Source organism: Paenibacillus sp. Dod16, from assembly GCF_049893405.1.
In the GTDB taxonomy this organism is placed as follows: domain Bacteria; phylum Bacillota; class Bacilli; order Paenibacillales; family Paenibacillaceae; genus Paenibacillus_AQ.
The window spans coordinates 1-57,671 of sequence record NZ_JBNDYG010000030.1; the positions used below are offsets into that span (position 1 = coordinate 1).

At 39.6% G+C, this 57,671-nt stretch carries 56 protein-coding genes, 1 pseudogene and 2 riboswitches (1 of these 59 running past the window's edge); of the genes and pseudogenes, 4 read left to right on the forward strand and 53 right to left on the reverse strand.

Features of this window, described 5'->3' with window-relative positions:
* Nucleotides 1-149: 149 nt before the first annotated feature.
* The 35 genes from ACPV3A_RS21270 to ACPV3A_RS21440 all read right to left on the reverse strand — a co-directional run bounded on the left by ACPV3A_RS21270 (nucleotide 150) and on the right by ACPV3A_RS21440 (nucleotide 35,201).
* Complete coding sequence (locus ACPV3A_RS21270; protein WP_156515014.1) at nucleotides 150-308, reverse strand: hypothetical protein; 159 nt, start codon at nucleotides 306-308, stop codon at nucleotides 150-152.
* Nucleotides 309-981: 673 nt separating this feature from the next.
* The gene (locus tag ACPV3A_RS21275) at nucleotides 982-2,199 is read right to left on the reverse strand and encodes a serine/threonine protein kinase (RefSeq protein ID WP_051449144.1); all 1,218 of its coding nucleotides are present in this window, start codon (nucleotides 2,197-2,199) and stop codon (nucleotides 982-984) included.
* 1,301 nt (nucleotides 2,200-3,500) lie between these two features.
* Complete coding sequence (locus tag ACPV3A_RS21280; RefSeq protein WP_081742733.1) at nucleotides 3,501-4,145, reverse strand: hypothetical protein; 645 nt, start codon at nucleotides 4,143-4,145, stop codon at nucleotides 3,501-3,503.
* Nucleotides 4,145-4,375: an NAD(P)-binding domain-containing protein gene (locus ACPV3A_RS21285; RefSeq protein ID WP_081742737.1), complete on the reverse strand. Its 231-nt coding sequence runs from the start codon at nucleotides 4,373-4,375 to the stop codon at nucleotides 4,145-4,147. The genes ACPV3A_RS21280 and ACPV3A_RS21285 overlap by 1 nt, the downstream gene beginning before the upstream one ends.
* A gap of 155 nt (nucleotides 4,376-4,530) precedes the next feature.
* Nucleotides 4,531-5,478, reverse strand: a complete 948-nt coding sequence (locus ACPV3A_RS21290; RefSeq protein ID WP_426201026.1) for a cation diffusion facilitator family transporter — start codon at nucleotides 5,476-5,478, stop codon at nucleotides 4,531-4,533.
* Between the two features lie 243 nt (nucleotides 5,479-5,721).
* Complete coding sequence (locus ACPV3A_RS21295) at nucleotides 5,722-6,807, reverse strand: copper resistance D family protein (protein ID WP_051449142.1); 1,086 nt, start codon at nucleotides 6,805-6,807, stop codon at nucleotides 5,722-5,724.
* The gene (locus ACPV3A_RS21300; protein WP_051449141.1) at nucleotides 6,804-7,421 is read right to left on the reverse strand and encodes a copper resistance CopC family protein; all 618 of its coding nucleotides are present in this window, start codon (nucleotides 7,419-7,421) and stop codon (nucleotides 6,804-6,806) included. The genes ACPV3A_RS21295 and ACPV3A_RS21300 overlap by 4 nt, the downstream gene beginning before the upstream one ends.
* Nucleotides 7,422-7,588: 167 nt before the next feature.
* Nucleotides 7,589-8,449, reverse strand: coding sequence for a M56 family metallopeptidase (locus ACPV3A_RS21305; protein WP_051449140.1), 861 nt, complete (start codon nucleotides 8,447-8,449; stop codon nucleotides 7,589-7,591).
* A complete protein-coding gene (locus tag ACPV3A_RS21310) occupies nucleotides 8,442-8,867 on the reverse strand; it encodes a BlaI/MecI/CopY family transcriptional regulator (RefSeq protein WP_036638607.1) in 426 nt (141 codons plus the stop codon). The genes ACPV3A_RS21305 and ACPV3A_RS21310 overlap by 8 nt, the downstream gene beginning before the upstream one ends.
* Before the next feature lie 199 nt (nucleotides 8,868-9,066).
* Nucleotides 9,067-9,810, reverse strand: a complete 744-nt coding sequence (locus ACPV3A_RS21315; protein WP_426201030.1) for a pirin family protein — start codon at nucleotides 9,808-9,810, stop codon at nucleotides 9,067-9,069.
* Between the two features lie 186 nt (nucleotides 9,811-9,996).
* Nucleotides 9,997-10,281 (reverse strand): cytochrome aa3 quinol oxidase subunit IV, encoded by a 285-nt coding sequence (qoxD, locus tag ACPV3A_RS21320; protein ID WP_036638605.1) that lies wholly within the window; start codon nucleotides 10,279-10,281, stop codon nucleotides 9,997-9,999.
* Nucleotides 10,282-10,283: 2 nt separating this feature from the next.
* Entirely contained in the window at nucleotides 10,284-10,880 is a 597-nt protein-coding gene (qoxC, locus tag ACPV3A_RS21325) for a cytochrome aa3 quinol oxidase subunit III (protein ID WP_036638602.1), read from the reverse strand.
* A complete protein-coding gene (gene qoxB / locus ACPV3A_RS21330) occupies nucleotides 10,877-12,826 on the reverse strand; it encodes a cytochrome aa3 quinol oxidase subunit I (RefSeq protein WP_036638600.1) in 1,950 nt (649 codons plus the stop codon). The genes qoxC and qoxB overlap by 4 nt, the downstream gene beginning before the upstream one ends.
* Before the next feature lie 24 nt (nucleotides 12,827-12,850).
* Nucleotides 12,851-13,774, reverse strand: a complete 924-nt coding sequence (gene qoxA / locus ACPV3A_RS21335; protein ID WP_036638598.1) for a cytochrome aa3 quinol oxidase subunit II — start codon at nucleotides 13,772-13,774, stop codon at nucleotides 12,851-12,853.
* Between the two features lie 367 nt (nucleotides 13,775-14,141).
* Complete coding sequence (locus ACPV3A_RS21340; protein WP_370511130.1) at nucleotides 14,142-16,346, reverse strand: heavy metal translocating P-type ATPase; 2,205 nt, start codon at nucleotides 16,344-16,346, stop codon at nucleotides 14,142-14,144.
* A 146-nt stretch (nucleotides 16,347-16,492) separates the two neighbouring features.
* On the reverse strand, nucleotides 16,493-16,867 hold the full coding sequence (locus ACPV3A_RS21345) for an ArsR/SmtB family transcription factor (RefSeq protein ID WP_036638592.1): 375 nt from the start codon (nucleotides 16,865-16,867) through the stop codon (nucleotides 16,493-16,495).
* Nucleotides 16,868-16,999: 132 nt separating this feature from the next.
* A complete protein-coding gene (locus ACPV3A_RS21350) occupies nucleotides 17,000-18,037 on the reverse strand; it encodes a flavin-containing monooxygenase (RefSeq protein WP_036638590.1) in 1,038 nt (345 codons plus the stop codon).
* Nucleotides 18,038-18,300: 263 nt separating this feature from the next.
* Nucleotides 18,301-18,777 carry a C40 family peptidase gene (locus ACPV3A_RS21355; protein ID WP_036638588.1) on the reverse strand — a complete coding sequence of 159 codons (477 nt, stop codon included), beginning with the start codon at nucleotides 18,775-18,777 and terminating at the stop codon, nucleotides 18,301-18,303.
* Between the two features lie 3 nt (nucleotides 18,778-18,780).
* Nucleotides 18,781-18,914: riboswitch (cyclic di-AMP (ydaO/yuaA leader) on the reverse strand.
* Nucleotides 18,915-19,166: 252 nt separating this feature from the next.
* Nucleotides 19,167-20,072, reverse strand: coding sequence for a prolipoprotein diacylglyceryl transferase (gene lgt / locus ACPV3A_RS21360; RefSeq protein WP_036638586.1), 906 nt, complete (start codon nucleotides 20,070-20,072; stop codon nucleotides 19,167-19,169).
* Nucleotides 20,073-20,461: 389 nt separating this feature from the next.
* Entirely contained in the window at nucleotides 20,462-20,893 is a 432-nt protein-coding gene (locus tag ACPV3A_RS21365) for a disulfide oxidoreductase (RefSeq protein WP_231887922.1), read from the reverse strand.
* Between the two features lie 18 nt (nucleotides 20,894-20,911).
* The gene (locus tag ACPV3A_RS21370) at nucleotides 20,912-21,595 is read right to left on the reverse strand and encodes a DsbA family protein (RefSeq protein ID WP_028407063.1); all 684 of its coding nucleotides are present in this window, start codon (nucleotides 21,593-21,595) and stop codon (nucleotides 20,912-20,914) included.
* A 105-nt stretch (nucleotides 21,596-21,700) separates the two neighbouring features.
* The gene (locus ACPV3A_RS21375; protein WP_028407064.1) at nucleotides 21,701-22,414 is read right to left on the reverse strand and encodes a cytochrome c biogenesis CcdA family protein; all 714 of its coding nucleotides are present in this window, start codon (nucleotides 22,412-22,414) and stop codon (nucleotides 21,701-21,703) included.
* Between the two features lie 44 nt (nucleotides 22,415-22,458).
* On the reverse strand, nucleotides 22,459-23,316 hold the full coding sequence (locus ACPV3A_RS21380; RefSeq protein ID WP_036638578.1) for a cytochrome c oxidase assembly protein: 858 nt from the start codon (nucleotides 23,314-23,316) through the stop codon (nucleotides 22,459-22,461).
* 292 nt (nucleotides 23,317-23,608) lie between these two features.
* The gene (locus tag ACPV3A_RS21385; RefSeq protein ID WP_028407066.1) at nucleotides 23,609-23,974 is read right to left on the reverse strand and encodes an ArsR/SmtB family transcription factor; all 366 of its coding nucleotides are present in this window, start codon (nucleotides 23,972-23,974) and stop codon (nucleotides 23,609-23,611) included.
* 83 nt (nucleotides 23,975-24,057) lie between these two features.
* A complete protein-coding gene (gene lpdA / locus ACPV3A_RS21390) occupies nucleotides 24,058-25,467 on the reverse strand; it encodes a dihydrolipoyl dehydrogenase (protein ID WP_036638854.1) in 1,410 nt (469 codons plus the stop codon).
* A 25-nt stretch (nucleotides 25,468-25,492) separates the two neighbouring features.
* A complete protein-coding gene (locus tag ACPV3A_RS21395) occupies nucleotides 25,493-26,128 on the reverse strand; it encodes a cadmium resistance transporter (RefSeq protein WP_036638574.1) in 636 nt (211 codons plus the stop codon).
* Nucleotides 26,129-26,153: 25 nt separating this feature from the next.
* On the reverse strand, nucleotides 26,154-26,825 hold the full coding sequence (locus ACPV3A_RS21400) for a class I SAM-dependent methyltransferase (RefSeq protein WP_036638572.1): 672 nt from the start codon (nucleotides 26,823-26,825) through the stop codon (nucleotides 26,154-26,156).
* 299 nt (nucleotides 26,826-27,124) lie between these two features.
* Nucleotides 27,125-29,272 carry a heavy metal translocating P-type ATPase gene (locus ACPV3A_RS21405; RefSeq protein WP_143767902.1) on the reverse strand — a complete coding sequence of 716 codons (2,148 nt, stop codon included), beginning with the start codon at nucleotides 29,270-29,272 and terminating at the stop codon, nucleotides 27,125-27,127.
* 1 nt (nucleotide 29,273) lies between these two features.
* Nucleotides 29,274-29,642 carry an ArsR/SmtB family transcription factor gene (locus tag ACPV3A_RS21410; RefSeq protein WP_036638567.1) on the reverse strand — a complete coding sequence of 123 codons (369 nt, stop codon included), beginning with the start codon at nucleotides 29,640-29,642 and terminating at the stop codon, nucleotides 29,274-29,276.
* A gap of 426 nt (nucleotides 29,643-30,068) precedes the next feature.
* On the reverse strand, nucleotides 30,069-30,275 hold the full coding sequence (locus ACPV3A_RS21415) for a hypothetical protein (RefSeq protein WP_036638565.1): 207 nt from the start codon (nucleotides 30,273-30,275) through the stop codon (nucleotides 30,069-30,071).
* 1 nt (nucleotide 30,276) lies between these two features.
* A complete protein-coding gene (locus ACPV3A_RS21420; RefSeq protein WP_036638562.1) occupies nucleotides 30,277-31,680 on the reverse strand; it encodes a sensor histidine kinase in 1,404 nt (467 codons plus the stop codon).
* The gene (locus ACPV3A_RS21425; protein WP_036638559.1) at nucleotides 31,677-32,384 is read right to left on the reverse strand and encodes a response regulator transcription factor; all 708 of its coding nucleotides are present in this window, start codon (nucleotides 32,382-32,384) and stop codon (nucleotides 31,677-31,679) included. Before ACPV3A_RS21425 ends, ACPV3A_RS21420 begins: the two co-directional genes overlap by 4 nt.
* Before the next feature lie 379 nt (nucleotides 32,385-32,763).
* A complete protein-coding gene (locus tag ACPV3A_RS21430; protein ID WP_036638557.1) occupies nucleotides 32,764-32,988 on the reverse strand; it encodes a DUF2933 domain-containing protein in 225 nt (74 codons plus the stop codon).
* A gap of 146 nt (nucleotides 32,989-33,134) precedes the next feature.
* Nucleotides 33,135-34,838: a multicopper oxidase family protein gene (locus tag ACPV3A_RS21435; RefSeq protein WP_063477387.1), complete on the reverse strand. Its 1,704-nt coding sequence runs from the start codon at nucleotides 34,836-34,838 to the stop codon at nucleotides 33,135-33,137.
* 132 nt (nucleotides 34,839-34,970) lie between these two features.
* Nucleotides 34,971-35,201, reverse strand: a complete 231-nt coding sequence (locus ACPV3A_RS21440) for an SHOCT domain-containing protein (RefSeq protein ID WP_051449138.1) — start codon at nucleotides 35,199-35,201, stop codon at nucleotides 34,971-34,973.
* 143 nt (nucleotides 35,202-35,344) lie between these two features.
* Between ACPV3A_RS21440 and ACPV3A_RS21445 the strand changes: the two genes are divergently transcribed.
* Complete coding sequence (locus tag ACPV3A_RS21445) at nucleotides 35,345-35,635, forward strand: hypothetical protein (protein ID WP_143767901.1); 291 nt, start codon at nucleotides 35,345-35,347, stop codon at nucleotides 35,633-35,635.
* A gap of 760 nt (nucleotides 35,636-36,395) precedes the next feature.
* Here ACPV3A_RS21445 and ACPV3A_RS21450 read toward each other — a convergent pair.
* From ACPV3A_RS21450 to ACPV3A_RS21465, 4 genes are all read right to left on the reverse strand, one after another.
* Complete coding sequence (locus tag ACPV3A_RS21450; RefSeq protein WP_036638551.1) at nucleotides 36,396-36,971, reverse strand: YdhK family protein; 576 nt, start codon at nucleotides 36,969-36,971, stop codon at nucleotides 36,396-36,398.
* A gap of 144 nt (nucleotides 36,972-37,115) precedes the next feature.
* On the reverse strand, nucleotides 37,116-38,564 hold the full coding sequence (locus ACPV3A_RS21455; protein ID WP_036638549.1) for an MFS transporter: 1,449 nt from the start codon (nucleotides 38,562-38,564) through the stop codon (nucleotides 37,116-37,118).
* A 351-nt stretch (nucleotides 38,565-38,915) separates the two neighbouring features.
* A complete protein-coding gene (locus ACPV3A_RS21460) occupies nucleotides 38,916-39,698 on the reverse strand; it encodes a flagellar motor protein MotB (protein WP_036638547.1) in 783 nt (260 codons plus the stop codon).
* A gap of 158 nt (nucleotides 39,699-39,856) precedes the next feature.
* Nucleotides 39,857-41,308, reverse strand: a complete 1,452-nt coding sequence (locus tag ACPV3A_RS21465; protein WP_036638545.1) for a UDP-N-acetylmuramoyl-L-alanyl-D-glutamate--2,6-diaminopimelate ligase — start codon at nucleotides 41,306-41,308, stop codon at nucleotides 39,857-39,859.
* Nucleotides 41,309-41,561: 253 nt separating this feature from the next.
* Here ACPV3A_RS21465 and ACPV3A_RS21470 point away from each other — a divergent pair, with 253 nt between their 5' ends.
* Complete coding sequence (locus ACPV3A_RS21470) at nucleotides 41,562-42,062, forward strand: stage II sporulation protein P (protein WP_076152822.1); 501 nt, start codon at nucleotides 41,562-41,564, stop codon at nucleotides 42,060-42,062.
* Nucleotides 42,026-42,463 (forward strand): annotated as a pseudogene (spoIIP, locus tag ACPV3A_RS21475) (stage II sporulation protein P); the annotation flags it as partial. The gene ACPV3A_RS21470 and the pseudogene spoIIP, both read left to right, overlap by 37 nt.
* Nucleotides 42,464-42,498: 35 nt before the next feature.
* Here the strand turns inward: spoIIP and ACPV3A_RS21480 are convergent.
* The 6 genes from ACPV3A_RS21480 to ACPV3A_RS21505 form a co-directional block, all read right to left on the reverse strand.
* Nucleotides 42,499-43,686 carry a D-alanyl-D-alanine carboxypeptidase family protein gene (locus ACPV3A_RS21480; protein ID WP_036638543.1) on the reverse strand — a complete coding sequence of 396 codons (1,188 nt, stop codon included), beginning with the start codon at nucleotides 43,684-43,686 and terminating at the stop codon, nucleotides 42,499-42,501.
* Nucleotides 43,687-43,903: 217 nt separating this feature from the next.
* Entirely contained in the window at nucleotides 43,904-44,749 is an 846-nt protein-coding gene (locus ACPV3A_RS21485) for a hypothetical protein (RefSeq protein ID WP_036638539.1), read from the reverse strand.
* A gap of 22 nt (nucleotides 44,750-44,771) precedes the next feature.
* On the reverse strand, nucleotides 44,772-45,284 hold the full coding sequence (locus ACPV3A_RS21490) for a TlpA family protein disulfide reductase (protein ID WP_036638536.1): 513 nt from the start codon (nucleotides 45,282-45,284) through the stop codon (nucleotides 44,772-44,774).
* A gap of 15 nt (nucleotides 45,285-45,299) precedes the next feature.
* Entirely contained in the window at nucleotides 45,300-46,013 is a 714-nt protein-coding gene (locus tag ACPV3A_RS21495) for a cytochrome c biogenesis CcdA family protein (protein WP_036638535.1), read from the reverse strand.
* 115 nt (nucleotides 46,014-46,128) lie between these two features.
* Nucleotides 46,129-48,330 (reverse strand): hypothetical protein, encoded by a 2,202-nt coding sequence (locus tag ACPV3A_RS21500; RefSeq protein ID WP_051449136.1) that lies wholly within the window; start codon nucleotides 48,328-48,330, stop codon nucleotides 46,129-46,131.
* 164 nt (nucleotides 48,331-48,494) lie between these two features.
* Complete coding sequence (locus tag ACPV3A_RS21505; RefSeq protein WP_081742730.1) at nucleotides 48,495-48,746, reverse strand: sensor histidine kinase; 252 nt, start codon at nucleotides 48,744-48,746, stop codon at nucleotides 48,495-48,497.
* A gap of 942 nt (nucleotides 48,747-49,688) precedes the next feature.
* Here ACPV3A_RS21505 and ACPV3A_RS21510 point away from each other — a divergent pair.
* The gene (locus ACPV3A_RS21510; RefSeq protein ID WP_225595916.1) at nucleotides 49,689-50,246 is read left to right on the forward strand and encodes a C40 family peptidase; all 558 of its coding nucleotides are present in this window, start codon (nucleotides 49,689-49,691) and stop codon (nucleotides 50,244-50,246) included.
* A 117-nt stretch (nucleotides 50,247-50,363) separates the two neighbouring features.
* On the opposite strand, the gene lgt (ACPV3A_RS21515) is transcribed toward ACPV3A_RS21510, so the two are convergent.
* The 8 genes from lgt (ACPV3A_RS21515) to ACPV3A_RS21550 all read right to left on the reverse strand — a co-directional run.
* Complete coding sequence (lgt, locus tag ACPV3A_RS21515; RefSeq protein WP_036638523.1) at nucleotides 50,364-51,158, reverse strand: prolipoprotein diacylglyceryl transferase; 795 nt, start codon at nucleotides 51,156-51,158, stop codon at nucleotides 50,364-50,366.
* Between the two features lie 50 nt (nucleotides 51,159-51,208).
* The gene (locus tag ACPV3A_RS21520) at nucleotides 51,209-51,946 is read right to left on the reverse strand and encodes a sulfite exporter TauE/SafE family protein (RefSeq protein WP_036638521.1); all 738 of its coding nucleotides are present in this window, start codon (nucleotides 51,944-51,946) and stop codon (nucleotides 51,209-51,211) included.
* A 72-nt stretch (nucleotides 51,947-52,018) separates the two neighbouring features.
* The gene (locus ACPV3A_RS21525) at nucleotides 52,019-52,876 is read right to left on the reverse strand and encodes a M56 family metallopeptidase (RefSeq protein ID WP_036638520.1); all 858 of its coding nucleotides are present in this window, start codon (nucleotides 52,874-52,876) and stop codon (nucleotides 52,019-52,021) included.
* Nucleotides 52,873-53,304 carry a BlaI/MecI/CopY family transcriptional regulator gene (locus tag ACPV3A_RS21530; RefSeq protein ID WP_036638517.1) on the reverse strand — a complete coding sequence of 144 codons (432 nt, stop codon included), beginning with the start codon at nucleotides 53,302-53,304 and terminating at the stop codon, nucleotides 52,873-52,875. The genes ACPV3A_RS21525 and ACPV3A_RS21530 overlap by 4 nt, the downstream gene beginning before the upstream one ends.
* 70 nt (nucleotides 53,305-53,374) lie before the next feature.
* Entirely contained in the window at nucleotides 53,375-54,295 is a 921-nt protein-coding gene (locus ACPV3A_RS21535; protein ID WP_036638515.1) for a WD40/YVTN/BNR-like repeat-containing protein, read from the reverse strand.
* Between the two features lie 157 nt (nucleotides 54,296-54,452).
* Nucleotides 54,453-56,324, reverse strand: coding sequence for an asparagine synthase (glutamine-hydrolyzing) (gene asnB, locus ACPV3A_RS21540; RefSeq protein WP_426201049.1), 1,872 nt, complete (start codon nucleotides 56,322-56,324; stop codon nucleotides 54,453-54,455).
* Nucleotides 56,325-56,600: 276 nt separating this feature from the next.
* The gene (locus ACPV3A_RS21545) at nucleotides 56,601-57,080 is read right to left on the reverse strand and encodes a C40 family peptidase (protein WP_036638510.1); all 480 of its coding nucleotides are present in this window, start codon (nucleotides 57,078-57,080) and stop codon (nucleotides 56,601-56,603) included.
* Between the two features lie 4 nt (nucleotides 57,081-57,084).
* Nucleotides 57,085-57,218, reverse strand: a riboswitch (cyclic di-AMP (ydaO/yuaA leader).
* Nucleotides 57,219-57,578: 360 nt separating this feature from the next.
* Nucleotides 57,579-57,671: the 3' portion of a four-helix bundle copper-binding protein gene (locus ACPV3A_RS21550; protein WP_076152819.1), read on the reverse strand. It continues 237 nt past the right edge of the window; 93 of the gene's 330 nt are visible here — the last part of the coding sequence; its start codon lies off the right edge, out of view; its stop codon occupies nucleotides 57,579-57,581.

Genomic DNA, 57,671 nt, shown 5'->3' on the forward strand with positions numbered 1-57,671 from the left:
ACTACTTTCTTGGAGAATATACAAGGTGACTTCCTCCATTCTTGAGGTTTTTGGTTTGGTCACCGAAAAACTTCGCCAAGTTGGGGTGAAGTCCCTTTTTTATGTGTGGAAATCCTTGTGTATCAAGGACTCAGATTAATGCAAAATGCTCAATTAATTACATTCAAATGTTCATCTAAATTTTTTTCAAATGCATTTCGATTCATCCTATCTAGTCCAGGATTTGCTTTATGTGAAATTTTCAAATTATAAACATCTCTCAAATGCTTAAGTTGAAGTTTTTCAGATAAAAGATCCGAATTACTCATAAAACGTCACCTGCTTAATGTATTAGTAACAGGGTCTCTAGAGGATAAAGGATGGCACCTGTAAACAGGTCAGGATGAGGCAAAGACAAAAGCTTTTTGACGCCTTTTAACTAGGTTTACCCCGAAGAGTCCACTCAAATTAATGAGCACAAAGCTAGAGACCCTGTTACCATGACTATTTTCCCACAATAACTATAATCTGTCACTATAGAGCTAACCTGCATACAATATAAAAAGTGAAAACGCCCTTCACAATTTTGACGTTTAGCATCGAATTCACTTTTACGACCTTTCCTCGTAATCCTTCAATTCTCCCCCATATTGAGGGAAAAGTAAGATTGTGTACGATAATATAAATAGTACCCCACATAATGAGACCTCCTCATAGCGGCCAAGGCTACGGTCTACCGGACCGACCTGTAAGGCTCGATCACACGATCAGCGACGGTAAAAAGATTACGTTGAGACACTGAAGAAAATAGTCGTTACATCAGTATTTAACGATTTTCTTCTTAAACCGTTTTTTGAGGGGCCGCAATGAGGAACTACCCTTTCACGAAGAAAAAACGACGAACGCCATTCGACGGGCGCCGGTGAAACTATAAGTTTTTTTGACAGATTCGAGGGCGACTTGGCCGTAATTGAGGTCCCTGGCGGTTTCACCTTCAACCTTTTAGAGTTTTCGTGAACTTAATTCCCGTATATGAGGTATTAACCGTTGAAAGGCTTGAGCCATCTCGTTTACGGAATTAAAGCGACGATTAAGATCAGGGCTTGTTGCGATTTCAAAAAATTCGAATACGGTATCGCCCTTTATAGCCGAGAGCTCTTTTTTTCCAGTAAGTATATAGCAGATGATGAAAGCAAGTGCAAAGACTTCGTGACGAACTTCATAGTTTTCAAACCCGATAATTCTCAAATTTGAATCGTTCAGTGAACCTTTAAACTCGGTTCCAGGACGTGTCAGTCGGATATGCGGGTGTTTCGCCAAGCCAAAATCAGCAACCTTCAGGAATACACTGCCATCAATATGCTGCTTGACAAGAATGTTGGTATATGAAATGTCCCGATGCCAAAGACCTTCATGATGGATATATGAAAATGCCCGGAAAAGTTGTGTAATGAGTCGAATTCTTTCATTTATGGAAAGTCGATCATTCCATTTGAAGATGTATGTATCGAGTGTTAGAGGGACAAATTCCATTGTGTATGAATTGTTTTGATTATCGTACTCGTAAGCTTTGATAATGAAAGGAGAGTCGAATTTCTTCAGGTCGTCAAATTCGTTTCGGAACCGTACGAGTTCTGCAGTAGTCAAGTTATTTAATGCTCGTTTCTGAGCGATCCACAGGTCATAGCTTTCATCTCTATATTTAAAGACTTGTGAGTAGGAACCTTCCCCAACGAAAATTAACGGATACGCTCTCGATGGATTGTTCGGTACCGAGACTGACTGTTTAAGATGGAAAATGTTCCGATGATCGATTAGTTCGATCTCTCCTAGATCATCCGGGATGGGGCTGCCATTGGTCGGTTTTAAAAAAGTTCTGCATTTCTTTAACAACTCATCATAGGATGGGTCTAACTCAAATTCAAATTCGGTAGTTTTCAAATTCATTTTTAGAGATCCGATCATTTGAATTATGGCTAAAAGCTTCCGGCTTTCATCTGCATTATAGTGGCGGTTCCCTAGAAGTTTCGTAAACAGATAGCGAAGCAGCCCATTCAATTCATAATGCAATGCGGAGAACAACCATTGCTGATTCCGGTGAGAAAATGCGGAATAGTATTCTTCATAAATCCGGATATTATCAGCTCCAAATAAATCTTGAAAATCACGAAGTTTACGCTTCATTAGAGCAACACTATCATTGTGAGCAATAAGATCCATAAGATTTCATCTCCAAAAGGGATTGTCCACTGCGCTAACCTCTATAATAATGTGTAAGGATTTCGAATTGCAGGCACATAAATATTTTAATTTAAGAGAGGTCACTTGTTGGCACCCTTGTATCATGTTGTTCTCCATCCTCTGACATTGACATATAGTATATTTTATTTTCGATCATACCATCTGCGGTATCTTTGCTCCCATGTAGCCTGCAATCGGATCCTTAAATAGGGAGGCTCGCCTGGTTGATCAACAACAAAGTGTTCATAGTATGTAGGTATGGCATAATCAATTTCTCCATTACTGTTCTCTTCTTCAATAAAAGAAAAATTCGCCTCAATATAATTGAAGCGCAGCGCTCTTTCCGCTGCTATGCTCCGATAAAGTAGTAATATCCTCAAAAGTTATTACTGTCTCTGTTCGCCCATAACAACGGAAATTGCTTATTATTAATTAACCCTCTTAAGTCTCATTTTCATATTCCCTGGCCCATAATTTTTGTTTGTTAATACTCTGATACCTGATTCCACATGATATTCCTAATTATAACAAAAACCTCTGACATTAGTTTGCCAGAGATCTTCTAATACGTATTATTTTTGATAACCGAGTATCTCCTCTACAAAGAATATTGAAGTGCTCTATCCCCTACCTTCTGTCAGGCTCAATTTCCTCTTACAAACATCGCATCGCACACCTCAATAACTAATCCGAAACCGGTGGGGATAAATGTATATGCTAATCTAGCACCCGATACATCGGTCGCCTCACTTGAGTCCCATTCCCTAATTTTTCGTTCCATTTTCTCGTGGAGACTCCTACTTCTTTTGCTACGTTTTTCAAACCTTATATCCATTTCTGTTGCAATTTATTTCTTACATACTTCCTTTATCTGAGTTAATTTCTTTTCTCTTGGTATTCGTTTGCTGACTTTCTTCTGAAAAAGTAGCTTCTCTAAAATAATGTCATGATTACCAATACTCCAGAAAGTGATCCTCATTTTCCCAGCAGCTCCATGATCGTATCTCAGACATTCGACTCGAGGGATAAAAATGAAATCATTTCATTTATTGAAGTAAAACTAAATAATAAATAGTTTTTTATACAAGTTAATTAGGAATTATAACAATACAATAAACAGTGAGTAGCCATTGATTACTCACTGTTTTTTATTCCTACCAGTTAAAATTAGAATGTCTGCAATTACAAATATATATAACATTAGCGTGGCGTCGAAGGAACCTAAACGAGTCACATTGACGAAAGCAAAAATAACTTTTCCGCATAAGAAACCATCCGTCTCACTTAGCACTTTTCTGAATATGTTTCACGATATACTTTGCATCAGGACCAACACCACGCAGGGTCGCCGAAGCAAAGGTTCGCTGCCCGGACAGCCCCACAAAATATAGACCAGGTACAACCGCACTTATGCCTCGGTCTTGTAATGGATCTCCCTTAGCATCAAGTCCTCCTAGATCCTTAATAAAGGAAAGATTGGAACGAAACCCAGTTGCAAAGATTACGCTATCCACCTTCTCTTTTGAACCATCTGGCCAGATCACCCCATCTTCATAAAACGAAGTAAACATGATCTTTTGCTTGGGGTTGCCATCCTTCAATCTTTGTTTGTACCCATCCAAGTCCATAACGGAAGAAGCGTTGGCTAATGACTTCCCTATCGGCCAGTGTGAATCGATACCGGTGATGATAAACCAAAAGTGAATATCTTTTCCTAAAAAACGCTGCGGAACAAGCGAGACCGGCTCACGAACAGCTAACATGGTATTGGCTATATCTGCTAACTCCATTGCGATTTGTACGGCAGAATTTCCCCTGCCAACAACGATAACCGATTGATCCCTAAAGGGATCCGGTTTCTTATAAACCGCGGAATGTACGATAGTACCTTTGTATCTTCCTGACCCTGTATTGACGGGATATATTACTTGTTAAAAGAACCGGTAGCGCAAATCACGTTGCTTGCAGTATAGGTTTCTCCCGTAGTCGTACGCACTTGAAAAACACCTGATTCTTTAGAAACTTGCTCAACACGTTGATGAAAGGCAATTGGTAATTGAAAGTGAGACGCGAAGTTTTTTAGGTACTGAACAACCTCATCTCGATTAGGGTATCGGTCACATAGAGACGATATGAAGTTCGGGTAGGGATGAATATTTAGCCGGCGACAACAGCTTTAAACTATTGTAGTACTTCGGCCACGACCCTGTCGCCTTCTTATGATCATATGGGAGACAACAAAAAACAGTGAAAGTAAAGCAATGCTTACTTCTTCACTGTTTTTTTGTTTGATTTATTCTCGCGTTGTCCTCAATGCTCCTCAATATCACACTGTGTTTCCGGACCATCAACTTGAATCGTAGTATGTTTAATTTTAAATTGTTCCTCTAGAATGCGTTCAGCCTTTTTAAGGACCACGGCACTATTTTGTATATCATTCACGACGATATGACAGCTAAGTGAAGGGAAGTCCGATGAAATAGTCCAGACATGCAGATCATGTACTTCGATCACATGTTGAATGGAACTAAGCATATCTTGAACTTCGTTGACTTTAATATTGGATGGTGCCCCTTCCATGAGAATGTGGATTGAATCTCGAGTCACCCTGAAAGCACTCACGATGATAAGAATGGACACCAATACGCTGGCAATCGGATCTGCTAAGTTCCAGCCGAAAAACATAATCAGTAAAGCAGCAATAATGGCTCCAATGGAACCAAGTAGATCACCAATTACGTGAAGAAAAGCACTCCTTATGTTAAGATTTTCGGACCTGTCACCTTTCATCAGAATATAGGCCGCAGCTAAGTTAACAATCAAGCCAATGGAAGCGATAATGATCATACCCGAACTCATAACTTCGGGTGGCTCAGAAAATCGTTTATAAGCTTCCCAGAATATGTATAACGAAATTACGATCAAAGTAATACCATTAATAAATGCAGCTAAAACCTCGAACCTTTTGTATCCGAAGGTTTTATATTTGCTGGCTCTTCGCTCCCCAAATATCATAGCAAAATAACTTAATCCAAGGGCAGCAGCATCGCTTAGCATGTGACCTGCATCAGAAATTAAAGCAAGGCTGTTAGTCAWAAAACCGCCAATGGCTTCAACAATCATATATGCTGTAATGAGAATAAAAGAAAGTTTTAAGGCTTGTTTATTCACGTTTTTACCATGACTATGTGAATGCCCCCCCTCTTGGGAGTGGCCATCATGATTCGATTGTTGAAGTGAAACGCTTTTTTGTCCCATTGATTTCAACTCCCTCATGCTCATAGTGTATCTACACGATTTATCGCTCGAAATAAAGGGTTCCCTAAACTAAACCAAATTACGCCATTTAGTTTTCAACCTTCACCTCTTACACATTTTCGTTAATATTCTTGTTTAAATACTTACCTTTTTTAACAGACAACAGAAAAAGAGCCTAATCGTAAAATGATCAGGCTCTTTTGGGATAAGTAATTTCATTTAACTAACAATATAAGTCTTAACTCAGGATACTAAGGTCATAAACCCTACAAATGAAACAAATGTAAATATAACTGCACAAATCAGAGCTGCGTAAGCATTCTTATTTTTCTTAAACAACAGGTACATTGAAACAATACTACAAAGTGCCACTATAAAGAGGAACACAGATATCGGACTCCATGTAATTTCAACTGGAACCCGCACTCCTTCTCCTTGGATCAACCACATATATAACTTAGATGCTGATGATTCCATCAATTGAGGATTTAAATCATGAGGGGCTGGCTGCTGATTCATATAGCCTGTAACGGTATAGATCAGTAGAATAATGATTCCCTCGACCAGCATCCACTTTTTAGGATTGAAATCCGTATGGTTTAGGTTCCTTTTTACTAAGAAACCGTTCAAGAAAGCAATGACCAAAAGCGGAATCACGAAAAGATGTTTTAACAATAAGGATTGACCATATGAAGTGATCCAAGAGTTCACATAATCAGGATCTGTTCTCATATTTAAAAGTAATCCGGATACAAGGATGATAATCATAGCGATAATTGCAAGCGGATGATACCATCTTAAAAACGCCTTCCACTCATCTGCTTTATTGGGTATATACAAGCCGGCAACAACCAGAATGCCTGCCCAAACGCTTACAGAAAACAAATGTAGAAATTGCGTCCAAAAACCTATGATTCCAAAATTGGAGGATGCATGGCTTGACCACGATAGAGTCCCGATAATACCGATCGCTACCAAGAATAACCCCGTAAGAGCTATTTTATTGGTTCCTTTACTATCAACTCCTTTGTTCACCAACACGGTACTGATAAATAATCCGGTGAAAATCACTGTCCAAATATATGCTTTCCCTTCTGAGAAAAACAGCATGACATTCTTAAATATAAGTGCAAAGCCTGCATCATCTGAGAAAAAGAGAACAATTCTGAGAACCGGTAGAAACGAAAAGATTGCGACTCCTACTGCGGCTATAATTAATAATTTGGCAGGGAATTTGACTTGTGTATGAATGCGTGGGACGATAATGCCCCCGAATAAGATAGCTAAGCAACTATAAAGTATGGGTTCCCCTATCCAATACCAATTCATTTTTTCCTCCGAGTCATTCCTCTTCCTACTCCAGCTATAATCAGGATGATCACAATACCAACCACAAAATAAATCCAAATATTATTTTTTCCCGTTTGATTTATGTCCGACTCCGTATTCGCTTGATTACCGCTTGCAGTCTCGGAAGTCACCTCAGGAGTTTCCTTCGGCTCAGAAACTGCCTCTTGATCTGTTATTTCCGGTGCCTTCGCATTGGTTTCTGTAACCGGCTCCTTTGCTGATATATCGACAGTAAAGTCATATTTTCCTTCTATAGGGTGACCGTCTTTCCCAACAATTCTCCATTCAACGGTATATGTACCATTTTCAAGAGCCGTCCCATCCATAATATGCCTTGTCATCGTATTCCCCTCAATCGTAGTTTGATCAAGAGGCACTTCCTGTTTCGATTGATGAATGATTTTAAAAGAGCTAAGTTTTTCAATATTCGTGTTAAATTGCAGGGATACATCCTTAAGTTCCGTCGTCACGGTTTCCCCTTCTTTGGGTGATGACATTTCCAATTGAGTATGTGCAAATATCGTAGTTGGGAAGGCAAAAACAAGCGCAAAAAGCATACCTATTATTATTTGCTGACCTATTTTCTTTATCATAATAAAGCAACCCTTTCAATTTTTAATTAACATTGCTATCAGACTAACACATGAATATATGTTCATTCAATAATGTTAAAACTCTAATTCTGACAAATTTAAGACAGAGTGAATTTCTTATGCAGAAATTCACTCTGTTAGATTGTTGCGCACTTCATAGGAACGAATTAAATACATTCCATGATGATAATAATTCCCATTAATACCGGCACAATCAGGGAAGCATACAAAGCTTTCTTTCTAAATACCATCACTTGTAATTGACGCTCTGGGTCCATCAGCTGCTGAATTCGATAATTGATCGCGGTATGCGAGAAGTGCAAACCATAACCTGGAGTTTTTACGGTTTGATTCTTGATTAAATCAAGGAGTACATGGCCTAAAGGCGACTCACTCCCCATCTTTGCAATTGCAAATCGGTCTGCATTCAGTTCCATCCATATTTGATAGTATTGGACCAGCTCTTTTACGATCGGGACATAAATCAGGCTCTTCGAACTGATACATAACATTACATTATGAAGAGGATGCCGCTTTAAACAGTGAAACGATTCATGTAAAATAATTGCATTTAGTTTCTCTTCATTGAAATGGTTGATAAGACCGGTAGATAGCACGATGAAGGGCTTAAAGAATCCTGACGTCACTGCAATCTTTCTTGAATCTGAGACTACTTTGATCCTACAATTCAAATCTACGTTTTTTTCAGTATAGTAAATAGACAAATCAGGCAATTCGTTAGAACTAACGAATTTCCCCCAACTTCGATATAGAAAAAATTGTTTTATGGTTTGATAACTAAGAATGATGAGTGAATACGCAATAAAAGCATTTATAAAAATCTCATGATTAAACAATGCATCTCGAATGGTAGACATCATCAATGGGGTGATATCGGAATCAGAAGGCACGTCTTTAATTTGGTGAAGGACATTGTAACCCATCTGAAGCAAGACAGTTGCACAGATTAGTAAAGCAATGGTTAAGGATATTTTCGGATTATGACTAAAATCATTTGGTTTATTCATCTCGTCTCATTTCCTTCAACTTAAGCTCTAATTGTTTGATTAAATCAGGGTCAGCACTGTCTAGATTATCTATTAGATTTTTGACCAAAAATGTACCAAAGTCCGCAAAGAGACTGTCTGTAACAGCTCGTGTCTGCTCAGTGATAAACTCCTCTTTCGTTTGTGGGGAATAAAAATGCGACACCTTGGATCGCCCTTTCCCCGTTGATTCTCTAATGAGATATTCCTTTTCCACCAGTCTTGTCATGACCGTCATTACAGCGTTTTTCGATATAGGGGTCTCATCATCAATCATCTCGTGAACTTCTTTTATTGTGACTCTACCTTTTGCCCATATGATATCCATAATTTTGGCTTCTAACGAGCCAAAAAAACGATTAAGACCTTCCTCATCCATGTTAATCTTTTTTATTCGCATGATAATCCACCTTTTCCAAGTTGATTAATATCATAGTATGATGATTTAAACCGACTACTATACTTTAAATCATCTTTGGGGATATGCCAATAACACGCATTCAACTGGATGAGGATCCTTTTTATAGGAATAAAAAAATATCTTAATCGGTCTCGGAACTGAAATCGACGAATAGCTTTACCCAGACCTGAATATGCGCTTAAACAAAATCATACTGCCTTACGTCAACAATAACGGCTCGAAGGTAACCATTGTGAGAAGTTTGAAGATGTACATCTTCTGCGTCACTTTCCGTGTAATAAACCGCCACAAAGTCCCCTTTTTGAAAGTAGCCTAAACCATCATTTAGATTCCCTTGGCCTTCAACGATAAACATGGTCATGACTCGAAACGGTGCAAGGGTTAATGACATTGATACCCTGTGCTCAAGTTCCAAATCTATCATGGAAACATCTGTTTTTAGAACAATTGGGGAATTGTCACCAATGATCTGACGAACTCTCACACCTCCCTTTTGTTTCACAGAAAAAGCACTAGACTGATACCCACGATGGCGTGGAAGATCCCTAACACTTTGAGAGCGTTTCGGATCAAACCATATTTGAAATCCATGTGCTCGCGGACCTAAGAAACGCTCTTGATGACATAACCCCGTTGCAGTCTGCAGTACGTGGACTCCCCCTCGACTAACTCTATAGACCTTCCCTTTCACGTCATCATGTTCCATTGTTCCCTGAAGCATGTAAGTCAGAATTTCGAACCGGTGATGATATTGTATAGGGGAACTAAAATAATCACTTACTCGAAACCAATTCCAGTAAAACAGAGGCCCCACTTCCTTTTCGTCCGGTGTTTTGCCACAACTGACGGGTATATGACCGTTTAATTTTACCCCCCATTCCATAAACCCTTGATTACGAGGTGGATAAATGTGAATGTTCATATATAGCCCCCTGTTAAAACAATTAAACTCGTATGAATGAAGAATACGCCACCAATAAGCATTCAGGGAGAGCTGCTGACTTACTTATAGATATATTCGAATTGGAATCAGCGACTACTGATTGAACACAATCAAGTAATAGCCGCCTGCAGTCCGACATCTATAGAAAATTGTACATTGATTTAATTAGTAATAACCCCAGATTAATGTCAGAAGTGTACCGAATACCGTGACTAAGGCAATGAAAATCCCATAATACAGACTTGTATATATTGATTTCTTATCTTCCGTTTCACCAGCATGCATAAACACAACCAATTGTATAGCTGCCTGAATGAACGCTGTAACAAGAAGAATAGTAGCTCCGACGGCGAAGGACATATCCAAGAAGTATACCGTAAGAGCAGCAGCGATCAAGACAAGTGAAAATACAAAACCTATCACTTGTTTTCTCGGAAATAACTCTTTCATGTTCACATCATTCCTTTCAGGAAGACGAAGCTAAAGATGAAAATCCAAACAACGTCAAGGAAATGCCAATACAGCGAGAAAATGAAAGCTTTATTCGTGGTTGCCGGTGTTAATCCATGCTTTTTGATTTGAAGGATAATGAACAATCCCCAGGCTAAACCTATCGCAACATGCGCCCCATGAATACCTAAGGTAGTGAATAGAATCGCAGTAAAACCGCTAGTCTGGAGAGAAGCCCCCTCATGAACGTACACAAAGAAATCATATATTTCGACACCTAGAAAGCCTAATCCGAGAAGCAACGTAATCAGAAAAAATGTGATCATGGCTTTTGGTCTTCCTAAGCGCATAGCATGTATGCCTAATCCGATTGTAAAACTGCTTGCCAACAGCAAAATCGTTTCAATTAATACGGGGGCGATTTCAAATAATTCAGCACCTGTCGGGCCGCTGCCTGTTCGATTAACTAGTGTAAAATAAGAAGCAAACAGCGTTCCGAAGAGTGAGATTTCAGCCCCAAGGAAAATCCAAAACCCAAAAATATTAAGCCGGTTTTGTTCCGTTCCGTATTCTAGTGGGAGCGATGGATCTGTTTTCATTCTCTAACCTCCCCCAATCTTTTTTCAGTATCAATAATTTTTTTAACGGGGATGTAATGTCCATCATCTTGTTCAAATGAGCGATAAGCCAAACAAGCAAAAATTCCGATTGTAGCTGCAATGGCGACGCCCCACATCGCGAAGACTAGTGCAAATCCCCATACGAAGAAAATAATCGCCATGATGAATGGTAATCCGCTATTATTCGGCATATGAATTTGATCTATTTTATTTTTGAAAAGTTTGAATCCTTTCTTCTTATAATCCCAGAACGCTTCAGTTGAATTTACCGTTGGAATTACAGCAAAGTTGTATTCAGGTACTGGACTGTGTGTCGCCCACTCTAATGATCGAGCGTCCCAAGGATCAGCCGGAATATCTCTTGATGCAAAGCGAGTGCTGTAATAGATGTTATACACGATAAGTACAAATCCGATTAAAAGCCCAATTGCTCCAATAAATGAAATCATATTCCACAGACCAAATCCGGTAGACTCTGAATATGTGTACATTCGTCTTGCCTGTCCGTCCAAGCCAGAGATAAACATAGGGAAGAAGGTTACACAAACACCTACCGCAATAAACCAGAATGCCCATTTCCCAATTCTCTCATTTAGCATAAAGCCGAACATTTTTGGCCACCAGTAAGTAAGACCCGCAAGCATCGCAAAAACGACTCCTGGAATAATAACCAGATGGAAGTGGGCCACTAAGAACATGGTGTTATGGTACTGATAATCCGCACTGGCCATTCCCAGCATGACGCCGGTTACTCCACCAATGGTGAAAATGGGGATAAACCCTAAGGAATACAGCATGGGAACCGTAAAAACAATTTTTCCTTTTCGAAGGGTGAATAGCCAGTTAAATATCTTGATCCCCGTCGGTACGGCTATAGCCATGGTCGTAATCGAGAAGATACTGTTCACGAGCGCTCCCTGACCCATTGTAAAGAAATGATGTACCCAGACTAAGAATGACAGTGCAGAGATGGCAACCATGGATATTACCATGGATTTGTAGCCATAGAGATTACGTCGAGCAAAGGTAGAAATAATCTCACTATAAATACCGAATGCCGGCAGGATTAAAATGTATACTTCTGGATGTCCCCAAACCCAGAACAAATTAGCCCAAAGCATGTCCATACCGCCATCTGCCGTTGTAAAGAAGTTTGTGGCAAAAAGTCGATCCATTGTCCCCATGATGAGCGCAATGGTTAGGACAGGAAACGCAAACACAATAATAAGGTTGGTAATCAGCGCAGACCATGTGAACATAGGCATCTTCATCAAGGTCATGCCTGGTGCTCTCATTTTTAATATCGTCGTGATAAAATTGATACCCGTTATTAAAGTACCAATGCCCGAAATTTGAAGAGCGAACATATAGTAATTCGTTCCTACGGACTGGCTAAACTCGTTCCCGGCAAGAGGGAAGTAAGATGACCAACCAGCATCAGGAGATCCACCGATTACAAAAGAAATGTTAAATAGCATAGCACCGGAAAAATATAACCAATAACTTAAGGCATTTAGCCTCGGAAATGCAACATCACGAGCGCCAATCTGAAGCGGCACCACAAAATTCATTAAAGCCATAATGAATGCCATCGCCATAAAAATAATCATGACAACCCCATGGGTTGTAAATATTTCATTATACTCTTGGGCTCCAAGAAGATTATTATCAGGTACGGCCGTTTGTGCACGCATCATAATCGCGTCTGCGCCGCCTCTGAATAACATCAGCAGAGCAGATATGAGATACATGATACCAATACGTTTATGGTCAACCGTTGTTAGCCACTCACGCCATATGTAACCCCATTTTTTATAGTAGGTTAAGCCAAAGATTATTGCGAAAACGGTAAGAGCTATAGCAACCATTGAGGCATAAATCGTCGGTCCCGGGTTGGGGACGGCAAATCGATCGAAAAAATCCATGCTCCTGTCTCCTTTCTGCTGAACTCAATGGTTCATGTTGCTCATATTGTTTTCATCAGGATTTTCTTCGCCTTTTTCTTCAGTTGGAGAATCACCTTCAGCATCCGTTTCTTTGGTTGAAGGATGGTGACCTGCTGGAGGTGGTGAAAAGCCTAAGTGTGTTCCTGTAAATGTTGACTGTCCAAGATGCCCTGGTTCGAGCAGTTCTTTAAACTTCTCTTCAGTGAGGGGGTTAGCTGTCGCTTTAACTTCATTGACCCATTCATCATATTCTTCTGGAGATAGTGCTTTTACGCTAAATGTTTGTTGAGCAAAACCTTCACCAGAGAAGTTAGCGTTACGGCCGGTGTATTCGCCTGGCACATCAGCTGCAAGGTTTAAAGTGTTTACCATATCAGCCATGGCATATTTCTGTCCACCGAGCTGGGGAATCCAAAAACTCGATATGGGTCCGTAAGAATACAGTTTGAATTGAATCGGTCTGTCAGTCGGGATAAATAAGTAATTTAAGGTTTCGATATCTTCTTCAGGATAACTAAAATGCCATTTCCAGTTGGAAGAAGATGCGTATATGACTAAAGGCTCCTCCGTATAACCTTTAGGGATAGCCTCCACTTCATAAGTGGATTTCACCGTTACAAACGAAAGGAAGGCTACGATTAATATGGGGATCGATGTCCAGAGTATTTCGAGTTTGAGACTTCCTTCAATATGAGGAGGTTCATACTCATCACTTTGCTTGGAGGCTCGATACTTTCTAATAATCAAAACATAAAGTGCAATCACAACCACAACAACAATCGCCATGGTCCAAATGGATATCATAATGACATCAGCTGTTGTACGAGCTTGCGGTCCCTTTGGATCTAAAACCTTAAGTGGCTCACAACCGGTCAGAACAGTAGCAAAAATAAAAACCAATGATAACATTGCCCATTTTATTTTCATGAAGTACCCCTTTCTCAAAAATTCATGCCATACGTTTTAGGTTATCGGATCGCACTCAATAGTTATCTTTCCTTCACTCCTCGCTGTCGACTTATACGTGCTTAAACCATTGTATATAAATAAGACTACGCATTGTAGTCTTTTAGGCGGATTGTCATAACTCTTTCACGCTTTATTCACCTTTTCAACACAAAACAGCCTCAGAATTTTCATAACCTTGTTCTGTAATGTTAAATAGTTTATAGCCTAATGCCGGGAGATAGCGTCGAATCCATGTGGTTCTTTAGAGGTTTTGGTGTTATGGGACTGCTAAAGAAGGTACTATGGTTATGAAATAAAAAAAAGAGCCAATTACGGCTCTTTAATTTTAACTCTTCATGACACGAACTGCGTTTAATACAGCGAGGAGTGTTACCCCAACGTCGGAGAAAACGGCTTCCCACATCGTTGCAATGCCGAAGGCTCCAAGTAACAAGAAAATGGCTTTAACTCCAAGTGCGAAGATAATATTTTGCCAAACAATTCTTCGGGTTCTCTTCGCAATACGAATTGCTGATGAAATCTTGGATGGTTCGTCTGTCATAATCACGATGTCAGCAGCCTCAATGGCTGCATCTGAACCAAGTCCACCCATTGCAATTCCCACATCAGCTCTAGCTAATACCGGTGTATCGTTAATACCATCTCCAACGAATATGATTTTCTCTTTTGATGTTTTCTGTTGATCCAGCTTTTCAATTTCTTCTACTTTATGCTGCGGAAGGAGCTCAGCATGTACCTGATCTAATCCGAGTTTGCGTCCCACAGCCTCCCCTACAGCTTTAGAGTCACCTGTTAACATAACTATCTTTTTAATTCCGAGTTCCTTCAAAGAGCGAATAGCTTCTGCAGAATCCTCTTTCACCTCATCGGAAATGACAATATACCCAGCATATTCTCGATCAATACTAATGTGTACGATAGTGCCTAAATCTTCAGGTTGATTAAATGGAATTTGTTCTCTCTTCATTAATTTCGCATTACCGGCCAAGACCTCTTTTCCATTAACCTTTACTTGAATGCCATGACCAGATATCTCGTTGTATCCTTCCAATTCTTCTTCACTTGTTTCCTGCCCGTATGCTGCTCTTATCGAATCTGCAATCGGGTGGGTAGAGTGCATTTCGGCATACGCTGCATATTTAAGCAACTCGTCTTTAGAAATCTCGCCCATTGGATGGATATTGGTTACCGTAAATGCTCCCTTTGTAAGGGTTCCCGTCTTATCAAACACAACATATTTGACATCATTAAGCGCTTCAAGATAATTACTTCCTTTAATCAATACCCCATTTTTTGAAGCAGCTCCAATACCACCAAAAAATCCGAGCGGAATCGAAACAACTAAAGCGCATGGACATGAAATAACTAAGAATACTAAGGCACGATAAATCCAATCAGAGAATGTGGCTCCACTTATAATAAGGGGAGGTAACACAGCGAGCAATACCGCAATAATGACCACCACTGGCGTATAATAGCGGGCAAACTTTGTTATGAAATTTTCTGTTGGTGCTTTTTTACTGCTGGCATTTTGCACTAGATCCAGAATTTTTGAAACTGTAGATTCACCAAATTCCTTGGCTACCTCTACCGTTAATACGCCATTCTTATTAATAAATCCACTTAGGACATCTTGACCTGGTTCCACTTCTCTTGGAATAGATTCCCCAGTTAATGCAGAGGTATCTACTGCTGAATTCCCTTCAATGACCTTACCATCCAAAGGTACCCTTTCGCCTGGCTTTACGACAATAAAGTCACCGATCTTAACTTCTTCCGGAGATACACGTTTTGTATCGTTACCCATTTTAAGGTTTGCATAGTCAGGGCGAATATCTAAAAGAGCACTGATGGACTTTCTAGAACGATTTACAGCGATCCCTTGGAACATCTCCCCAACCTGATAGAACAACATCACGGCGACACCTTCAGGGTATTCCTGAATGGCGAAAGCACCAAGTGTTGCTATCGTCATAAGGAAGTTTTCATCAAAAACCTGGCCGCGAACAATATTTCTAGCTGCCCGAAAGACAATATCTCCACCTATAACAATGTAAGCTACTGCAAACAGTGCAAATTCTAAATAACCGGAAAAAGAAGAAAATAAGCCAACCGCTGCAATAGCGGTACCAAACAATAAACGAATTAACATCCGTTTCGTATTTTCATTTCCATGTTCATGAGAATGTCCGTGATCATCTCCATGACCGTGACTGTCCTCTGAATGTAATGCCCCTGCTGCAGATTTGTTCTTTTCAATCACTCGGATATGAGGCTCTAGTGTTTTCACTTTCTCCTTGGCTTTCGATACAATGTTTTCAACCTGTCCGTTTGCAGTTTCCATCGTTAGTGTCTTCGTTACAAAATTAACGGAACAGGAACTTACACCTTCAATTTTCTTAACACCATTTTCGATTTTCATTGCACAGTTAGCACAATCCAGTCCTTCTAATATCAACTCTTTTTTAACCCTTTGTTGTTGTGCTTCCATCGTATGTTCTCCTTTCCACCAACCTTGCCGTACACACATGAACAATTATTCATATGTTATTTAAACTCATTATATTCAAATGAAAAGTTAGTTGTCAATTATTTCGTACATTCTCCGCTACATTAGGTGAAGACTTCTAAACACAACAAAAACAGCACCAGCAGCTGACTGCGGGTGCTTTTATGTTATTCTCCATGCATTGTATGTTGTAGGGTTTGTGTAAAAATTTGCTCGATGTGTGTATCATCCAATGAATAAAACACCGTCTTGCCCACTTTACGACGTTTTACGATCCTCATATTACGAAGGTATCGCAGTTGATGCGAGATCGCTGACTGTCCCATCTCGAGTAATACAGAAAGATCATGGACACATAATTCTTTCTGCAATAAAGCATTGATCAATTTAACCCGAGTAGGATCACTGAAGGCTTTAAACCAGTCTGCCACTTGAACAGCTGCATGCTCATCAATCATTCCGGCCCTAACTTGTTTTAAATCAGCCTCAGACCCAAAGCATGATGTGTCACAATCTTCAATCAAGGGATCCTTCTGCTCCATTTTCGTAATCACCATCCTATTTACCATTACCACTTATTTTATAGCAAAGGCACAAAAAACGAAAGGATTACGATTAACAAACCGAATTTTGTCAGAAGAAAAGTGTCCCGAACTACTACTCCTACCCTATTTTTATTCTCTCAGCAGATGATCAACAATACGCTTAGCATCATATTTCACCCATCCAAGCAGTGCTGACCCTCTTGATGTTTGCCACGGTAATCCAACAAAGTAGAGTCCTTTTACAACGGATACACCTTCCATATGATCGATATGCCCATCTTTAAATGCCGCTTTTATGTCTATCCAGTGATCATCACGTTTAAAACCTGTAGCCCAGATAATGTTGTCGATATGTATAGGAGTTCCTTCGTTCTGAAAATATAACTTTTGATCCACTATCTTTTCCGTCCTTGCATGGAGTTTTATCCTTCCTTGTTGAATGAGCAGCTTCAACTCCTTTCCATAGATCTGTTCTGGCATTGCGTGTAACCATTTACCTAACATACTTTTGCGGTTTGCTGTTAGAAAGCCCACCTTGTCAAAATACCAAAAAATACTCTTGCCGAAAATATGTAACGGTTTATATTGGATCTCACTGCTTGCGGACAAATGCACTTCAAAATCATCTGCCAATTCACTGGAAATTTGGGCCCCGGAGTTTCCTGCACCTACAACACAAACAACCCCTTCTTTAAGTTGGTTCTTATTTCGATATTCAGAAGAATGTAATTGTATAACTGCATCACCAAGCTTGTCATGAAAAGAAGGTACTAGTGGCTTCTGAAAAGGACCGGTGGCTACTATAACTTTTTTTGATCTAAATGTACCCTCCGATGTGGAGACTTCAAAGATTCCATTGTTCATGGTTAATGATGTAACTTGTGTATTACTTTGAATAGGAAGCTCTAAACGATTCGCATAATCTTTCAAATAATCTGCAACCTCATTTTTATGTGGTAAACCCTGAGGATCACCTTGAAAGGGAACACCTGGTAGACTATTATACATTCTTGGCGTAAACAGATGAAGAGAATCATAGCGATCTCTCCAAGAGTCACCAACCTCCTTGTGACCATCAAGGATGAGAAAATCCACAGATTTTTGTTTGAGATAGTAAGCAGCCGCAAGCCCGGCCTGACCTCCACCGATGACTATAACATCTAACATATAAATATCATCCCTCCTTTTAATATTTTTATTTAAAGTATCATATGAGCATTTATTCATCAATAATGAATATCCCAACATTGAGTATCGGCAGAAATGCACATCTTCTAAATAGGCATCAAGTCATTGGTGTTTTGTACATTGAAGTAATAAGCACCAACGTATGTCTAAGAAGGAAACACGATTGCAAGCCCCATAAGGGTAACATTGAATTGAAATCATAAAACAAGCCCTTCATAAATTGAAGGGCTTGTTTTATGATTTCAATTGTAACTTCCGACCATCATCGTGTAACTTTTTTGACTAATGGTTCTTCTTGCAGTTACATATCGTTGTTTATAATAGGATTCTGACAGTTTACTTATCCTTACACCCTTACTACTGGACGAATGTGCAAATTGACCATTGCCAATATAGATTCCAGCATGAGAAATTCCCCTGCCACTCGTATTAAAAAAAACTAAGTCACCCGGTCTCAGATTATCTTTTGAGACTGGAGTCCCCACTTTGGCCTGAGCACTCGATGTACGTGGCAAATCTAAGTTGAATTTATCAAAAATGTACAGAATAAAGCCGGAACAATCGAAACCACTTGAAGTTGTACCTCCCCATTTATAGGGTGTTCCAACGACTTTACTTACTTCAGTAGTCAACTTAGGTTGATTATCTGCAAACGCACTGGCTGTTCCCGAAGATAATATAATGGCAGACCCTAACAACGACAGTAACATTTTCTTCAAGATTTTTTCTCCCTTCGATGCCTACGGAGTTAGCTGAGGGTTCGGTAGAAGGATCCCTATACTCCCATTACTACAAGAATAATTCACCCAAAAATGGTTCCCCCGTTTTCAAAAACGAAATTCGGCATAATTTATGAAATTTTTGTAACCCTACATAATGTAGTCTATTTTTTCGCGATTGTCAATCTTATCTTTAGAATTCTTTTCCTCCTTAAATTAATGTTAATATTTGTTTAAATCCCCGTACCTATTGGACTTATATCAGAACATTAATCGAAAAGAATTCGTATTGAACGCAGAAACAAATAAAACAATATTGTAATACTTTTGCTGAGGTTCGAAATAAATAGCAGTCGAACCAAGTTCGACTGCCTCTTATATTAAATTAATTAAGATCTATTACTGGCGATTGGGTCTTCATATCGCTCATGATGGTTTCTAAACCTTCGGTATGCAATGAGGCAAATGGCAATTAGGATAATAAAGACACTCAATAACTGCGAGACACGAACTGTACCATAACTCATTTCGCCTTCCTGGAACATAAGCCCCATCGGTGACCAAAGTAATTTCATCAAATTTGCAAGCCAGTTAGAGGCAAACCAGGCTAAACTGTCGGTACGCAGTCCTTCGATAAAAAACCGTCCGATGGAATACCAAGTGAAATAAGTCAAAAATAATTCTCCTGAACGTAGAAAAGGCTGGCGTCTCAACCATAAGAGCAACAACAAACCAACCAAATTCCAAATGGACTCATACAGAAAGGTCGGATGATAATAGACACCCTCGATATTCATTTGATCGACAATAAAGTTAGGCAAGTGTAGTGTTGTCCTGAGAAAATCCTCAGATACTGGCCCTCCATGAGCTTCTTGATTTATATAATTTCCCCAACGCCCGATCAATTGTCCTATAATCAAACCCGGAGCACATAGATCTGCAATACGCCAAAAATTATAGCCACGTATATGAAAGAAAAAAATCATAGCAACGATCGCTCCGATTAAAGCTCCGTAAATGGCGATTCCACCGTTCCATATTTTGAAAACGTCCCAAAAGTTATCGCGGTAATCTTCCCACTTGAATATGACATAGTAAGCTCTAGCCCCGACGATAGCCGACGGCACGCCAACTAGCACCATGTCCAAAAAGAACCCTGGATGGATCTGATACCGCTTGCCTTCTTGAATAACAACGATTAGACCAATGAGAGCTGCTACGCTTAAGATAATTCCGTACCAGTATAATTGGATTGGCCCTAATCGAAATGCAATTGGACTAATCGCATCGAACAAACCCTTTCACCTCAATCCCATATCGTTAGTAACCGATAATATTGATTCATAATTAATGATGAAATTTCGATTAAACATCCTATATTTAAATAAGGAAGGCGATACATGTTGAACAATGATACTTTTCTTTCAATTCTCAAGCCTAGGATTATGATTTTAAGCTCACTGTTACTGTTTACTATGATTAGTATCGTTTTCCTGACGGATATCTATTTTATTGATTTCAACAGTACCGTTCATTTAATAGCACATTATATCAGTCCGTTTATCATTCACTTACTGTTATCCCTTTTTGTGAAGAACAAGGTGTCCTGGTTACTTGGTGCAACGCTGACAACGATTATTTCACTAGTACTGATTCTAGTAGTCGTTTTGGTGTTTTTTAGCAATTAGTTGCCTGGTCTTGGGCTCACGCCAGCCTCAGATCTTGTGAGTACCATTAAGATTGTAATTAAAATAAATGCTACTAATGCGAGAAAAGGAATCGTTATAAAACCAAACCAATTAATGTATTGTACATTACACGGCACCCCGTTCGTGCATGGCTTGATTGCTGCAAATCCAGGGACCTTCTGCTCCAAATAATGAAATAATGAAACGCATGCTCCAAAAATCGAAAATGGAAGCACATATTTTTTTATGCTTGTCTCACTGTAAAAGGCCGCAATTCCAAGAATGATACTGAGTGGATACATTAGTATTCTCTGATACCAGCACAATTCGCAAGGAATAAACCCCCTTATCTCGCTAAAATAGAGGCTTCCAAGCGTTGCTGTAAGTGCTACAACCCAAGCTAAATATATTGTTTTGTCACGTACCACTACTCGATCCCCTCCCATCTACTCCTTCAGTTGCGCATTGATTAAGGATGATATCTCCTCATAATCAAACGGGTTCGTTACCATAACATTATTGATCATAATCGTGGGTGTTTGTTGTACATTATATTCACGGACTAATTCCTCATCTAAAGCAACTTGGTCTTCGATCTGCTTACTTCCCATATCTTCTTTAAGCTTCGCTAGATCGATATTAGGTGTATATTCTTTAGCAAGCTCCAGCGCCTTTTCTGGGGTTAGCCATGCGTTATCATGCTGCTCTGTTTCAGGTTGTGCATTAAATACTTCATGATGAAATGTCCAATATGCGTCAGGATCCTGCAGTAGTATTGCTTCTGCAGCAAGTGCGCCTGTTTTTGACTCATCACCATGAAAAAGAACATTAATATAGGAGAATGATGCTTTTCCTGTTTCGATAAAGTCCTTCGAGAGTTGTGGCATTATATTCTCTCCCCAGGCTTTGCAGGAGGGACATTTATAATCTCCAAACTCCACGATAGATACCTTTGCGTTTTTGTCACCTAGAGTAGGCTGGTTTTCCGTGGCCGGTGGGTTGTCAAATACCCCTTCCGAACGATTTGATGGTTGGCTGTTCTGGTTTAACAATACCAAAGCTACCACCAGGCCCACAAAAATGATGGTGAAAATAACTAGATTTTTTGATGATTTCTTCTTATTATTCATGTTTCACCTCAGCTATTTATTCGTTTAGTTGCTTTTTTTTTAGATGTTTGCTTACTTGCCGTTTTATATGTTTATCACCGCCTTAATTCCAGATCTCGAACTACATCAAAAACCTGTAAACCCGCCGTATAGCCCGATTAACCATATGGTGATTTTGGTCATTTGATCTGTGTAAAGCAATATTCCGGTAAGAACCATCATCGCCCCGCCAATTTTCATCATTAGTGAAGAATATTTTGAGATCCATTTTAATCTGCCAATAAAAAAGGCCATAATGAGAAACGGAATCCCAAACCCTAATGTATATGCACTTATGTAACCCACTGCCTTCTCAGGGTTTGTTACTCCCATAGCTAAAACGGCTGAAAGAATGGGTCCGATACACGGTGTCCATCCTGCAGAGAATGATAATCCAACTAATATCGATCCAAGATATCCTGACGGTTTATGCTTAAATTGAAACTTCCTATCTTTCATTAAAATCTGTAACTGAATAACTCCTAGCATGATTAATCCCATTACAATCACTAATAATCCACCTAATTTTTGAATCAATTCGCGATTATTCGAGAACAAATCTCCTACTAAACTGGCTGATAACCCTAATGCGAAAAAAATGACAGAGAATCCTAGCATAAAGCATATGGTATGAGCAAAAGCCTTCTTTTGCATGATCCCCTTACCATCCTTTAACTCCTTAACAGAAATTCCGGTAATGTAAGATATATAGGATGGATAGAGCGGAAGACAGCAAGGAGATATAAAAGACAAAAATCCTGCTGCAAATGCTATCCATAGAGTCAAGTTCTCTGGGCCCATGAGTTAACTTCCTTTCTACAACGAGAAGCCATCAATAATCGTAATTAATAGTTATTAAGTTGATTCGGTGAGTCATATACAGCTTCAGCAACTTCAATGGAGTCATCATGTTTCTCCTTTCGGTACCATCTTGCAGAAATGATTGCCAGTGTGACTACAAATGCTGCCTCTTGCGTCATTTTCATAATAATTCCGCCTAATTGCTGATCATCAATTGGACTCAAAAATGAAAATAGTTGGGGAGCATTCACATATGGATCATAGAGAATGTTGCCGGCAAAAATTATGGCTACACATGCTGGATATAACAGGATTGCATTCGCTGCAATATACCCTAACTTTTTTACATTCGATAGTTTATCAAGTTCTGGTACAGGGCACATAAGTGGCCACCACATCTGAAATGATGCAATTACTAACAAAACATGATATAAGCCTCCTAGGAATGGGATCTCCATCAGCTTATTAAAAACAACTGGGAAATGATATAAGGATAAAGCAGAGTTAAATAGAAACATGGCTAAGATAGGTTGATTAAAAAATGAGAGAAACTTCGAGGAAAACTTGGAATTTAATAAAGGGCGTATTAACCATGATGGCGTACCTAAATAAAAAAACAGCGGCATAATAAAGTATAATAAAGCTTGCTTCAGCATGTGAGCGCTAAATAACACATGATGACTAAACGCATTGATGGGACTTCCAACCGCTATATAAAACGTAAACAAACCTGAAATAAACAATATTTTTTGTCTGGTTTTAACTGGTTCACTTTCATAAAAGCGGTTACGTAATGGACCAACATATAACAAGTAGATTACAGATAATAAAACGGTTATAAAAAATACGAGCGGACCCCATAATTCTGAAAAACTAAAATGTGTTAATACACTCTGGTTCATCAATGGCAAAACTCCTTTTCCATATCAAACAGTTAAAAGACTACACAACATAGTATATTACAAATTAAAGATTACTGGTTATTACAATTGTTTGTCAACTTACTGAACTGAATATAATATGTGTATTTACCATTTGATTTTAGGACTCGACAAGGAAATGAACAAAGAAACGGGAAGATCTGCACTCTAAGTGAGTTCAATCTACCCGTTTCTATTCGTCAATTAATATGAGAAATCACAAAATTTACAGATTCATTTGAACAGAACTGGTCCTCTTTGGATGATTATAGGCTCAAAACTGAATACTTTCTGACTGATGGTCTACAGCTAGCTTTATCAGCTGCTTTAACTGCATATCTTCTAGTGAGTAAAACACAAGTTTTCCTTCTTTGCGGTATTTCGCAATCCCCATATTTCTAAGCAGTCGTAAATGATGGGATGCTGTCGCCATTGTAGAACCAATAATATTGGCCACATCGCAAACGCACAACTCATCCTCATCGCATAAGGCATAGGCGACTTTTAACCGTGTAGGATCGGCAATGACCTTAAAAATTTGGGACATATTTTGAAAATCATGATTACTCAACTTTGCTTTAACACGTCTCACTTTATCTTCATCGTAACAAAATATATCGCAGGTATCCTCTGTTGACATGTGTAACACCTCAATCTCATACTCATTTGAGTATTATCATATTTCAGTTACGGATGGTTGTCAAAAAGCCAATACGCAGCAAACTAAATATGAATAGGATGTCCAAGAGCAACTTCAGCTGCTTCTGCAGTCAATTCACCAAGTGTTGGGTGAGCATGTATGGTAAGCGCAATGTCTTCTAAGGTTGAACCCAGTTCAATGGCTAATGCGAGCTCCGGAATCAGATCTGATGCATTGGTCCCTATAATTTGTCCACCTAACACAAGACCTGTCTTCTTATCCCCTACTAACTTTACAAACCCTTCAGCTGAGGTCAAAGATAATGCTCGAGCGTTAGCAGCTAAAGGGAATTTACCTGTCAATACATCAAAACCCTGCTCTTTAGCTTCGAACTCAGAAAGGCCAACTGATGCAATTTCCGGATCAGAAAATACAACGGAAGGAATCACTTTATAGTCAAAAATACTTGGAAGTCCTGCAATAGCTTCTGCTACGATTTTCCCTTCATATGAAGCTTTATGAGCTAACGCCGGTCCTGGAATAATATCTCCAATCGCGTATATATGTGGTAGACTGGTTTGACCTGACTCATTGACTTCAACAAGTCCTCGTTCTCCTATTTGGATACCAATTTTATCGAGACCAAGTTCACCATCCGTATTGGGTCTACGACCGACTGTAACCAGTACATAATCAGCCGTCGCTTGTCTTTCTTCATTATTTACTGTAAACGATACGGTAACTTCTTTCTCTGTTTGCTCAGCTGACTGTGCCATCGCATCCGTATACACAGTCGCACCCAACGAACTTAAGTTCTTACTTATAATGCGTGTGATATCCTTTTCGAATCCTGGCAATATGGTACTGGATCCTTCTAGTACCGTGATTTCTGTTCCGAATTTTGCATACATTTGTCCAAGTTCAATACCGATATAGCCTCCACCAATGATAATGATACGCTTTGGAATTTCAGTAAGGCTTAAAGCTTCCGTCGAAGATAAGATACGTCCTCCGAATGGAAATGATTTTAATTCAATCGGACGAGAACCTACTGCGACGATGCAGTTTTCAAAATGATAATGGGAGCTTTCCTGCTTATTGGATACTTTTACTTCACGCTCACTAATAAATGTTGCTTCTCCTTTGATAACCGTAATTTTATTTTTCTTCATCAACGACTGGATACCTGACTTCAGCCGATCAACCACGTCCTTCTGCTTCCATTGCTGAATTTGGGAGAAGTCAATTTCAATATCCCTTGCTGTTAATCCGGGTATTCCCGAATTATGCATATGCTCGTGTCGATGTGCTGCCGAGATCAACGCTTTGGACGGTACACACCCGCAATTCAAACAAACGCCGCCTAGTTCCGACTTTTCAACCAATAATACTTTCTTCCCGAGCTGAGCTGCTCTAATTGCAGCCACATATCCGCCTGATCCTCCGCCAATTACCAACAATTCAATGTGCTGATTTGCTTGATCCATCCTAATCTCCTCCATCTTGTTGTTTGTATAATTACTTTAATAAGCTTCTGACAACATCTAAAACATCACCATGAAGCATGATGGATATACCCAGAACGATAAAAACGATTGGAATGATAACATTACCGTACTTTTGCAATATCTTTACAATAGCTGGGAAACTCGCTAGACGATAACCCAAGAAACACCAGACCGCAACCATAACCAAAAAAACGAGCGCGATATAAATAAGTGAGTCTCTGCTTTGGGTTGTAAAATAAGGAATATATATTCCTAGGTTATCTCCACCGTTCGCAAAGGTAATCGCTGCAACCTTAGCAGTCAATGGACTAAAAAAACGATTACCGGTTAATTGAGACTTTACATCACCTAATTTCTCGAGTGCTTCTTCTGCCTCATCTTCCTCTTTGGTGAAAAACATTCGAATACCAAGATAAATCGGTATCAAGCCAAGGAACCCAGCCCACTCTGGTGGCAGAAAAGTAAAACCCAAGGCACCAAGTAAGCTCAGTATTACTAAAAGTCCGAATCCAAGGTACTGACCAATCACAATTTGCATATGGCGCACTTTATCGATTTGGGCAAAAAAGATCATGAGGATAAAAATGTCATCAATGTTGGTTACGATAAAGGTACCTATGGCTGATAAGAGTTGTGTAATGGACATATTTGATCCTTCTTTCTATATGGGCTTAACTACACTTCTTTGCTTTATAAAGTGAAAGGCTACCATATAAGGTTGCATACTGTTTTGTTTCATTCATCGTATTAAATCCGGCCTTTAGCGCAAATCCAGGTAAAAGTCCCTTAACATTATCCGTGGTGGTTGAAAATCCATCGAGGATCTGAATGGAATAATATGCAATACGCATAATGCCATTTTTCGCTTTCCCCCAATCGGCGATATGAAGCTCTCCTTCTGGTTTAAGTACTCTGAATATCTCCTTTAAGGTTTGGAGCTTGTTTGTTGTGGTTAAATGATGAAACATTAGACTGGTGACCACACGATCAAAGGAGTGATCAGGGTATGGTAATTCGTACGAGTTACCTTGATCAAACTTAATGCTTAAATGCCTCTGCGCGGCCTTTGCCTCTGCCATTCGAAGAACATCGGGATCAATATCAAGACCGGTGACCTCTGATTCAGGATAGCTTTGTTTTAATTGCACCGTTAACGTACCTGTGCCACACCCGAGATCCAGTATTCGTTGTCCTGGATAACTTTGAACTTGTTTGATTAATTGGTTTTTAAATGTAGACTCTCTCATTGTCCAACGTAATACAGAATCGTAAAAAGACGTAAGCCAGTGAAACCGTAGAGCCGGAATGTAATCCGATTTGGTTTTGTCATTTGTCTTCTTCATTGATCTTCCCCAATTCACTGAGAATTAATAATCAAACAATTGTTTGAATGTGAGATTATAATACACCATTATTTTCTATTAGTCAAATGTTCGTTTGATTGTTTTCTGCACAAAAATGGATTATTTCCTGATCGGATTGTCTTGTCCCAAACGAAAAGACACACATATCCAATGTGTGTCTTTTAAAATGAATAAAACCTGCAATATGACTTCGTATGGAGAAGAATCTCGCACCCAAAAAATGTAGAGCGAAGAATCAAGAGATCTTCCTAAATTACACGTTGAATTGTTACTGTGAGTTATTCTTTCACACGCATGAGTCGTAATCCATTCAATGCAACGAGGAGAGTAGCCCCCATGTCTGAAAGTATGGCAATCCATAGCGTTAACCAACCGGGTATAACCAGCAGCAAAGCGATGAGCTTGATCACTAATGCAAACGTGATGTTTTGTTTGATTATCGATAGTGCATTTCGGCTTAGTTTAATTGCGAAAGGCAGTTTTCTCAGGTCATCCCCCATCAAAGCCACGTCTGCAGTTTCGAGCGCTGTATCCGTCCCAGCTCCGCCCATGGCAATCCCAACTGTTGAAGCAGCAAGTGCAGGAGCGTCATTAATACCGTCCCCAACCATGGCTACATTTCCGTATTCGGATCTCAATTGTTTAATGTAATCTAATTTATCCTGAGGCAATAGCTCGGCCTGTACATCCGACACGCCGACAGATCCAGCGATAGCTGTAGCCGTACCTTTATTATCACCCGTAAGCATAATGGTTTTTTTAATGCCAAGTTGATGTAATTTTTGAATAACGCCCATACTGGAATCGCGAACTTCATCTGCTACTGCAATCACAGCAAGGATATCCTTTTCTGTACCAACAATCATGGCCGTTTTCCCTTGGTTTTGGAGGGACGAAACCAACTGCTCTTGGTCAGGAGTGAACTGAACCGTTGGCAATTCCTTAAAGAGTTTTGGATTTCCAATATAATATGTCGTTCCGTTAACACTACCCTTAATCCCCTTGCCTGTTATTGATGAGAAATCCTCAACCGTAATGTCCGAATAAGAAATACTGGATTCTTCTGCCTTTCGCATAATCGCAGAGGCAAGAGGATGTTGAGAACGATACTCCAAGGCAGTAATAATGGAGAGTAATTCTTTTTCATTGGCAGCTTTATTCAATACATTAAAATCCGTAACAACAGGAACACCTTTGGTGAGCGTGCCGGTTTTATCAAAGGCAATGGCTTTTAAAGCACCCATTTCCTCCAGATATACGCCGCCTTTGATGAGAACGCCCTTTTTCGCAGCATTCCCAATGGCCGACACAATAGAAATCGGTGTGGAAATAACCAGGGCACAAGGGCAACCAACAACAAGTACGGATAAGCCTTGGTAGATCCATGTTGTCCAATCTCCACCAAAGAGCAATGGTGGGATCACAGCGACCAATGCTGCCACAATCATAATGATTGGGGTATAGTATTTCGCAAATTTATCAACAAAGGCTTGCGATGGCGCACGTTCACCCTGTGCTTCCTCAACTAAGTGGATGATCTTTGCAATCGTTGTGTCATCAACAAGTTTGGTTACTTTAACTTCAAGCAAACCTTCTTCATTTAATGTACCGGCAAATACGTCATCATCTACTTTTTTCTCTACGGGGACTGACTCACCTGTAATTGCTGCCTGGTTTACTGCTGAATAGCCACTAACAACAACACCATCCATGGCTATCTTTTGTCCAGGCTTGACGATCATGATATCGCCTAGTGCGATGTCATCCACATGTATCATCATCTCCTGCCCATTGCGTCTCACCAGGGCTTCTTTTGGTGCAATATCCATTAGAGAACGAATGGATTGTCTTGCGCGATCCATCGAGAATCGTTCAAGAGCTTCACTTATTGCAAAGAGAATGACTACAATTGCACCTTCCGCCCATTCCCCGATTACTGCGGCACCAATAATAGCAACCGTCATAAGGGTTTTCATATCAAACTCAAAACGCATCAAGTTTTTAAAACCAACTTTAAAGAGCGAAAATCCGCCAATCACGATAGAGGCTGCAAAGAGCAAGGAGGTAATCAGGTTTTCCTCTCCGTTTACAATTAAGGAAAGGTATCCGAAAACGATCAGTAAAGCCGCATTTAATAACGTGCTATGCTTTTTATAAAATGGTTCCTTTTCTTCTTTGTTAGAGTCTCCTATCGCTTCCCTTTGAGCCTTTTCTGGGGCAACCTTAAGATTCTCAAAGGCACCGGCCTTCTCAAGTTCTTCGATCGTTGTGTCACCATACACGGAAATTTTAGATGCACCAAAATTCACCTTGGCATCTTGTACTCCCGGGAGCTGTTTCACATTATTCTCAAACTTCCCTGCACAATTCGCACATGTAAAGCCTTCTACACGGTATACATTTTTTTTATCTGTTGATTCAGCCATGTTACTCAACTCCAATAGCCTCCTTCTGATGCTCAATCGCGATACGGATGATTTGTTTCAATTGGGCATCCTCCATTGAATAAAAAACAAGTTTTCCTTCTTTACGATATTTCGTAATCCCCATGTTCCGCAGCAGCCGTAAGTGATGGGAAGCCGTTGCCATAGTAGAACCAATAATATTTGCAACATCACAAACGCATAACTCATCCTCATCACAAAGTGCATAAGCCACCTTCAGCCTCGTTGGATCTGCTAAGACCTTGAATACTTGAGCCATATCTTGAAAATCATGTGTGCTTAGCTTTGCCTTCACTCGATTGACCTTATGCTCGTCATAACAAAAAATATCGCATGTATCTCTAACTTCCATTGAATCACCTCAATCAAATGATTATTTGATTATTATAATAATGCCGAGTTCTTAAATTGTCAAAGAAAACCTTAAAAGGCTACCATACCTTGCCGATCCCCTTACACCAGAGGATTCTTCGCTGCCGTTCAAAAGTTCCAAGCAGCTTCCGTTGCCTTCATCCATACGCAACAAGTTTCGGCTTCTCTATTCCCTCTTGCGAGGTCTTTTTGACGACGCGCAGGATTCACTTTATGTTACGGCCTGGTATGTTGCTCGCCCTGTCTCCGACAGGTACTTTCGTCAATACGCTTCTACGCACAGATTTCGCCATACGCAGGTATCTTAGCTCACGGGGGCTTGGCCCCTCCCGTGATCGGACTTTCACCGGCTAGAAGATGCTGGGCACGCTGTGTAAAAAAAGTGACTCCCTATGGAAGTCACCCTTTACTTGCCTTTTCCTTGTTTGAAACGAATCAAGCGATAGATAAGATAGATGGCCGCACCTACAACCGCCATTCCAATGCATGCCAATCTGAATATGCCAACCTCACTTATAAACGAACCCATTCGGTAATATGAGGCCGAAAACATTAAACACATCAACCCGAGTGCCATGAAAAATAAAGCAATAAACCAATCTGTTTTCTTCATCTTATTGATCCTCCTGCATCATCGGAAGGACGAATTGAACGCTAACACAGGTGCCTTTCCCAACCCTGCTGGTAACATGGATTGAACCTCCTTGCAGCTTCACTAATTTTTTGACAATCGACAAACCGAGCCCTGTCCCGCCCGTTTGCCGTGATCTGGACTTCTCGACACGATAGAAACGGTCGAAGATATAGGGGAGCTCGTCGTCAGGAATTCCGATCCCCGTGTCTTGAATGGATAGTGTCAGCATGGTAGATGAATGGTGAAGATATACATCAATACGCCCTTCATCGGTATATCGTATAGCGTTCTCCAAAAGATTGAGGGCAATTTGCTCTAAACGCATGCCATCTCCTCGAATGAATGGAACAGACTTGGTGGGATGGACAACCAACTCCAACCCTTTTTCCTTTGCTTTTAACGATACCTTTTGGACTGACTGATGGATAACATACCTCAAATCAATCCATTCCATGGATAGACTGATCTTTCCTTCTTCCATTTTGGCAAGCTCAAATAGATCATCCACCAAATGCTGGATTCGAACTCCTTCTTGATAAATAATATCTAAATAACGGTCTTTCTCTTCCTCCGTCTCATACATATGGTTCTTTACAACCTTGGCATATCCCTCCAAATAGGTGATCGGTGTTCGAAGCTCATGTGAAATATTCGCAAAGAACTCCTGTCGTGTATCCCGGTATCGCTGAAGATCTGCGGCCAAATTATTAATTGCTGCCGCCAAATCGCCGATTTCATCTTTGCTATGGATGTCCAACCGGGTTTCTAACTCGCCGACGGCGATTTTTTTCGTCGCTTTTTGCATCATAATGAGTGGTCGTGAGAAAAGCAATGCCATAATCCATGTAATGCCCATTGCAAGCAAAAATGCACCTACTCCGGATAGAATCAACAAATTACGTATGGCTGTAAGCGACTTATCCATGCTTTGCATAGAAGCCATCACATAAATAGCTGAGGTAATCTGATGATCTTTATAGATCGGTTGACCAATCACCATATAGCGATGGCCTAATGGATCTTCATGCTCTAAGTTGATCGCGTTTCCTGAGAAGATTTGCTTCAAATCCTCTTTACGAATAAATGTACGATCGGCGGGATTATGTTCCCCTGTATGAAAAGTAATGTCTCCTGCTGCATTAATATAAAACATGCTGACATTCGAAAAATCGGCGAAAGTCAGCATCATTTCTTCCGAAGATGCTTCTGTGGTCTCGGCCATGGTCGAGACATGAGAAGTCATTTCCGTGATCTCTGTTTTCATTTCTGAATGGTAAAAGCTTGAAAACATTTGATATAGACTGACACCAAGGAAGAGGAGAACAATAAAAAAAATCGCAGCTATGATCAGCCCCAGTTTCATCCCAATTCGATTACTTCTCATCTTTCTTCTCCCTGCGCAATAAACTTATAGCCTACTCCCCAAACCGTGTGAATTGCCTCGTATCCAAGTCCTGCACGATTCATCTTCTCTCGAATATTTTTGACGTGGGTATCGACGACTCGAGCGTCTCCCGTATACTCATACCCCCATAATCGTTCAACCAAGTCATCACGCGAAAATGTACGTTGACTATGCTCAGCAAGAAAGTGAAGTAAATCAAATTCTTTGGGCGTAAAATCAATGCTTTCTTCATGAATGTAAACTTCTCGAGCATCTGCGTTGATTTTGAGGTTATTAAAAACCAACGTCGTATCTTGAGGTTTTTGGGCTTGATTGATCATAGATCGTCTTAGCAGCGAAAATACCCGGGCTACCAATTCCTCGGGTTCGAATGGCTTGGTTAAATAATCATCCGCTCCAATACCGAGCCCATGAACTTTATCCTTTGTCTCCGTACGCGCGGTGAGCATGAGGATGGGAATTATCTCCGTTTCTCGAACGGTTTTGCACACCTGCCAACCATCCATTCCAGGCATCATCACATCCAAGATTAGAAGGTCAAAAGAGTGCTGCTTAAGCATCGACAGCGCCTCATAGCCAGTGGAAGCTTCCTTCACCACAAATCCCTCTTTCACAAGATATAGGCGAAGTAGATTCCGCATGTTCCACTCATCATCGACCACAAGTACATGAATCTTTGACATTGTATCCACCTTCTTCAATGTGTAAATCCTACCCAAAATGTAAACGATTCATAGCGTCAAATGCAAGATAAAGAAACTTTGTCAGCATTCTGCTGAAGCAAAGGCAATTGATTCATTCTTTGGATGTTCTCCTGTGATGAATCTTGTTCATCAATGGCATGAAAATCATATGGAATAATGGGCATATCAGTAAGATGCCTATTAGAATATTATTGGTTGGTTCTCCTTGAAAGGCACGAATCAAGACCATGAGAACGACGACTACAATCGGCAACGCGCAGCATAATGTCATGATCCAATGATGCCACTTTGAAGCATGATAAGAAGATTGAGACTGATGGCTGTTTTCTTGATGATGCCCTCCACAACAACTCAACATTCATTCCTCCTTTAAATGGTATGACTTGGTTACATTCTGAAGATCATTTCGCATTTTTTCGTTTTGGGCCTTTAACTCGTCCAGTTCTTTCTGCATTCTTTGAGTTTCTTCACTCGTCCCATGTCCTTGTTTTTCATGCCCGTTACCGTGACCACCACGCATACCCAACATCATCAAGATCATCATGATCGGGCAAACCAATACCAATAACCATGTCCAGTCCATCTCTAACTCCTCCTATCTGGTGATGTAACTCTATTGTAGAAGAAGAATGTGTGGAAATCGTGTTGAAATGATGGAGGATTGATGTGACCATGAATCAAATCAAAAAAAACTCCTACAACGGCTGATCGATGCAGGAGTTTTATTGATTATTCAGGCTTATTTCCTACGGTAGGGTCAGGTGTGTAATTGCTATTGTATCCATTGTACATGACGTCCGTAACCATACCTGCGGACGCATGATGCAGATCATGGCAGTGGAACATCCAATCCCCAGGATTATCGGCTTCAAATGCGACCACATATTCTTCGCCAGGCTTTACATTCAGCGTGTCTTTGATAACTGGTGTTCCTTCGAGCGGTTTTCCGTTCTTGCTTAACACTTGGAAGAAGTGCCCGTGCAAGTGCATCGGATGATCATCGGTCTTCGAGTTATTCACGAAGGTTACTTTCACCTTATCCCCTTTATCTACTTTAATTGGATCGGTATCAGGAAATAGCTTTCCATTAATGGTGTAAACCATTTCTCCGGCTTTCATTTCCGTGTTCAGATCTAGCTTCACGTCTTGATCAAATTTCTGATCCAAAGAAAAATTGGTTCTTGCTTGCTGACCGTATTTGGTTAGATCAAAGGTCGGCAGCTCTTCGTTTGCGTTCGAAGCGTCGGGTCTGTCGGGTACTCCTTCATACTCAATGACTGCACGCATGTTCTTCACGCGGTCCTCTTTTCCATGTTCTTCTAATAGCCATGATCCTGGGTTATTAGCAGTAAATTCGAGATCATAGCGTTCGCCAGGCGCGATTGCAATGCCTTGATCGGTGATCACGGCTGGACTATTAACAGGCTGTCCATCAGATGCAATGACTTTGAACTCATGCCCATGTAAATGTATCGTGTGCGTAATGTAACCCGCATTGACCAATCGAATACGGACTTTATCCCCTTTCTTTACGGTGAGCTTGTCGATTGCATCACCTGTTTTCCCATTCATGGTATACACATCATACATGCTCATATCATGCCCAGCCATCTCTGTCATGTTGCTGGTATCGCCCATGTCCATTTGGCTGTGATCCATCCCCTCCATGTCTTCATTGTTGCTCGTATTGCCCATATCCATCTGACTGTGATCCATTCCCTGCATGTCTTCATTGTTGCTCGTATCGCCCATATCCATTTGGCTATGATCCATACCTTCCATGTCTTCGTTGTTGCTCATATCCATCTCACCTGAGCTCATCCATTCATCGAGTACAATCGTATAATCACGGTCATAACTCTCGCTGGGATCTTCCACGATTAACGTACCATACAAGCCCTTATCCAGCTGATTTACGCTATCTTGGTGCGAATGATACCAGTAGGTTCCTGGGACCGTTGCTTTAAATTCATATGTGAATTCCTTACCTGCAGCCACTGCATCTTGCGTTACGCCTGGAATACCGTCCATATTATTTGGAACCGGGTAGCCATGCCAGTGTATTGAAACAGGCTCCTCCAATTCATTCTTCAATTTAACTTTTACGGTGTCCCCAACCTTCACACGAATCTGTGGGCCAGGTACCGAATTGTTAAACGTCCAAACAGGCAAGGTCACATCATCCGATACTTTCAAGTTGCTCGCTTGTGCGGTAATCGTAAATTCCTTCCCATCTGCAACAGGAGTCGCTTGCGTCAATTTCATGTCCCCTGACTGCTCTTTGTTTTGACTCGTATTTTGTTGAGAATCCCCCATGTTCATCTTGGGTTGATCTGTACCTTTCATCCCATTTTGACTATTTGCATTTGCACAACCCGCCACGATGACACTAATTGCACCAACAGCGAGGAATAATTTTAGTTTACCCTTCATCATGAACCTCCTTTTGATTTTTCTCTTCATCAATATATCTAAAATTTGTGTTGAATTTATGAAGAAAAACTTTTTGAAATTAGAAATAATGAAAAGACCAGCTGGATGGTTTATCAGCTGGTCTGTTGATGTCTACTCTTCGATGATCGTTTTTCGTTGTTTAAATTCTTCTTCCGTGATTTCACCTTTTGCATACCGCTCCGCTAGGATCATTATGGGGTAGTTCTTCGTCCTGTTATTTCTTGTCAGTGAAGCAACTACCCAATAAACCGCCACGCCTACTGCAACAATCAGTATAAGCACACCTAAAAACATGAGCAACATACACATCATCATGAACGAGTTATTCATATTTATCATCATGTTATTTTTCACCTCGAAAAAAATTTCCTTGCATGGTTTACAAAGTTCAGTATTTCCACAAAAGCCCCATCAATGTCCTTACTCCAGGGAGGCACTGAATTTTTTTACATGAATGGTTTTTCCTAGATTGGGCTTTTTCATCAATGGCATTTGCCTTGTCGTGGTCATACAATGGTGAAGAAATCAAAAAAGGAGAGATCAGAAAAGTGTATTATGTGTATCCCAATACCTGGTATTATCCGCCGTCTCGATCCGTACCACCCATGCGTCAGGAGATGATGGCAGCAGAAAATATGATGATGTCTGAACCTATGAAGGAAATGATGAACATGATGAAGCAGCATATGATGACGACAAATGAAATTAAACGTACCGTAGACAGTATTGAAGAAAGATGTAGACGAATGGAAGAAATGATGAAAGGTAAATCTTAACGAAAGGATTCAGAAGGATATACCTAGAACGCGTCTCTTTGACTGTATCTTACGCCTTAATGATAAATGGTATGACACTACTCACCGACCCGCAGCCCTCAACCCTTTCCGGGACTAATTTTAATTAGCCCCGGATTTTTGCTGCTTTGACTGTAAGTGACGAGCCCCACAAAAAAGCCACTTCCGCGACTTCATATCCATATATGTTCTTGTCCTCCGACATATTCTTCAAACATAGGCGAGGATCGTTCTCTTCATCCATTATGTATACCTCTTTAGCAATGACACCGTGAACAGCCACGGCAGAAAAAGCAGCAGTTCACCCATAGTGGGCATGGCGTATGTTCCACCCCAACTTGATTTTGCTGATTTTCCGCACATTCAAGAAAGAGCAGAATATGCTACATTGACATACCGTAGTGTTAACTGAAATGAAAAGTAATCATATGAATTATTATCCTTGATTCGTTCAAATGCTTCATCTTTAAAAGGAGAAGTCTTTGAAATATGGATTATTGTAGGAGGTAGATGCATTTTGTCCGCATTTATTGGAATTATTGCGCTCTTACTTATCATCTTAAGTGTCCTTCGGCGGAGAACTAGTAGTTAAAATTAGGCATAAAAGATATGTTTGAATGACCTGTACTAAGGAACCCTCTATATCACTTTCGAATATCGAGAAAGAAATAAATCATCGAAATAAAATCAGCAATAAAAGAGAGCTCAATCAATTATGATTAAGCTCTCCTTATGTTTAACATTATTTAACAGGGGATAGCTCACTTTCTGTTACCCATTGATGATTTTTAACTTCTTCTCCACCGGTAGTAGGAGTGAAATCCACCATATATACTGTCGTTTTCTCAGCCGAATCAATTTCAGCCGTTGCTCCTTTCATACCCTCCATATGATCTGCATTTACAACCACTTCAGTTCCTGGTTTTAATGGAGCCTCGCCTGCATTTTGTAATTCTTCATGGATGACCCATTTGTGATTCTTCACTACTTCACCACCATTCGTTGGTGTATAAGAAATAGTGTACACCGTGGTATCATATGCTCCCACAATCTTTGCCGTTGCCCCTTTCATACCAGCCATGTGATCTGATTCAATAATCGCTTGTGTTCCGATTCCATAGGTTGGATTCTTTGCTTCTTTCAAACCTTTAGGCACTTCTCCAGAGCCAGTGTGTTCCATGTTACCATGATCCATTTCCCCCGCATTATCTGGACTTTCGGGGTCATTATTATTAGCGTTGCCGCAGGCCCCCAATACTAATAAAAGGGACATGAATATTAATAATACAGCCATTGGTCTAATTCTCTTCTTCAACATAATTAACTCCCTTCATGTAAAGAATTTTGCCCTGTTTAGTACAAAGTCATTGAAAATATATCCTTAACCTTAACAGTGACATTATTATTGGTTTACCCTCTCTGTAAAAAATATATTCATTATCGAGATCAGTTAGAGCAACAATTACATAGCTTTCGGTACGTTCGACGAATCCGCCTGTTTAGGCGAGCGGATAAACATCAAAGCTAATATCGCACCCGCAAAAGCAACCATACCTGACCAAAAGAATGCTTGTTGAAAACCATCATTTAGTGCTTCTACAGGGTTGGCACCCGTCGTGGAAGAAGTAGCTGATGCGGCAATGGCAACCATGATTGCTAGGCTAATAGCAGAACCTATCTGATAGCTTGTATTCGCTAGGCCGGATGCAAGACCGGCTTCTTCTGGCTTCGCTCCCGACATCGCGGCCATCATAGAAGGAATGTAGGCTAGAGACATCCCGAGAGCACCCAAAAGCGAAGCTGGAAGTACATTGATAAGGAAACTGCCGTCTACAGGCGTATTACTTGAGAACATGAGCATCGAACCGCCAAGGGCCGTCAACCCAATCACAATGTTTGCTTTTATACCAAATTTCCCAATCAACTTGCCTGTAATAACGATCATGAAGATGGCAATCAAAATGGTCATCGGAAGCAGTCCAACCCCACCCGCGAAAGCGGAAAACTTTAATATTTGCTGCATGTACAAGTTCAGGAAGTACCATAATGGAATCCAACCACCTGACAGCATGATAAGCGCAATATTGCCAGCAGCCAGGTTTGGTGCTTTAAAGATTCCAAGCGGAACCAGTGGTTCCTTTTTGTTTAACTGAATGATTAGAAAAAGAACGAACAATATCAGCCCAGCGATAAGGGTCCATATGGTGATTGGTGCACCCCATCCATTATGTTCTGCAGTTACAATTCCATACACGATCAGAACCAAAGATGCTGTTACAGAGATGGAGCCTGCAATGTCAATACTTCCTTTTCTTCGTGTACCTTTCGCTAGAAGACCGGGAGATAAAATTAATGCAAGGATACCAACTGGTACGTTAATTAGAAATGTCCATTGCCAACTCAGCCACTCTGTAATAACACCACCCAAAAATACACCAGCGGATCCTCCAGCAGCTGCGGAAGCTCCCCAGAAGCCCAGTGCCTTGCCCAATTCCTTAGGATTACCGCTAAAAAGCATCATCACAATGGTGAGAGCCGAAGGTGCTATTAACGCGGAACCGAATCCTTGCAGTGCACGACCGATGTTTAGTGAATCATCGTTCCAAGCAAAGCCCGCAAGTAAAGATGCTAATGTAAGAATCAAAAATCCCCACATGAACATGCGTCTTTGTCCAAAGAGGTCGGATAAACGACCACCTAGTAGTAATAACCCTCCGAAGAATATTACATAGGCATTAAATACCCACTGTAAACTTTCCTGTGTATATCCTAGCGCTTCTTGAATTGCCGGTAACGCAACTCCGATAATCGAAGTATCCATAATCACCATAAAATTCGCAAGACATAATAATGCTAGTGCCATCCATCGTCTTGGATCTGCTTGCGAAAGACTCTGTCCTTGTTTAGACATTTGTTTTATCCTCCTTTAGCTACATATCTCCGGATTTCATCAATCCAAAATTAACGCTTTCGACGGCCGTCAAAAAGTGAAGTTAATTATATGCCATAATTTACCGGAGATTGACTGCTTTTATAGTATAGCCCCCTACCCTATATTGTCAACATATTTTTATTTTTTATTTGACTTTGATTCCCTGCTCATAATCAAACGGTTTCACAGCAAATAACAAAAACGCTCAGATTTTTAATATCTTGAGCGTTTAAATTAGTGTTATAGATTTAGCTTTGGTCTAAATGAATTTTTTTACGGTACCATTATTTAAAACATAAGGCCATTCTAGCCTTCTTTGATCAATAGAAATTAAAGTTGTTTATCTATAACGAATCTTCGTACAAGGGATACCTCCACACGCCGATTCATTGCCCTCCCCTCAGAGGTAGTGTTTGTGGTTTTTGGACGAAATTCTCCAAAGCCAACAATCTGAAATCTTTCCGGATCCATTTTATTATTTTGAAGCAAAATATCCATGAATCGAAGCGCTCGCTTCTGACTTAATTCCCAATTTGAATCAAATTCGCTATTACTAATCGGCACATTATCGGTATGTCCTGCGACGATTATATTATAATCTTCAGTTTCTTCTAAAATCATGGATATAGCCATAACAATGGCCCGTGATTCAGGTTTTATAACAGATTCACCAGAATTATACAATGTAGTATCACTAATCATTATAGTTAATTCCGTTTTAGTCAAACTCGTTCGAATCTTAGTTTCAAAACCACTTGTTTGTATGAATGAATCGATCTTCTTCTGTATCTTTTCAAGATCTATCTGCTCTAAATTGACTAATGTGTTTATTTGCTTGGTAATACTTCTATCGATAGTTTGCTTAACGTTTACTGTACTATCCATTCTCATATCAGATTCTATAATTCCAGACTGTGACAATACCCCCGAACCAGAACTAAAATATGTACTGAATGCTTTACTCATCTCTTCATATTTCTTCGCATCTATTGAACTCATTGCATACAACACAATAAATAGTGCTAGCAACAAGGTTAACAAATCGGCATAAGGAATCAACCAACCTTCATTAACATGTTCCTCGTGTTCATTATAGCGTTTTTTTTTAATCAAGTTTGTTCCTCCCATCTACAAATTGGTATTAGCTATGAAATTACATAGTAAGATTAGCGGGTTATGACAACACAAAACTCAATAACACTATGAATTATAGTGCTATTGAGTTCAAATTCCCCGTATTTTCATAGTTCTATGGCATTTATATAGAATCATCAGGGGGCAGTGGATTTTAACAAATATTCAATCGTTTCAATATCAGATTTACTTGGTATTGCGAATCTTTGTTCATAACACTCTCGCCCCTTACCGGTAATTATAACAACATCATCTTTCTTGGCTTTTTTCCAAACATATTCGATCGCCTCCGTACGATCGTCAATGATTAAGCATTTACTTTTCCCGTAATTACTAACTAAACTTCTCATTTCCATCAACATTTCTTTTTTATTTGCACCCTTTAAATCATCTAGAGTTAAAACAATCATATCGTTGTTTTCAACAGAAATCCGGATCATCTCCTTTCTTTTTGTTGGATCTCCATTCCCTCGAAAACCGAAAATGTGAATGACTCTGTTATTTGTACGCGAATGTATCGTTCTGAGGAATTGGAGAAATCCGTCAGGAGTGTGGGCATAGTCAACTATAAGTTCTGCCCCTGAAGGATGTTTAAAAATTTCAAAGCGCCCAGGAACACCAGCGAATGTACAGAGTGCCTTTTGTATGACTTCAGGCTCGACCCCCATTCGACTTGCTGTTAACCAAGCAGCTACGGCGTTCCAAGCATTGTATATTCCTGGGATGGGTAAAACCAGTCTATAGTGCGTACCTCTTTGTTTCAATTCAAACGTCAAAGGGAATTCTGATTCAATATTAGTGAGCTGCACATCGTCGTTACCACTTTTTCCAAAGGTATGTACTCTCATTTTTTGAGTAGCCAGAAGATCAATAAGCCTTTTACCCCAATCATTGTGACTCGATATAATGGATTCTCCGCTCTGCTTTATTTGAGTAAATAAACGAGCTTTAGTTCCAAAGTAATCTTCAAGAGTCTTATGATAGTCTAAGTGATCATGACTAAGGTTCGTAAATACCGCATAATCATATTCGATGAAGGCTATACGCTCCTGATCAATTCCATGTGAAGATACTTCCATGATGACCACTTGGTCATCGCTTTGATTCAACCATTTATTCAGTTGTAGTGAATCTGGTGTTGTTTGTGTCGATATCACCTTTTGTCCATTAATTTCTTGAAATACAGTGCCTAAGAGCGTACATGTAACGCCAGCAAATTCCAATATATGCTTAAGCATATGGGCAGTGGTGGTTTTGCCGTTTGTACCTGTAATACCGATCATTACATGATGCTGAGAAGGGAAATCGTATAAGTGACCAACAAGAGCAGCTAAGGCCCTCCGTGTATTTGAAACACGATAATATGGAACAGGTAAGTCCGTTATTTCATATTCACCAACAACGGCTGAAGCACCCGCCTTTATCGCACTTTGGATATAATGATGACCATCTTCTTTGGTCCCGTTGATGGCCACAAATACATCCCCCTGTTGTATCTTACCCGAATGAAATTGAACACCTGTAATGTTCATGTTTGCCATTGTCGTATAATCCTGCACAAATGGTTTCAAAGCTGTGTGTAGATTCATGTGAGCTCCTTTGGCATGTTAGTTATCAAATTTGATTGATCCACACAAACTACAAATTGTAGTGTTTTAAGTGTGCCTTTTTCAATCTTATAGGAATTCTTACCCTAATTATCGATGTTATTCTTATCACTAATTCTATCTATTGGTTCTACTTCTCCTACTCCACTCATAATCTACTAGTAAATGAACGCTAGATTCAGAGAGATCCAGGAGGGATAATTCATGAGTAATAAACGCAAATATATCAAAGTATTTGGATTGGTTTTTTTCGTTAACTTTCTATACAACGATAGGAGTTCACATATATCACACGAAATTCGCTTCACCTCAAATAATAACGAAATCGGATCCCCAACCGGTACAATTTGTTAAAGTAACCTCTCTAGGTTCCCCCTTAACAACAGAATCTTCAAAGCACAAATCAAAACAACCGGCACCATTAAAAAATAAAGAAAAAACATCAACCGAGGCACAAACGAATCCTTTAAAGAAAAAAGTAAAAGCCAAACGTTCTATGCCTCAAATCCTCATCTATCATTCGCACAATCGTGAATCATGGTTACCCGAATTAAGCAATGTCCAAACAGCAAATGAAGCCTTTGACTCTAAAACAAATGTTACCTTATTAGGTGATTATCTAATAAAAAAAATGAAATCGTATGACATCCCTGTTTTTCATTCAAAAAAGATTATCCTTCATTTGTCGACAGTTTTAATTATGCCTATTCCTACACCTATTCAAAGAATACAATAAAACAGGAACGTACCATGCATGATAATATTGAGTATCTGATTGATATCCATCGTGACTCACAGGGACGAGATAAAACCACCGTTCAACATAATAACTTGAATTATGCTCAAGTGTATTTTGTTGTTGGAACAAATAATCCGAATTGGGAAAAGAATATGAAATTCGATGAACGCATTCAAAAGGGACTAAATGATAAAGTACCTGATCTTTCAAAAGGAATATATACAAAAGACTCCGCCAGTGGAGATGGTGATTACAACCAAGCCCTATCGACCAATAGTGCACTTATAGAGATCGGAGGAGTCGAAAATAATCTTGAAGAAAGTTATCGTACCATAACTGTACTAGCTGAAGTTATTCAGGAGATCTGGTTAGAAGATAACGATTTAATTAATACATGATTTGATCAACGAATTAAGCGAAAATATTCGATTTTTCAATCATTACTCAAATATCGTCGCTTTTTCTTTATCCATTGTTTTCTAATAAGCAGTAGCGTGAACAACGTGGTTACTGCCAAGATAATGATTTTAGGTATTGATGTACGATAGGACTCACTTTCTGTTTTTATAACTTGATCGGTTGTTGTTGTAGTTTTTTGAAGGCTTTGAACGATAGGTACCAATTTTTCCTTATATATAATTTGCCCAGCTGAATCAATAACAACGATCTGACCGTCAGATTGATCGATCTCAACTTTAAAATCTATGTCTTTTGTGCCTGTAAACACCAATGTCTTGGGGATTACAAACCGATCTTTATAACTTTGGAAGGATGTTGCATCTACCGAGATCGAGTAGGTTTCATAATGTTCGAATCCATAATCAAATAAATTTACCATATCACTATAAGCTAGTTCTGATGAATCCGATTTTAACGTTACAGCGATCCATTCTGAGCTTCCTCTCTTTGCAGAAGCAACCAATGTATAGCCGGATTGATCTACGAATCCATTTTTCACACCCGTCGTTCCCTCGTAACGCCAAAGAAGCTTGTTATGATTATAGAGAGTCGTTTCCCAACCTTCTCCAACCCATTCCATTTCCTTTGTACTTACTATGGATCGAAACAAAGGATTTTTCATTGCATATTGTGTAATCCTTGCCATATCATAAGCGGTTGTTTGGTGCTTTTGATCAAATAGCCCGTGCGGGTTCTGAAAGGTCGTGTTTTTAACACCAATCGTTTCACTCACAAATTCATTCATTCGTTCAGCAAACTGGGCTTCACTTTCATCAAAGTACTCCGCAACCGCTGTAGCCGCATCATTACCTGAATTAATAAGAAGCCCTTGTACCAGCTTCAACAGAGGAACCCGTTCACCCTCAAGTAAATAAACCCTAGTACCATCGATAGATCTAGCCGCTTTGCTGACGGTTACAATGTCGTCTAAATTCCCTTCTTCAATCGCAATGATTCCTGTTACAATTTTTGTGATACTTGCTGGATACATCAAACGATCACTTTCTTTATGAAACAAAATGGAACCTGTTGTTCCGTCAATCAATATAGCTGCCTCGCTATTGAGTGAAAAGTGATCCTTATCTTCCATTGCAAATGTCAGATTCTGAAGACTGAACTGCAAAGTGAATAGGATTAGAAAAGCCTTGTAGAATTTTTTCATAGATGCCGTATCCTTTTCTGAAGGCAATAATGCATTCTAAAAATGTGTATAAATTATGGATGGTTATTTTCTCTACAAATTGTTAGTTGCCCTATATTTTCTCGAGTGTTGAATGGTATCATCAAGAAATGATACACGCACCGCATCAGGCTCCAAATTCACTGAATAACACAATGAATCAAACCAATCTGTATGAATGAATGCAATTGCATCTTGTCTAATCTGATAAAAATGACCCTTTTTCTTTCCTCGAATCTTTAGGTCTGATCGGGTCAATATCAAGATTTCTTGAATGAGATTGTAATATCCCTGATACTTCATTTTGTCCCTCCTCTATAATCGTTTCACTCGATAGATTTGTCTGATCTCTTCTAGCATTACGTAATGATAATCCAATTCCTAACAACATTAATATGAGATACACCATTTGTTCGAAGGATAACGGGATAAGCCATTTGGGTTTTGAATCAAATAATGACACAATCATTAGACCCATCACGGGAAATTTTAACGCAGTTGTTAGCCACTTACCGCTTCCAATAAGCCCAGCGTTTTTCCAGATCCAGACTAGCATCGGTAAAAGAATGATTAACCGGTATACGTTGATTGGGTGATAATGGAATTCAGGATTATGAATTGAAATTCCCCATGGAAGGGTTGTCAGACTTCCGTATTGCCAAGCAAGCATGCTGTATGTTACATACATAACCCCCCCTCCAAAGGTGAACAAATCGCCAATTAACCACCAAGAAACTTCAAGACGATACCAGGCACGGTATAAATAAATCGAACCAACTATCAAACCGACCCACCATCCCATCATGGTTCCGGGCATCGTCAACCAAAGAAGCGGATGGTTACTCAACAATGATGGTGTACTAACCAGCGGGCTAAATTTCCATATGATCAATATCCATAACAAAGCATTGGCAACGGGGTCTAGTATTGGCTGATCTCGATTACCGTATCGTTTACACAACCATTGCATGGCTATAAATCCAGCGAATCCAGACACCGCTATTGTCAACCAATCTATCCTGATTACAAACGGGCCAAACTGCAAAATATCATCCCCCTATTATGCCCTAAGGTAACAACCGCCGAAACTTGGATTCCATGGTTTGTGGATCAACCAAACCAATGACCTGTTCGATAATAATGCCTTCACTATTGACAAATAACGTAGTTGGTATGGGGCGAATCGCATATTTTTGAGCTACTTCACCTTTTTCATCAATCAGAACGGGAAACTGAAAACCAAAATCTTGTGCAAAAGCTTTAGCCCCTTCAATTGAATCACTAGCTGTTACATTCACCGCATAGATTTCTATACGAGCTTTATATTTATCGTAGAGCCGTACCAATTCAGGTGCCTCAATTTTGCATGGGCCGCACCACGAAGCCCAAAAATTAATTACGACAGGTTTGCCGTTCAAACTTTGGAGTGAATAAGTCTGTCCATCAAGTGCTTGTAGTGAAAAGTTCGGGGCTTGATAACCCGTTTTGGGCAGTTCTTCTGTTCTTACAGACGTCGATTGTATAATAGCGATGATAGCGAGAACAATAATTGTCGAAAGTATCCACCATTGTTTTTTCACTACAAACTCGCCCCCTTAAAAACCAGTAAATCCACCGTATAATTCAATGAAAAAAATAGTGATTTTTGTCATTTGATCCGTATAGAGCAAGACACCTGTCAACACCATTAATGCTCCTCCGATTTTCATGAGTCGATTAGAATGTTTTAGGATCCATTTCGTTCGCCCAAGGAAGAAGGCCATGATAAAAAACGGAATAGCGAAGCCTAAAGTGTAAGAAAAGGTATATATCAACGCCTCAGAGGGATTGGTAAAACCTAAAGCTAACACCGCTGTGAGTATAGGGCCAACACAGGGTGTCCACCCTGCCGCATATGTAACTCCGACTAATACGGAACCCAGATAACCGACAGGCCTTTTATTCCATTCAAATCGCAAATCTTTCATTAGGATTGAAGGTTTAAATAACCCCACCATCATCAAACCCATCACAACAATCATCACACCGCCTATTTTGCGAATTAACTCTTGATTACCAGTAAACAGATTTCCTATGAAACTAGCAGACAGACCTAGAGCGAAAAATATAATAGAAAACCCAAAAATAAAAAAAACAGTATGAAACAATGTTCTTGTTCGAAAAGCCCCTCTGCCTTCCTGTAAATCTTTCACGGATACCCCTGTTATATAAGATAAATACGAGGGGTACAGCGGAAGGCAGCATGGTGAGATAAATGACAGAAATCCTGCTGCAAAAACAATCCAGACCGTTAAATCAGCGTTGAACATGCTACTTTTCTCCTTAAACTACAGTAAGTAGTGATTAGACTTACACTACGTATTGTAGTATCAAAGAATAGACGATGTCAATTCCAATGAAAAATTAATAGCGGAATTTTTTATATTACTTACTTAAATTTAATTTCGGTTGCAAAATATATAACAACCCGTATAACAGAGCTCCTATCGTCATAGCAGCAGTAAAGCCTAGGGTTAAAGAGATCATGGTGGCAAGAAGCGAACCAGTGACGGTCATCAGACCATTAATTGCCCAACTTAATGCTATCTTCCGCTCAGGAGTCTTCGTCAAACCAAACGGAAACGGCATACCCATAAATAAACCTAATGGGATGAGTATTAGCCCCGCTGCTATAACCCGATAGGTTAAAGATAAAGAAAATGATTGTTCGTTATACCATGATATAACTCCATTCACACACAATGTTAAAACACAAATCCACAACAAAGGCGTGTATCTATTCTTGTCGAAAGAAAACCATTTACCAAAAAACAGGCTGCCAACACCACCAGAAACTAACAATACACCAAGCACCAATACAAAAGATAACGTTGGATGTCCTAACGGTAGGATTAACCTCTGTATAAGTGTTGTTTCAATCACAATAAATCCGATCCCCAACCCAGAAAAGTACGCGGTACGACCTAATGAGTACTTTGTTCTTACAGCTAATATTAAAGTAATCAATATCGTACCTATCGTAAGAATGACAAGTTGGACAGGAACCCCATTTGCCTTATTGTAAAAGTAGGGCATATCGTCACGATTAGAAAGTAATTGGTTTTGTGAAATCGAAAAAGTACGATATAAATCAGCATAGCGATCATATATCTTTGGGATGTGAACAGGTATCTGTTGTTTCTTTTCAGCTTCCACTTTAAGATGTTGTGCGGACTCTAAAGTAAAGGGGGCTTTCGTCACAATCACCAACGGCCTGGTAATACGACTCCCATTGAATCCCCACACGACATGACCAAGATGCTGATATGTGCCAATCACTGCCAGATGATTCTGTAATTGATTATGATGAATCCCTTCAAATCGTAGTGATTCCTCTGCTGCGTTCAACACCTTCATGAGCTCCGACTCATCATGGAGTAAAAATGCAAGCCTCCCCCCCGGCTTCAGCTTGTTTAGATATTCTCGGATGGCTTCTTCTGTGAAGATATAATTTTCAGTCAAAGCAAGGCCTAAGCCATTCTCCGATTCTTTTTTTACAAGGGACAAATAGATCAAGTCATACTGATTTTGTGTTTGACGTATATAATTCCTTCCATCAGAAACGATTGCTTTCACCCCCGGTTGATTAAATACATCGCCCGAGAATGAAGAAACTGTCTGTACAGCTCGAAAGCTCCCAGGATTGATATCGACCGCTTCAATTTCCTTAAAGCCTGCAAGTTGGGCGGCTAAAACCTCTTGGCCACCGCCTGCTCCAATAATGAGTGCCCGTTTTTTATCTAAGATATCTTCAAAAGCAAGAAAACTGGTTGTTGATCGTAAATAGTCTACCTCCTCTAAGTCCCCCGTATATTTTGATATGGGAGAAACAGCACCCCCATCGATAGTAATATATAACAGCTCCCCGTTTGCATCGTCGTATACATCAGTACGAGAGAATGAATTCCATTCCGTATACATAACTTTTGATTTCGTGTTTCCTTGGAACACATTTGATGGACTCGTTTCGAATGCCAGAAAGGGGATGTATTGTGAGAATGGTAAGACCGTGTTGACAAGCAGAAGCGTAAAAATCAAGAGATATACGAATTTCCGCTGGGTTCGCGAACGATTAAAGTCCATACTAACGCTTATTCCAAACAATATGGCAGCTAACAGTGATATTGTTGTGATGGGATCGAATATACTCATCAATACGATGGATGAAACGGCTCCAATCCCTGCGCCAGCCAAATCAGCACAATAAATGAGGCGAATTTGTTGTTTATGTTGTTGCATAATGGCAGCGAGTAAAGCACCTCCAGTAAAGAAAGGGAGCAGAGCGACTGGTGAATAAAACCATATCCCTTGATACGGAAAGACATACATGACAAAGACGGATACGATTAGAAAAAGTGCAAACAAGCCGAGACATACATTGCGAAATTGGTAAACACGTCCGGCAGTTTTATAGGCCATAAATCCACCAAGTCCAATACCTAGCGTAGCTAATGAAATGGTTAAAAACACGTAATTATTATCCGAGATAACTGCAAAGAATCGAGAAAGAAAAACTTCGTAAACGATGAAAGAGAAAGCAGCTGCGAATGTTAGAATCGCATCCCTCTGAATATCCCTTATCACCATGAAAATCCCCTTCCCAATTTATCTCTTATATGTAATTCAGTCTGCTCTCATCATTCTTATTTCAAACCTGCCTTAGTCCATTTATCATTTAACATATTAAAAATAAAAAGTGCCATTGTCGCAGTCAGCGATAGGCACTTAATGAATAATTACATTTTTTATTTTTAAGATTCGAATTTTTGTAAATGAACTTCAAATGTTGTGCCCTGTCCATATTCACTGAATACTTGAATTTTGCCGTTATGGAGCTCCACTATTTTTTTGGCAATTGCGAGCCCGAGTCCAGACCCGCCATGTTCCCTTGATCTGGACTTTTCAACACGATAGAATCGCTCAAACCAACAAGGAATTTCATCTTCAGGTATACCTGGCCCTGTATCCTCTATCGATATGCAAACCATTCCAACATCACGCATCGTCCGGCATGGTAACGGAGGTGAAATATAAGTATTCAGATTATCAAACTAATTACACTTCCGATCCGAATGTAGATAATAAAGCTGAGTAGAAGATAGAACAATCACAAACTCCTACAGATGGAATACATCGTTTGGGAGTTTTGTGGGTTTTTTAATTTGTAACATATGTTTTTTAAATATATATTAGATCTTAAAGCAGCCCCTTCCGTATTCGTTTAGCAATTCTTCTTACTGTTCTTGCTTTCCGTCGCTCTGCTTTTGCTCTCCGCCTCTCTACTCTCGCTATCCTTCTCTGAGCCTTTGCCAGTCGCCTCTCTGCCTTTGCCAACTTCCTGCTGAACTTCAGTAACCTTCCAATGCTAAATAAGTCCATCTTAGCTCCTATTGATCTTTTTTATGCAGCGAAGGTACGGCATTCTTGAGCGCATTTCAAGCACATTCGACTGCACATTTGGGATTCCTGATCAGCAAACTTCGCACATTCATTGCCGCAGGCCTCGCAAATATATGCACACAGATTAGCAGCTGCTTTTGCAAAAACACTACGGCGAGCAATGTAACAAGAGAGCGTTTCACAAATAGTGGCACAATCACGGAGTAATTGGATTTGGTGGATTCTAGAGCGTGCGTCAGGCATACAAAGAAAATGAGAAACCATATGTTCACACATTGCCCCACATTCTTGTACGATTTTGAGTACACGAGGAAACATCATGGCAGTGTGATGCTTCATAGTCTGATTCAACATTAGAGCCTCCTAATATTTTGTTCATACAGCTTATGCATATGACTTTTGTCCGGTGTAGTAGGTATTTGCCTAATTCATTTGAATAATGTGTACCCCAAGAGGGATGGTAAATATTCCATCCAATGCTCCTTCATGGGTTGTGATAGATTTGAGATGCAAGACATTAATCATCACGATCAGGAGGGATTATTTTGAAAAAAATCATCGCATTGGGGTTGTTGACTGCTCTATCATTTTCAGTTGTCCCAGAGCAAGGACAAGTATTGGCTGCTCCTCAAAAGACCTTATATCAGCAGGACAACTCTTCTTCAATCAGACAAAACGTCATAAATAGTGGTATGAAATATTTAGGTACCCCCTATGAATTTGGTTCTAGCCGCTCGAATACAAATACCTTTGATTGTTCTGATTTTGTTCGGCAAGCTTATTGGGAGGGATCCGGTGTATTAATCCCAGCAAATTCAAGAACGCAAGGGGCCTATATCAAGCAAAATGGAACTGTAACAAAGGATTGGAGACGATTAAAACCTGGGGATATCATGTTTTTCATGTCTTATAAGGGGAATAAAGACTCGAGCTATAGAGGTATTGACAAAAGTAAGGCACGTATTACGCATAATGGAATATATCTCGGGAATGGAAAGATTTTGCATACTTATTCTAAAACATCCGGCGGTGTCCGAATCGATTCAATTGATAACACACATTGGGAAAAGAGATTTCTCTTTGGTGGAAGTTTTTTGAAATAAACACTACAAATTGTAGTTAAATTAAAAATGGACCCAGTGAATAACTGGGTCCATTAGCTATACCAATTCCAAGAGCCTTCTCCGAGATAACACCAAAAGTAATGGTGTAAGGCACGCCTATTTATCTTGCAGTAATATCTCCTGCTGTTTCTGTTTATTCTGAAATGAGAAATACAGAATCAAACCAATACTTACGAGGATAACGACAACGCTAGTCCATTGACCCGCGGTCCAGTCCAGCAAGTAGCGAAGGGAATCCCCACGCAGAAATTCCAACATAAATCTTCCAACTGCGTAAAGAATGTTATACCAAAGGAACAATACCCCTCTAGGCAAAGTTCTCGTTCTCAATATGAGTAAAATGGCAAATACAATCAGATCCCACTGCCCTTCCCATACCTCGGCTGGCCAAAGCGGCTGCGAACCATAAACATCAAATGCCATTGTTCCTGGAGGGTATACAATCCCAAAGTTTGAACCTGTCGGAGAACCAAAAGCATCACCATTAAGAAAGCAAGCAACTCTGCCAATAGCTTGTCCTAAAATAATTGCAGGTGCCAGGACATCCGCCAATTCCCAAAATGAAAGGCGATGTATCCTAGTATAGATAGCTGCCACTATAAAACCACCCACTAATGCTCCTTGAATTGATATTCCCCCATTCCAAATGGCAAATATTTCACTTAGATTGGATGAGTAATAGTTCCACTGAAAAAAGAAAACGTGCCAAACTCTGGCCATTATAATTGCGCCAAAAATCACATAGGTCATTAAGTTCGGAATATGCTTCTGGTACTCGCTCCCTCTCGAAAGGTAATAAGCAACTCCTATGGCAAGTAAAATTGCAAAAGCTACAATTACGCCATAAGAACGAATATCAATACCGCCAATGGAAAAGAGTATAACCTTCATCTCATCATTTCCCTCTCATCTCAAATATATAACAGCATGTAGTCACCTTATTACCAATAAGTTATCGTATCGGCGACCCCTAATAATAGAAATAACACACCTACGACTCTCTGCATCCATTTCCCCCATTGACGCGACTTTTTTATCATAGCTGTATCGAACCCCAGTACGATGCTTAATCCCACAAACAATAGAAACGGCATCGCTGTTCCTATTGCAAATATTGGAGGTAGAATGAATCCATAAGAAGATTGAAATACCAACGGCATAACTAAGCCGAAAAACAGCCAAACCATCGTTGGACAAAAACCGAAGGAAAAGGAAGCTCCTAGTACAAACGCCCCCCATTTCCCACCGATACGTCCAGATAGATTTTTTAGATATGAAGATAATTGAAAGCCGAAACTACCCGGTAATTTCAACAAACCTAAAAAGAACAGCCCCATGATAATCAGCAGTGGACCTAACATTTTACGTGCGAATACGAAAAATGGAATCATATCTTGGGATACACTTTGTCCAAATAGCCAAAACACAGCACCCAATATACTAAATACTGAAATTTTCCCGAGCAAGTACATACTGATTTCGATCCATGATAATCTTCGCTGAACTTGGCGGTTACTAAAATACATCATGGCACCTATGTTTGCTGAAATTTGACACGGTGCCACTGAACCGACAAACCCCAAAAACATAACAGAAAGAAGTGCTATATTCGAAGAGTACGCTACCTCAGTTAATGGACTAGCAACAACGTTGGTTATCCAGTTGAATATTTCATACACGTCCTTAAATCACCTCAGCAATAATCTTACCGTAAAAACTACACGTAGTAGTGTTTAGAATAAAAAAAGGGCTCATGAACATCCGCCCGATATCAAACCAATCATGATGCCAAAAATAATAATGGTTGACAGAAGAGACTTGCCGTAGGAAAAGGGAATATGAAGCGGTTGATCCGGCTGAAGCACTTGTAATATTCGGTAATTTATTGCTGTATTTGCAAAGGGCACAGCTACGGTTATATGCCGATTATTTACCAAAGTGGACAACTTCAATAATACATTACCTAAGTGATATTCCGATTTCATATGTCTTAAAGCAAAACGATCCGCAAGAAGTTCCTTCCTAGTTGCAAACTGATTGCTCAATGTTTTTAATAATGGAATATACCCCATGCTCTCTGTCAGTAAAACGACCAGGAACATTTGAAGCGGATCGCGTCCCCTGCAGTGATACCATTCATGGAGTAATATTGCCCTGACTTCCTCTTCGTTGAACAGGTTCATAACTGCAGTAGAAATAACGATACGTGGATGCCAAATCCCCATTGCCAAAGCAATAAATGCGTCATCTCTAACAACTATAATTTCTGTATTCCAATCCTGGTATACCTTGTTTAGGTATAACGTTTGCTGATGATCCGTATTATTTCTAAACGTCCGCATCCATTTCCAAGTCAAGAATAATTGCCTACCTGATCTGCCAACTAATCGCACCACTGTATACAAAATGACAAGATTAAATAAAACTTTAATGATGTCATGCCCCAAAGTGTCTTCCTGTATAGCGGTTAAGCAGTATTGTATTATATTCCAATTGAGTGGCACACCTAGTACTTGATGCGCGACATACCAACCCATTTGGATCAACACAAATGAGCCCGTGAGTAACATGATTAACAAAATCAGATTTGTTTTCACAGCCGATTTCATGATGAACTCCCGTGATTCATTTGGTTCAGTTTATCTTGAAGTTTAGAGATTAATTTAGGATCTGCATCATCCAATGCATCGATCATATGACCAACAACTAACTCTCCAAATTCGCGGATTAGTCCTTGTGTAACCTCTTTAGTTTGTTCTGATAAGAATTGTTCTTTGGTTTGTATAGGTTCAAAAAACGTTAATCTTGCTCTACCGCTACCCTTGGAAGTTTTTTTCAGCAGTCCTTTCTCAATCAATCGATTCATAACAGTCATTACGGTATTAAATGAGAGTGGTTCTTCTTCACTTACAATGGTTTGTACATCACGAATCGTTGTTTTTTTTGATGCCCATAGAATTTCCATAATTTTCGCTTCCAGCGGACCAAAGAATTGATTTAGACCTTGTTCATGCATGTTAAACTTTTTAATTTTCAATTTCCTCACCTCTGTAACTACAAATTGTAGTAACAATTAGTAGCACTGTCAATTGTAGAAGGCGAATTACTTATTTCGTTCTTGTCCATTTCTCTCCGCCGTTACTACTTTCATAAACAGAATAACGATCTGTTATAATAACGAGACGGTTGCTGTCTTGTTTAGATGCTTTAATACCAAGTGGAATTTCCCCATTCAATTCTATGTCCATCGCCGTCCATGTTTTCAAATCCATTGATTTTTGGAATCCGCTTTCCGTCATAGTAACTACTTCTTTGTTAGGCAAAGTTATGACTTGATAAACCGGATCATTGGTCAGTTTGTTTTCTTGAACAGTTCCATTTTGTATATCATACCGTACAAGTCCCGTTTCCGTTCCAGCCAAAATGGATGATGGCGATCCAGTCATCATTGTAATAGAATATGCACCGGCAGGTAAACTTGTTACATTCGTCCACGTGTTCCCGCCATCCCTCGTTTCATACAGGTTATCACCCTCACCTGCTAACAATGTAAATAGATGATTCGGATCATCCGGGTCCATCGTTAAATAATGGGCATCGGGCTCATCGGGTTTTGCTGCATTAGGGAGTCCGTTTTCAATTGTCTGCCAAGTTTCCCCACCATCAACGGAACGTTTGACAAATCCATGTCCTGATACAAATATCCTTGTTGGATCAAACGGATCAATTTCAAGCCCCATGATATCATTCGTACGGAGTTCTGGGAGTGTTCTTTGAAATATATCGTCTTTCAGCTCATAAACACCTGTATGTGTCCCTACCCAGACCGTATCATTACTAGGCGAGTAGCTAAATATATGTGGATGAGTGTTAGAGTCGGCATTCAGTGTATCAAGAGTGGTATCATTCGATTTTTTCACATTTCCCCAAATAGCAAAACCAATCAAGACAATCATAACCACAGAAAATAATGATCCGATACCTAACGATATTCCCTTCCTTTTTTTCTTTGATTTCTTATCCGTCATCATCATTCTCCTAACTTGAGTATAGAATAACTCCTATTATAGTTGGTAAATGTGTAGATTTTGTGAGCCTCATTCTCTCAGACCATTTAAGCCAAGGTTTAACCCATCAACTTAGAAAGTAAAAAATGAGAGGTCTACCCCTCAATTAACAACTAATTTATATCACGAGTCTAACTGAATTTTCATGTATAAAAACCGAGTGCCACAAGGCAAAAATATAAATGGTCCATATTTTTCTTGAGTTGTCGACTTTCCCATTACGGTGTTCCTTTAATAGACCAACAACATGATCTATTTGAATCCATTCTTCAATACCACTTATAATGATTTGTTCGATCATGATATCTCCGATAGATCCCATAAGCCATTTCTTTAAAGGTACTGGAAAACCTAGCTTGGGACGATTCAGTACATGATTAGGTACTATGTCCTCCATCGCTTTACGAAGTACATATTTCGTTGTTTTATTTGTTACACGGTATGATGATGGTATTTTACGAGCTATTTCAAACACTTCTTTGTCTAGAAATGGCACACGAACCTCTAAGGAATGTGCCATGCTCATTTTGTCAGCCTTCATTAGAATATCGCCAGGTAACCAGAAGTTAAGATCGATTAATTGCATTCTGCTAATATCATCAAGGTCTTTCGAAGTCTCATATATTTTACTGGTTAGTGCTGTTGTAGGTTCCCAATTCGTTTTCAAATTTACCATTGAAGACAAGACAAGTCTCTTTTCTTGTTCGTTAAAGATCTTAGCATTCCCCAAAAATCGTTCTTCTAAAGGAGTTAAGCCTCTTTTCAAATAGTTTTTGCCATAAAAATTGAACGGAATTTCGTCTATAAATTGCTTAATGTTCCGTTTTAGGTTCGTAGGAATCCACGATAATGGTTTAAGTGAGGAGGGCTCTCTATAAATACGATATCCTCCAAACAGCTCGTCTGCACCTTCACCTGATAATGCGACAGTAATATGCTCTCTTGCCACTTGGGAAAGTCGATAGATCGCAATTGCAGACGGATCTGCTATGGGCTCATCCATATGCCACACAGCCTTAATCGTATCCTCAAAAAAACGATCAACCGATATCACTTCATCAAAATGATCTATACCCAGTTCAGTTGCCGTCTTTTTAGCATATATATTTTCATTATGCTCGCCTTCAAATCCTACCGAGAAGGTTTTTACAGGCCCTCTCTTGCTAAGATAACTGGCAATCGATGTTGAGTCTATTCCCCCAGATAAAAAACTCCCAATCGGCACATCACTCTGGGTATGAAGATTCACAGATTCATTAAGTTTATACCGGATCTCTTCAATAAATGTTTCAATTGGCCGATGTTCCGGTTCGAACTTAGTTTCCCAATATGTTTGATTCTTTATATTTCCCCATTGATCGACAATCAAATAGTGACCCGGTTCAAGCTTTTTTATTCCAGCAAACATTGTATCTGGTTGGGGCACATATTGTAATGTTAGATAATGGAACAGACTTTTTGAGTTAACGGCGGGTTTYAGACCATCTAAAGAAAGGATACTTTTWATTTYGGAGCCAAAGGCAAATTGAGTGTTATCCGTATAGTAATAGAATGGTTTTATTCCGAAATGATCACGAGCAGCAAATAATTGTTTTTTCCTCCGATCCCATATTGCAAATCCAAACATTCCACGCAGTTTTTCTAAACAATGTTCCTGATACTCCTCATATAAATGTATGATGACTTCAGAATCTGTGTTCGTTTTAAACGTATGACCAAGGTCTTCAAGTTCTCTTTTTAATGATTGATAATTATAAATCTCACCGTTAAAAACTAGCCAAAGGCTCTGATCTTCGTTGGAAATAGGCTGGCTGCCGTGTTCCAAATCAAGGATCGACAAACGGGTAAATCCTAAAGCAATCCGATCTACCACCCTAATGCCCGTTTGATCGGGACCACGATGTTTGATTGCATCGGTCATTTTTCTAATTGCTACCGTCGTTGGCAGCGAATTGTTTTCAAACATCAAAAGCCCTGTAATCCCACACATAGAAAAAGTCTTCCCTTCCGGATTATTAACTACGCAGTGTAGTGTTTTTGATAAAAAAATTGATCCTTGTTTAAAAACATCAAGAAATCAATAATATATTATATACTACGAATTGTAGTTTATTTAATTTAACTAGTCAATTTTTCATTTTATGGTATTTCCATTGAAGATTAATGAATTATGTTAGATTAAATTCTTAACAAGATTTAATTCACCTGCGATACAAAAAAACAAACCCGTGGTTTTTACCAGGGCTTGTCTAATTACAAATAAGTACTAGTGCAATCCACTAACCATTTTTGTATAACTTTGTTTAGAGATTGTACGTCTTGCTGTAACGTATCGATCCTTATAGTATGATTCCGATAAATTACTAATCCTTACTCCTTTACTACTGGAAGAATGAGCAAATTGCCCATTACCGATATAAATCCCTGCATGAGATATACCAGCACCACTTGTATTAAAGAAGACCAAATCTCCAGGTTTGAGATTTTTCTTTGCAACTGGGGTACCTGTTTTTGCCTGAGCATTTGATGTCCGTGGCAGCTCCAAATTAAACTTATCAAAGATATACAAAATAAAACCAGAACAATCAAATCCACTCGATACAGAAGTTCCCCCCCACTTGTAAGGTGTACCAACAACTTGACTTACTTCTGTACGCAATTTGGATTGATCATCAGCAAACGCATTAGTCGCACCAGCTGACAAAATAACTGCAGACCCTATTAATGAAATCATGAATTTCTTCAAACACATGCTCTCCCTTCGGATGCCTACGGAGTTAGCTAAGGGTTCGGTAGAAGGCGCCCTTTATTCCTTTTCAATCAAGAATAATTCACCCGGAATGGTTCCCCCGTTTTCAAAAATGAAACTCGGCATTAAAAATTAATTTTTTGTAACCCTACATAATGTAGTACATTTTCGTGTATGTTGTCAATCCCATCCTCTAAATCCATCATTTTTTTTATTAAAAGTCGAGTTTCGTTCAAATTCACCCTATAAAGTACAAATATAAGGAGAAGTTCCGCTCTTATTGTATTATTCTTATATGAACACCGACTTCTTCTAAGTTAATTATTAAATACATTTTTGTAACCACTTCTTTTTCAGCATAAGCAGAAAAAACTGTTCCAGCAGACGTTGATCTGCTCTAACAGCTATCTCCAATTTATATATAATTTTAGTTATAACTTATAATCAATAAACCCTCCTTTCTCACAAGGAGGGTTATTGATTATTGAGTCTGTTCTACGCTGCCATTGCTCTACAAGCCTCTGCACATCTAAAACAAGCTTCTGCACATTCTTGACAGTGTTTTACATCATGCATTTTACATTCTGT

Coding starts and splice junctions, on each gene's coding strand:
- ACPV3A_RS21445 (WP_143767901.1), top strand. CDS start 35,345: ATGGCATTTGCCTTGTCGTGGTCATACAATGGTGAAGAAATCAAAAAA.
- qoxC (WP_036638602.1), bottom strand. CDS start 10,880: ATGAAAACAGATCCATCGCTCCCACTAGAATACGGAACGGAACAAAAC.
- qoxD (WP_036638605.1), bottom strand. CDS start 10,281: ATGAAAGAGTTATTTCCGAGAAAACAAGTGATAGGTTTTGTATTTTCA.
- ACPV3A_RS21500 (WP_051449136.1), bottom strand. CDS start 48,330: ATGGTGATAAGGGATATTCAGAGGGATGCGATTCTAACATTCGCAGCT.
- qoxB (WP_036638600.1), bottom strand. CDS start 12,826: ATGGATTTTTTCGATCGATTTGCCGTCCCCAACCCGGGACCGACGATT.
- ACPV3A_RS21535 (WP_036638515.1), bottom strand. CDS start 54,295: ATGACGGATAAGAAATCAAAGAAAAAAAGGAAGGGAATATCGTTAGGT.
- lgt (WP_036638523.1), bottom strand. CDS start 51,158: ATGAAGGTTATACTCTTTTCCATTGGCGGTATTGATATTCGTTCTTAT.
- ACPV3A_RS21400 (WP_036638572.1), bottom strand. CDS start 26,825: ATGAAGAAGACAAATGACAAAACCAAATCGGATTACATTCCGGCTCTA.
- qoxA (WP_036638598.1), bottom strand. CDS start 13,774: ATGAAAATAAAATGGGCAATGTTATCATTGGTTTTTATTTTTGCTACT.
- ACPV3A_RS21525 (WP_036638520.1), bottom strand. CDS start 52,876: ATGAAATCGGCTGTGAAAACAAATCTGATTTTGTTAATCATGTTACTC.
- ACPV3A_RS21370 (WP_028407063.1), bottom strand. CDS start 21,595: ATGAATAATAAGAAGAAATCATCAAAAAATCTAGTTATTTTCACCATC.
- ACPV3A_RS21415 (WP_036638565.1), bottom strand. CDS start 30,275: ATGAAGAAAACAGATTGGTTTATTGCTTTATTTTTCATGGCACTCGGG.
- ACPV3A_RS21340 (WP_370511130.1), bottom strand. CDS start 16,346: ATGTGTGTACGGCAAGGTTGGTGGAAAGGAGAACATACGATGGAAGCA.
- ACPV3A_RS21425 (WP_036638559.1), bottom strand. CDS start 32,384: ATGTCAAAGATTCATGTACTTGTGGTCGATGATGAGTGGAACATGCGG.
- ACPV3A_RS21300 (WP_051449141.1), bottom strand. CDS start 7,421: ATGATAAAGAAAATAGGTCAGCAAATAATAATAGGTATGCTTTTTGCG.
- ACPV3A_RS21450 (WP_036638551.1), bottom strand. CDS start 36,971: ATGTTGAAGAAGAGAATTAGACCAATGGCTGTATTATTAATATTCATG.
- ACPV3A_RS21295 (WP_051449142.1), bottom strand. CDS start 6,807: ATGAATTGGTATTGGATAGGGGAACCCATACTTTATAGTTGCTTAGCT.
- ACPV3A_RS21310 (WP_036638607.1), bottom strand. CDS start 8,867: ATGCGAATAAAAAAGATTAACATGGATGAGGAAGGTCTTAATCGTTTT.
- ACPV3A_RS21465 (WP_036638545.1), bottom strand. CDS start 41,308: ATGAATCTACACACAGCTTTGAAACCATTTGTGCAGGATTATACGACA.
- ACPV3A_RS21455 (WP_036638549.1), bottom strand. CDS start 38,564: ATGTCTAAACAAGGACAGAGTCTTTCGCAAGCAGATCCAAGACGATGG.
- ACPV3A_RS21430 (WP_036638557.1), bottom strand. CDS start 32,988: ATGGACTGGACATGGTTATTGGTATTGGTTTGCCCGATCATGATGATC.
- ACPV3A_RS21385 (WP_028407066.1), bottom strand. CDS start 23,974: ATGTCAACAGAGGATACCTGCGATATATTTTGTTACGATGAAGATAAA.
- ACPV3A_RS21410 (WP_036638567.1), bottom strand. CDS start 29,642: ATGGAAGTTAGAGATACATGCGATATTTTTTGTTATGACGAGCATAAG.
- ACPV3A_RS21270 (WP_156515014.1), bottom strand. CDS start 308: ATGAGTAATTCGGATCTTTTATCTGAAAAACTTCAACTTAAGCATTTG.
- ACPV3A_RS21395 (WP_036638574.1), bottom strand. CDS start 26,128: ATGTCCATTACACAACTCTTATCAGCCATAGGTACCTTTATCGTAACC.
- ACPV3A_RS21305 (WP_051449140.1), bottom strand. CDS start 8,449: ATGAATAAACCAAATGATTTTAGTCATAATCCGAAAATATCCTTAACC.
- ACPV3A_RS21480 (WP_036638543.1), bottom strand. CDS start 43,686: ATGAAAAAATTCTACAAGGCTTTTCTAATCCTATTCACTTTGCAGTTC.
- ACPV3A_RS21420 (WP_036638562.1), bottom strand. CDS start 31,680: ATGAGAAGTAATCGAATTGGGATGAAACTGGGGCTGATCATAGCTGCG.
- ACPV3A_RS21315 (WP_426201030.1), bottom strand. CDS start 9,810: ATGAACATTCACATTTATCCACCTCGTAATCAAGGGTTTATGGAATGG.
- ACPV3A_RS21405 (WP_143767902.1), bottom strand. CDS start 29,272: ATGGCTGAATCAACAGATAAAAAAAATGTATACCGTGTAGAAGGCTTT.
- ACPV3A_RS21505 (WP_081742730.1), bottom strand. CDS start 48,746: ATGCGTGATGTTGGAATGGTTTGCATATCGATAGAGGATACAGGGCCA.
- ACPV3A_RS21350 (WP_036638590.1), bottom strand. CDS start 18,037: ATGTTAGATGTTATAGTCATCGGTGGAGGTCAGGCCGGGCTTGCGGCT.
- ACPV3A_RS21380 (WP_036638578.1), bottom strand. CDS start 23,316: ATGAACCAGAGTGTATTAACACATTTTAGTTTTTCAGAATTATGGGGT.
- ACPV3A_RS21275 (WP_051449144.1), bottom strand. CDS start 2,199: ATGGATCTTATTGCTCACAATGATAGTGTTGCTCTAATGAAGCGTAAA.
- ACPV3A_RS21375 (WP_028407064.1), bottom strand. CDS start 22,414: ATGGGCCCAGAGAACTTGACTCTATGGATAGCATTTGCAGCAGGATTT.
- ACPV3A_RS21345 (WP_036638592.1), bottom strand. CDS start 16,867: ATGGAGCAGAAGGATCCCTTGATTGAAGATTGTGACACATCATGCTTT.
- ACPV3A_RS21435 (WP_063477387.1), bottom strand. CDS start 34,838: ATGAAGGGTAAACTAAAATTATTCCTCGCTGTTGGTGCAATTAGTGTC.
- ACPV3A_RS21440 (WP_051449138.1), bottom strand. CDS start 35,201: ATGATGATAAATATGAATAACTCGTTCATGATGATGTGTATGTTGCTC.
- ACPV3A_RS21495 (WP_036638535.1), bottom strand. CDS start 46,013: ATGTTCAACGCTGATTTAACGGTCTGGATTGTTTTTGCAGCAGGATTT.